The organism is Rheinheimera gaetbuli, from assembly GCF_054781935.1.
In genome coordinates, this window is record NZ_BAAGTL010000012.1 from 403,701 (window position 1) to 460,578 (window position 56,878).

The following is a 56,878-nucleotide window of genomic DNA, read 5'->3' on the forward strand; positions in this document are numbered from 1 at the left end:
GCACCTGCTAAAGCTGAAGCCGCACCAGCTGCCGCTGATGACAGCAATGATGACGCCTTAAGCCCTTCAGTGCGTCGCATGATTGCGGAAAAAGGCTTAGATGCGAGCAAAATTAAAGGTACAGGCAAAAACGGCCGTGTTACTAAAGAAGATGTTGAGAAATTTGTTGCTGGCGCACCTGCCAAAGCAGCACCTGCAGCAGCCCCTGTTGCTGCGGTAGCTGGCGATCGTAGTCAAAAACGTGTGCCTATGACACGTTTACGCAAAACCATCGCTAACCGTCTGTTGGAAGCGAAAAACTCAACGGCCATGTTAACTACCTTTAACGAAGTGAACATGAAGCCGATTATGGAACTGCGTAAGCAATACCAGGACGTGTTTGAAAAGCGTCACGGTATCCGGTTAGGTTTTATGTCGTTCTATGTTAAGGCGGTTACCGAAGCGCTGAAACGCTTCCCTGAGGTTAATGCTGCGATTGATGGTGACGATATTGTTTACCACAACTATTTCGACGTCAGCATTGCGGTATCAACACCACGTGGTCTGGTTACCCCGGTACTGCGCGATTGTGACAAGATGAACCTGGCTGAAATTGAAAAAGCCATTAAAGAACTGGCGCTTAAAGGCCGTGATGGCAAGTTGGCTATGGACGACTTAACTGGCGGTAACTTTACTATCACCAATGGTGGTGTGTTTGGCTCGTTAATGTCTACACCAATCATCAACCCACCACAGTCCGCCATTTTGGGTATGCATAAAATCCAGGATCGCGTGATGGTTGTTGATGGCAAGATGGAAATTTTGCCAATGATGTATCTGGCACTGTCTTATGATCACAGAATTATCGATGGTAAAGAGTCTGTGGGTTTCCTGGTAACCATTAAAGAGTTGCTGGAAGATCCAACCCGTATTCTGCTGGATATCTAATTATCCAGAAGAAATAACTAAAAATGCTGTTGTTTTACGGACAACAGCATTTTTTATCACACCGGTTGGCACTATAATATGCGCCGATCAAAAGTCAGGTTGCACCAAAAGGGCAGCCTCCATATTCAAATGAACGGAAAATAGCCATGAATTTGCACGAGTATCAGGGTAAGCAACTGTTTGCCCAATATGGTTTGCCTGTATCTAAAGGCATTGCCGCAGCTACAGTTGAAGAAGCGGTAGCAGCTGCAGATATAATCGGCGGCGATATGTTTGTTGTCAAAGCACAGGTTCACGCTGGTGGCCGCGGTAAAGCGGGCGGTGTAAAGCTGGTTAAGAGCAAAGAAGACATCAAAGCTTTCGCAGAAAAATGGCTGGGTAAAAACCTGGTAACTTACCAAACAGACGAAAAAGGTCAGCCGGTAAGCCGTATTCTGGTTGAAACCTGTACCGATATCGCTAAAGAGCTGTATTTAGGTGCGGTGGTAGATCGCTCTTCACGTCGTATCGTGTTTATGGCGTCTACTGAAGGTGGCATGGAAATTGAAACCGTAGCCCACGAAACACCAGAAAAAATTCTGAAAGCCGCTATCGACCCGTTGGTTGGCGCTCAGCCATACCAGGGCCGTGAGTTAGCCTTTAAGCTGGGCCTGGAAGGCAAACAAATTAACCAGTTCGTGAAAATTTTCATGGGACTGGCCAAATTGTTCCAGGAAAAAGACCTCGCATTATTAGAAGTAAACCCGCTGGTTATTACCCCAGCCGGTGACTTGCACTGTTTAGATGCCAAACTGGTTATTGATGGCAATGCGTTGTACCGTCATCCTGAATTAAAAGAAATGCAGGACCCGTCACAGGAAGATCCACGTGAAGCTCATGCAGCATCATGGGAGCTGAACTATGTTGCCTTAGGCGGCGACATCGGTTGTATGGTTAACGGTGCAGGCCTGGCAATGGGCACAATGGACATCGTTAAACTACATGGTGGCCAACCAGCTAACTTCTTAGATGTTGGCGGTGGCGCAACTAAAGAGCGCGTAGTAGAAGCGTTCAAAATTATCCTGTCTGATACTGCGGTCAAGGCCGTTTTCATTAACATTTTCGGCGGTATCGTGCGTTGTGACATGATTGCTGAAGGTGTTATTGGCGCAGTAAAAGAAGTTGGCGTTAAAGTACCGGTTGTTGTGCGTCTGCAAGGTAACAACGCAGAACTGGGGGCTAAAGTACTGCAAGAAAGCGGCCTGAACATTATCGCTGATACAGACCTGACTGGCGCTGCCAAGCAAGTTGTTGCAGCAGCGGCTAAGGCATAAGGGGTAAGCAATGAGCGTTTTAATTAATAAAGATACCAAAGTAATTTGTCAGGGCTTCACTGGTGCACAGGGTACTTTTCACTCTGAGCAAGCCATTGCTTACGGTACTAAAATGGTTGGCGGTGTAACGCCGGGTAAAGGCGGTCAAACGCATTTAGGTTTACCGGTATTTAATACTGTACAAGAAGCGGTAGATGCTACCGGCGCTACTGCGTCTGTGATCTATGTACCGGCGCCTTTCTGTAAAGATTCTATTTTAGAAGCCGCAAACGGTGGCATTAAGCTGATTGTTTGTATCACTGAAGGTATTCCGACGCTGGACATGCTGGATGCGAAAGTAAAATGTGACGAATTAGGCGTAGTGTTAATTGGTCCTAACTGTCCAGGTGTTATTACACCAGGTGAATGTAAAATTGGTATTATGCCAGGCCACATTCACAAGCCGGGTAAAGTAGGTATCGTTTCACGTTCAGGCACCCTGACTTATGAAGCGGTAAAACAAACTACCGATTACGGTTTTGGCCAGTCTACCTGTGTTGGTATCGGTGGTGACCCAATTCCTGGTTCTAACTTTATCGACATCCTGAAGTTATTCCAGGACGATCCGCAAACTGAAGCCATCGTTATGATCGGTGAAATTGGTGGTTCTGCAGAAGAAGAAGCGGCTGCTTATATCAAGCAGCACGTGACGAAGCCTGTAGTATCTTATATTGCCGGTGTAACTGCACCAGCAGGTAAGCGTATGGGCCACGCCGGCGCTATCATCTCTGGCGGTAAAGGTACTGCAGACGAGAAATTCGCAGCATTAGAAGATGCCGGTGTTAAAACCGTGAAGAGCTTAGCCGATATCGGTAAAGCACTGAAAGAGATCACTGGCTGGTAATTCGCCGCTGATTATTTGATGTTAAGAAACCCGTCTTTAAGGCGGGTTTTTTTATTTTGCTCTTAAGATTAATTTAAGTTTGCTAATGCACACTGTTTATAACGGTAACACAGGAGTCCGTTATGACCAGTCTGATGCGTAGTGTTGAGTCGTTCAAAAGTGCTGGAGTTGTTGATTTCAGCACAGAGCAGCTTACTGTTGAAAACCATCATGTTAACCAACCCGGGCATGGTGACCTGCAATTGATTGAGCCGCAGCATCCGCTTCGGGCATCACTGCAGCAGTTTATAGTGCAGGGCTTTGCCAGTCATTATCAGGCCAGTGTACAGCAGTTTATGCCTCACTTGCTTGGCGTCTCACTGTCTGGGCATTGGCAGGCTGCATTGGGTATTCGTTTTGCCTCTGCCGGTCGCATGTTTACCGAGCAATATCTGCCCGCGGCGGCAGAGCAGGTAATGCGCGCACATAATATAGCCTGTGACAGAGCCTCCGTTGCCGAAATTGGTCAGCTGTATGCACAAAGCCGTCAGGCGCTGATGCAACTGTTTGTGTTGCTGGTTCAAGCGCTGCATCAGTTAAAGGTGCAACGGTTGTTATTTGCAGCAACGGCCGATCTGAAGCGTTTGCTAACCCGGCACGGTATTACACTTACAGAAATCGCTGATGCGTCGGCAACCTGTCTGGGCGACAAAGCTTCAGATTGGGGTACTTACTACCAAAGCCAACCTAAAGTATGCGTACTATCCGTCGCACAGGCGGCAGAGCGTATTCAATCTGACCAACGTCTGGTGCAGTTGATTTTTAAACACTGGCCGCAACTCCATGCTTTGGTTGATACCCTGAAGGAGACTATCTGATGCAATTCTCGCTGACAGATTCTGCGCGTCTTACCGATGCTCAAAGTGGTTATACATTGGATAGTGCGGCGATACAGCGCCGGATAAACCAGTGGCAAACGTTGTTGCAGGGCTATGATGCTAATCGGGTGGTGCTCACTGCTGATAGCAGTATCAGCTGGATACTGGCAGATCTGGCGTGTTTGACCGCGGGTATTTTACTTACACCGTTACCGACTTATTTAAGCGATACTCAGCGTGGTGCAGTACTGAATAGTTTGCAGCCGGATTTATGGTTGAGCGACTGCGAAATTAACGATGCTGCATGCACTTTGCTGGAAGAATTCGATGGTTTACTGCTGTATCGCCGGCAAGTAAACGGCAGCGTTGCGGTAGCTCACGGCACACAAAAAATCACGTTTACGTCAGGTTCAACCGGCAACCCCAAAGGCGTGTGTTTATCTGCCCGCAGTCAGTTAGATGTGGCGCTGGCGTTAAAGGTCAGAGTAGAACATATCATCAGCGGCTGTCCGCGGCATTTATGTTTGTTGCCACTGCCGACCTTACTGGAAAACATCGCCGGGGTTTATGCGCCTTTGCTTGCCGGTGGCGAAGTTATTGTAGCACCGGATGCGCTGCGGGGATTTTGCGGTAGCCGCTTAACAACACCACAGCTGTTATTACAGTTAATTGGTGTGCAAAAGCCAAAAAGCCTGATTTTAGTTCCGGAGCTGTTAAAAATGCTGGTCCAGGCAGCGTCAGCTGGCTGGAATGTACCGGCAAGCCTGGAGTTTATTGCTGTTGGCGGCGCTTATGTTTCAGCGGATTTACTGAAAAAAGCCGCAGTGCTTGGGCTGCCGGTTTACCAGGGGTATGGCCTGAGCGAATGTAGCTCTGTGGTTGCGCTGTCTGACATTAATCCTGCAGAGGCCTCTGAAAGTGTAGGCCAACCACTGGCGTGTCGCGATGTTCAGATCATCGATGGTGAACTTGTGGTTGATACGCCTTTTCTTGGTTATTTAGGCGAGGCTGATTCGGCAACAAAAAAGGTATATACCGGCGATTTGGCTGAATGGACTATACATGGCGGGCTGCGCATTTTGGGTAGACGCAAAAATCTGTTTATTAACAGCTTTGGCCGGAATATTTCACCGGAATGGGTAGAAACAGCACTGACCGACAGCGGCGTGGTGCAACAGGCCATGCTGCTTGGTGATGCCCAACCGCATTGCTCGGCGTTATTGTTCGCATCAGCCGATGTCAGCGATACACAGCTGGCAGAGGCTGTGCAAAAGGTGAACAAGCAATTACCAGATTATGCCACCGTGGTGAGTTACCACCGGCTAACAGAACCCTTTACTGCGCAGCGCGGCACATTAACCGACAATGGCCGGCTGCGGCGCAACCGCATTGAACAATGTTATGCAGCACAAATTTCAGCACTGTTTTCAGGAGACAAATATGAACTTTTATCAATCCCTGCTTGAAGCAACCAGCGAAGAGCGTAATTACCTGCTAAGTGCGCCAATGATTAAACGCTGCTTTGAAGGTGATTTTACGCTGGACCATTATGTAGCGTTTTTATTACAGGCTTATCATCATGTTAAGCATACTGTGCCTCTTTTGATGGCGGTTGGTGCGCAGTTGCCTGAAGAGAAAGAATGGTTACGCGAGGCCGTGGCTGAATACATTGAGGAAGAATTGGGTCACCAGGAATGGGTACTGAATGATATTGCCGCCTGTGGCTTTGATAAGCAGCAGGCAAGACTCAGTACACCGGCATTTGCCACCGAAATGATGGTTTCTTATGCCTATGATGCAATAAGACGCACTAATCCGCTGGCCTTTTTTGGCATGGTACTGGTACTGGAAGGCACGTCTATTAACCTGGCAGAGCAAGCTGCATCGCATATTGCCGGTAAATTGGGCTTACCACGCAAAGCGTTTTCTTATCTGAATTCACACGGTGCTTTGGATCAGGAGCATATTAAATTCTATGAAAACCTGATGAACAATATTACTGCCGAAGAGGATCAGGCCGTTATTGTGCATGCTGCCAAGCGTTTTTACCGCTTGTATGGCGATATTTTCCGCTCGCTGGAAGCACCTCACGGCCTTCAACGTCAGGAGCAGGCAGCATGAACCGGTTACAAGGCAAACGGGTATTGCTTACCGGTGCTACTGGCGGCATTGGCCGTGCGGTGTTAACGCAATTGCTGCTGTGTGGTGCAAAGGTGGTGATTACCGGACGCGACCAACAAAAGCTTACAACTCTAGCTGCCTGTGCTCCGGAGCAAATCGTCACCTTCGCAGGTGATTTGACTGATATGACAACGCTGGATGCTTTATTTGCCTTTTGTCAGCAGCAGGGAGGGATCGATATTTTGATAAACAATGCCGGTATCAGTCAGTTCTCTGCGGCGACAGGGCAACAACTAACCGCGCTGATAACCACTAATTTGTTAGCGCCGGTGCTGCTTACGCAATTGTTTTTACCTGTATTGAAGCAACGTAACGGCACCATTTTAAATGTTGGCTCTACTTTTGGCAGCATTGGCTATGCCGGTTTTACCGGCTATTGTGCGGCTAAATTTGGTTTGCGCGGCTACACAGAAGCACTGCAGCGCGAGGTGGCTGACAGCGGGATGCAGGTGTTGTACCTCGCCCCGCGCGCTACTGATACTGCTATTAACACCGCAGAAGTGAATGCATTAAACCGTGCGTTGCACCAGGGCGTTGATACCCCGGAGCAGGTTGCCAATGCGTTGATTAAACAATTGCTCAGTGGCAAAAAACGTCGCTTCTTAGGCGCTGCAGAGAATATCTTTGTCAGGTTAAATGCGCTGTTTCCGTCTGTTGTTGACAATGCTCTGGGCGGTAAGCTTAAACAGATAAAACAACATTTTATTGGCACTGGCGTAAAAAACAGTGCGGAGGTGTAATATGAAAATTAAAACATTGCTGGCCTTTACTTTGCTGTTATCCGCAAACGCAGCACAGGCTGATGTGTTCGATGATATTAAGCCACTGCAGCAGCGCTGGGCTGAAGTAAACTATCAGTTGGAAGAGAGCGAGCGTGAGAGCGCGTTTGATGCATTGCTTAAGCAAGCCGATGAAGTAGTCAAAGCGAATAGCGACAAAGCAGAAGCCTATATATGGCGCGGCATTATTGCCTCCAGCTACGCCGGAGCAAAAGGCGGTTTGGGGGCCTTGTCGTTAACCGGGCAATCAAAGGATGATCTGGAGCAGGCCATAGCACTGAATGACACTGCCTTGCAGGGCTCGGCGTATACCAGTTTGGGTGTACTGTACTACAAGGTTCCCGGCTGGCCGGTAGGTTTTGGCAGCGACAAAAAAGCCCGGGCTATGTTAACCAAGGCTATTGAGTTAAACCCACAAGGTATTGATCCAAATTATTTTTATGCAGAGTTTTTGTTGGAAGAGCGCGACTACAATGCGGCAATGCGCTATCTTGAGATAGCAAAACTGGCACCGGCCAGGCCGGACCGCCCGCTTGCTGATAGCGGTCGTCAGCAAGAGATTGCGGCACTGGAGCATAAGCTAAACAAGAAGCTGAAAAAGTAACAGAGAGGCATAATGCGTTTACTGCTGGTAGAGGATGATATAGCACTGCGTGATGGCTTGCAGCAGGCGCTTACCGGTCAGGGGTTTGCGGTAAATGCGGTAAGCAGCGGCCAGCAGGCGCTTGCTGTGGTGCGCGCAGGCGATTGCGACAGCGTTATTTTAGATTTAGGTCTGCCGGACATGGATGGTCTGTCGGTGCTAAAACAATTGCGGCAAAAATGTCCGCGCATGCCGGTATTAATTTTAACCGCTCGAGATGACATTGAAGACCGTATCAAAGGGCTGGATTACGGCGCTGATGATTATTTGGTTAAACCCTTTGCCGCTCCTGAGTTGTTTGCCCGGCTGCGCGTAATAGAGCGCAGGTTAGGTACGGCATCAAGCCATTTAATTCGTTGCGGTGAGGTTGAGCTTGATAGCAGTGCGATGCATGCCAGTATAGACGGTGAGCTGATTTCCCTTTCGCGTCGCGAGTATGTGCTATTAAAAGAGCTGATGGAGTCTGCCGGGCGCATTAAAACCCGCGAGCAGCTAGAAGCCAGTTTGTACAGTTGGGGTGAGGAGGTCGCAAGCAATGCTTTGGAAGTCCATATATCTAATTTGCGTAAAAAGTTACCTGCCGGGTTTATCCGCACCGTTCGTGGGGTAGGTTACAGTATCAGCCGGCCATGACCTCCGTTCGGCGTTACCTTATTTCAGTATTAATTGCTGTGCTGGTATTGACCAGCTTTTTGGCAGCGCTGCAAAGCTATCGTTTAAGTGCTGACAGAGCCACGGATCTTTTTGATCAGGACTTACAGCAAGTCGCGGCGGCAATTCTTAACCAATATCAGCTGCAGGTGCCGGAAGCAGGCCAGGGACTGGCTATTCAGCTGGGGCAGCATGGTAAGTTAACCTATAGCAGTGAGCAGGCTCCGCGTGAACTGCTTAAGGCGCCGGTGGGGTTCTCTGAGCAGAACTTTTCCGGCAAGCGCTGGCGAGTCTATGTACAGCTAAGCAATGATGGCTGGCAAATAATGGTGGCGCAACCGCTTCAGCAGCGCTTACAACTGGCCGATGAAGTCATTACCGCGTCTATTTATCCGGTTGTGCTGAGTTTACCGTTTCAGGCGTTGCTGATTTGGCTGGTGGTAAGCCGGGCTTTACGTCCGTTGCATGAATTTTCTACCCAGCTGACGTCTCGCAAAGCCGATGAGTTAGCACCGGTAAAGTTAAAGCAGGTACCGGCTGAGCTTAGGCCGGTTCTCAGTTCAACCAACAGTTTATTCGAACGCTTGTCCGGTGCTTTTGCCCGCGAAAAGCGTTTTGCGTCAGATGTAGCGCACGAACTTCGTACGCCGCTAAGTGTGTTGGAAATAACCTTATTTAATGCACTAACGCGCTGGAAGCAGCAGGGCATGTCAGAAACCGATGAGAGTATGGTGGCGCTGCAACAGGGAGTAGAACGCATGCGTCATCTTATTGAGCAAATTATGTTGCTTAACCGCACGCATCCGGATAACTTTCAGGCCAAAACCAAACTGTTGGATTGGGCGGCGCTGTGCCGCGACGTAGTGGCCGAATGGTATAGTCAGTTGGAACAAAAGCAGCAGCAAATCAGCATTGACGGAGCAGAGCATCTTGAGGTTAAAGCCGACGAGTTTGCACTGCGGCTGTTAGTGTCTAACTTACTGGGAAATGCCATAAAATATACGCCCGTGCATGGACAGATAATATTAACCCTAACGCATACGTCAAAAGCCGCGATACTTGAGGTTGCAGATTCCGGCCCCGGTATTGCGCCAGAGGAATATCAGCAGGTCTTTGACCGTTTTTATCGTGTCGGTGGCGACAGGCATCATTCCGGGGCGCCAGGCTCAGGTTTGGGCTTGGCAATAGTAAAGGACATTGTCATGTTACATAGCGGCAAAATCAGCCTGGGTAAATCTGACTTTGATAGTGGTTTAAAGGTCAGGGTGGAGCTGCCGCTATGATGAGGTTGTTGCGCTGGTGTTATGTAGCGCTGCTACTGTTGCCGTTAAATGCTCTGGCACGGCAAGAGTTTGTGCTGGTACTCAAAGACCATTTGTTTACTCCCTCACACATACGCGTACCTGCCGGGGTAAAAATAAAAGTGCGCTTGGTCAATCAAGATCCGACACCGGAAGAGTTTGAAAGCTTTGCGTTAAACCGCGAAAAAGTCGTGCTGGGTAATAGCGAAGCGATATTGTATTTAGGGCCACTTCAAGCCGGTGAGTATGATTTTTTTGGAGATTTTCATCCTGATAGTGCCAAAGGCATATTAATTGCGGTACCGGAGCAGGAATGGCAACAACAGCAGGTACAACATGTTGATTAATGCTGTGTTGGTGTACACCCGGGAATTGCTGCCGGTACTGTTGTTATTGGCACTAATCTTACGTTTGCAACAGGCCGCAAAGCTGACGTTGTTGCTGCAGGGCGCAGGGGGGTCGCTACTGCTAATGTTGTTATTGGCACCATGGCTTAGCCAAATTACTCAAATGGCACAGGGCAATGGCCTGGAGCTACTGTTTGTTTTTGCGCATTTGCTGACGTTATTTGCTTTGGTTATCCGTGGCTGGTCGGCTAAATGGCAACGCAGTGCGGTTATATTGGCAATATCCGCTCAAGCGTTGTTGTGCGGTATCAATTTATTGTTGTACGGCCTAACCAGCCCGGGCTCGCATGGTGCGTCAGAGAGTATTTGGCTTGGTGCGGTATTAGGTATCGGTATAGGCCTGAGTATTGCCGTATTGTGGTATCAACTGTTGGCTGAGTTGGAAAATTTCAGCGCTGCGGTGTTGGCGTTGATGACAGGCTTTATCGGCGCACGGCAAAGCAGTGAGATTGTGGCGCTACTGGGGCAAATTGATTGGGTGTCGTCCGGCAGGGCAATATGGGACAGCAGTATGCTTATCAGCGAACAATCGGAAGCGGGTGTGTTTTTACATGCATGGTTTGGTTATGAGGCTACGCCTGATGCACTGCAGCTGGGTTGCTGGGGCTTTACCCTGGTGCTAATAACAATATTTTGGCAGTGGCGGAGACAAAAGCAATGAAACAAATACAGCTAAGTGTCTTATTGTTTGCTCTTGCGGTAAGTACAACAGCCATGGCAGACGGCAGGGTGGTTGATAAGGTATATCATCCTTATGTTCAGCCGTTGGAACGTAATTTTGAATATCGTGCCTTATACCAGCGCCAGGCAGATCATCCAAACAATAATGCTATGGCACAGAAACTTGGTTATGGTTTTTCCATTGCTGATGATATGGCTTTGTCCTGGTATATATTGGCAGAACGGGTAATGCCCGATGATTATACTGTCGCTGGCTATGAAGTTGAACTGCGCTGGATGTTAACCGAGCAGGGGCAATACAGTTGGGATTGGGGGCTGTTGTTTGAGTTAGAGCATCAACAGCAAACCGACAATAACGAATTTACCACTGGCCTGCTGGTCGAAAAAGAATTTGAGCATACCAGTCTGACTGTTAATGCATTGCTGGTGTACGAGTGGGGCGCCAATATTGAAGAAGAAATCGAAGCGGAATTTCGTTTTCAGTATCGTTATCGTTTTTTACCCGCTTTGCAGCCGTCATTGGAGATCTATGCCGGGGAGGGTTTCAAAGGGGCGGGGCCTGGTTTTATGGGGGTACATAAATTTAGCAATACCCGCCAATTGAAATGGGAGGCTGCTATTGTTTTTGCTATAGACAACGATACCATTGACCGTACGCTGCGCTTTGCGCTTGAGTATGAGTTTTAAAATTGTTCAAAGCACTAAAATCTGAACAATTCGCCAATAGCGGCAGTAGTCAGCGTTGTTTCAGCTGCTATAATGCCGCATCTTAATTTAGTTCCCGTAACAAAAGGACAGCGCATTTTATGGCGGACGCAGAACATCGCCCAAGCAATTTTATCCGGCAAATTATTGATACCGATTTAGCTTCCGGCAAGCATAACGCGGTGCAAACCCGTTTTCCGCCTGAGCCTAACGGTTATTTACATATTGGCCATGCCAAATCTATTTGTCTGAATTTCGGCATTGCGCAGGATTACCAGGGTAAGTGCAACCTGCGCTTTGATGATACCAACCCGGAAAAAGAAAACGTCGAGTTTGTTAACTCAATTTCGCACGACGTGAACTGGTTGGGTTTTCAGTGGAGTGGTGAAGTACGTTATTCGTCTGACTATTTTGATGCGCTGTATGGCTACGCGGTAGAGCTGATTAATAAAGGCCTGGCCTACGTATGTTTTTTAAATGGCGAGCAAATGCGCGAATATCGCGGTAATTTAACCCAGCCAGGCAAGCCCAGCCCAACCCGCGATACCAGCCCGGCAGAAAACCTGGCGTTGTTTGAGAAAATGCGTGCCGGTGGCTTTAAAGAAGGTGAATGTTCGCTGCGCGCTAAAATTGATATGGCGTCCAGCTTTATGTGTATGCGCGACCCGGTAATTTATCGTGTTAAGTTTGCCCATCATCATCAAACCGGCGATACCTGGTGCATCTACCCGATGTACGACTTTACCCATTGTATTTCTGATGCGCTGGAAGGCATTACCCATTCACTGTGTACCCTGGAGTTTCAGGATAACCGCCGTTTGTACGACTGGATCCTGGACAACATTACTATTGCCTGTCACCCGCAACAGATTGAATTTTCCCGTTTAAACCTGGAATACGCGGTAATGAGCAAGCGTAAGCTGCAAACGCTGGTTGAGCAAAACGTGGTGTCCGGTTGGGACGACCCGCGTATGCCCACTATTGCCGGTTTACGCCGCCGTGGTTTCACACCGGCGGCTATTCGTGAGTTTGCCAAACGCATTGGTGTCACCAAACAAGACAACGTGATTGAAATGAGCGCTTTGGAAGCCTGTATTCGTGAAGATTTAGACGCCGCAGCACCACGTGCTATGGCTGTGTTAGATCCGCTTAAGGTCACCATTACTAACTACCCGGCTGATGGCATCGAGTGGCTGGATTCACCAAACCACCCGAAAGACGACACTATGGGCAGCCGTAAACTGCCGTTTGGGCCGGTAGTGTATATCGACCGCGCTGATTTTCGTGAAGAAGCCAACAAAAAGTACAAGCGTTTGGTATTAAACGGTGATGTGCGCTTGCGTAATGCTTATGTTATTCACGCCGATGAAATATTAAAAGACGCTGACGGTAATATCATTGAACTGAAGTGCAGCTATTTGCCGGAAACGCTGGGTGAAAACCCGGCAGATGGCCGCAAAGTGCGTGGTGTTATTCACTGGGTTGAAGCGACAAATGCTGTGTCGGCAGAGTTTCGTGTATACGACCGCTTGTTCAGCGTAGCCAACCCGGCAGCAGAAGATGACTTTTTGACTGTGGTGAACCCGCAATCGTTAGTGATTAAACACGGCCTGGTAGAGCCATCACTGAAAGACGCTAAAGCAGAGCAGGCTTATCAATTTGAGCGCGAAGGCTACTACTGTGCTGATAACCGCGATTCAACCGCCGACAAGCTGGTGTTTAACCGTACTGTAGGTCTGCGTGACAGCTGGGGTAAAGAAGAAGAGTAAGTATTATTTTACTGCAATAAATAAAGGCCGCATCGCGGCCTTTATGTTGTGTTAAAACAGGCAATAGCAGCGCTGTTATTTTTTAAGCACCAGCCCAAGACCGACCACTACAGCAATGGCGCCGCCCACTAAAAACCAGATGGAATTGTCGGTTGGATTACCCGTTACCAGTTCAGTGACTTGTGACGCATGTGAGTTATATTCCGTGTAGCCAAAATACAGCAATATGGCGCCAGCCACTAATGCAGCAAGCCCTAAGATTTTATTCATAATCAGCCTCTCTTTTTATGTTTAATGGCACCGTAGCGGCATTTTTATAAGGCAATTATCAGTTTTTAGACGACTATTTTTGATAGTTTTCGTCGATACTTGCAAATACACCATGGCACAGTTATCAGAAGTTGAACAGCTATGCGCTTAATTTTACTGCTTAACCTTTGTTTTATATTACCGGCTCTGGCTGCAGAGTTGGTGCGTTATCCTGCTATTGCGCATGTTGAAGATCCGCGCTCAGTTTATCCTTTGGCACTACTGGAGATGGCATTGGCACGCTCAGGGCGCCAATATCAGTTGCAAAGCAGTGCTGAGCCTATGTCAAAATCGCGTAGTATGATTTTTTTGAAAGAAAATACAGAACTGGATGTGTTGTGGACCATGACATCGGTTGAACGGGAGCTGGATCTGCGGCCCATTCGTATTCCGATATTCAGAGGGCTTAGCGGTTATCGCGTTATGCTGATCCCCGCCGCACAGCAGCACAAATTTGCCAGTACAGTGCCCAGTACCAGCATTAAGCGGTTAGTTTATGCGCAGGGCCATGATTGGGTAGATAGCAAAATACTGCAGCTAAACGGCTTTAAAGTAGTGGGGGCGGCACACTATGATAATCTTTTTCTCCTGCTGGAAAAACAACGTGTAGATGCCGTGCCACGTAATGCGCTGGAAATAGCCGATGAGGCGTTAATGCTGGCATCACGTGGCATTGTAATAGAGCAAAACTGGCTGCTGCATTATCCGACAGCCAGCTATTTTTTTGTCAACCCTGCAAATGAGCAATTAGCGATGGATCTTGAAAAAGGTCTGCTGAAAATGTTAAACGACGGTAGTTTTGAGCGACTATTTCAGCAGTTTTTTGCTGGCCATCTGGCAGAGCTTAATTTACCTAAACGTCAGCTCATCAAGTTAAAAAATCCGCTATTGCCGGCACAAACGCCTATTCAGGATCATCGACTCTGGTATTATCTTCAGTAATCTATTAACACCCTTACTTGGCACAGGATGGCATATGGAATTATTGTTTGCCGTGTTATTTTTTGCATTTTCTACCACTATTACCCCAGGGCCAAACAATGTGATGATTATGTCGTCTGGTGTTAATTATGGCATTAGAGCCAGTTTGCCGCACTGGTTAGGCATCTGTTTAGGTTTCCCGCTAATGGTATTGTTAGTGGGACTGGGGTTTGGTGCTGTGTTTGACCGTTACCCGCATTTGCATCAGCTGATTAAAGTACTGGGTGTTGCTTACCTTATTTGGCTAGCTTGGCAAATTGCCAGCGCTGAGCCCAAAGCGATAGAGCAGGGCAAAAGTAAACCCTTTAGTTTTATCCAGGCGGCCCTGTTTCAATGGATCAATGGCAAGGCTTGGGTAATGGCTAGTGGCGCAGTGGCTGCCTTTACCAGTGTCGGTGGTGTGTACTGGTTGGAAGTAAGTATTATCACACTGGCTTTTTTGTTAGTCGCCTTTCCTTGTGTTGGTGTTTGGCTGGTGTTTGGTGCTGCACTGCGCAATCTACTAACTAAAGCGCTGTTTCAGCGTATCTTTAATATAGCAATGGCATTAATTTTAGTGTTATCTGTAGTACCGGTAATACAAGAGATCTGGCACTATTATTTTACGCCTGTGCGTAGTTAGCACCATTTCAGGAGTGTAAGTTATGAGATTAGTGATTTTGTTGTTAACTATTTTGCTGCTGGGAGCCTGTGCCAGCAAGCCAATCCAACCAACCGAGCAAGCCGGAATAGTGTGGTTGGATGTGCGCAGCGCAGAGGAGTATGCTGGCGGCCATATATCAGGGGCAATCAATATTCCGTACACGGAAATTGCAGAACGTATCGGCCAGTTGAAGCTGGAAAAAGATACCGAAATAGCGTTGTATTGTGGTAGTGGCCGGCGTGCCGGTATAGCGATAGAAGCATTGCAACAGTTGGGCTACAGCCAGCTGACCAATCGCGGTGGCTACGAGGCATTGCAGCAAACATCTAAGTAACGAAATGAATGGTAACGAAGAAAAAATAGTATTGGAACATGAAGCCGCCCGCTTGTTTATGCGACTTTATGAACAGCGCTTTGGTATAACAATGCGGCATATCTGGCATAATGAACCGGCACGGCCTGATGTGTCCTGTTATTATGATGATCAGAAGCTGGATCTGGAAATTGCTCATCTATATGGTAGTGAAGTCGAAGCGATGCATATTCTCGGACGAGAGCTTAGCTACAATACTCACAAAGAGCTTTTAGCATTGCTGCGTACCCCTGCAGAGCATCGGTTGCTTACCGCATTAAACCGGCTGATTAGTAATAAAGCCGAAAAGAGCTATCAGACTGAGCGTGTATGGCTGGTAATTCGAAACGCCAACCCGCTGTGGACCCGACGCGATATTTTAAGCCTCTACAAGAAGTTACATATGCCAAAAAAACATCCGTTTGAGCAAATCTGGCTAATTGGCGATCTGCAGGGACAAAGCGGAATTTTAGCCCTTTATCCTGCAACATTAACCGTATTGGAGCATGGCTAATGTTGGCGTTTTATCAGCGCTGGGCTTACTGGCTTAAGCCACTTCGCTTGCTGTTTTTGCTTGGCGCCACTGCTGCGCTGGGCATGTTTGCCTGGTTACTATTCGCCGCTGATGCTGAGCTAGGCGCGCGTTGGCAGCTAAGTGCAGTGGTACTGGCAATTAGCTGTGCCGTATTGTGGCTATGGGGCATTTTGTTTGCCCGTAAATTCATTGCCAGTGCGCCCCCCACATCATTATGGCAGCGTGTAAAACACCGGCTGATGCTAGCCAGTTATTATGTATTAGCACTGTTGTTTAGCATCATACTGCTGACTACACTATATCTTGGCCTGCGCGCGCTTAAAGGTATAATAGCTGCCGCATTTTTTTAACGGGCCGGATATACTGTGACCACTTTTGAAACGCTGGCGCCGCGGCGCTGGGATATTTTTTGCGCTGTTATCGACAACTTTGGTGACATTGGCATCTGCTGGCGGCTAGCGCGGCAATTGGCAGCAGAGCATGCTGTACAGGTAAGGCTGTGGGTGGATGATTTATCCAGTTTTCAGAAAATTTGTGCTGAAATTGATCCTGACAAAGCCCTGCAGCAAGTCGCAGCAGTGCAAATCCGGCATTGGTCGACTGATATCGACTGGACAACAGAGTCTGTGGCACAAGTTGTTGTTGAGGCATTAGCCTGCACCATTCCGCTGGCGTATCAGCAACAAATGGCGTTGCAGCAACAAAAGCCGTTGTGGCTAAATTTGGAATACTTGTCGGCCGAAGACTGGGTTGAAGGTTGTCATGCCCTGCCATCACCCCAGCCACATTTGGCGCTGGATAAGTATTTTTTCTTTCCGGGTTTTACCGGCGAAACCGGTGGTTTATTACAAGAAGCCGGCTTGCAACGCCAGGCTGCGGCTTTTATTGGCGATTTCGACGCTCAGCAGACATTTTGGCGAGGCCTCGGCATTGCTGATAGTGACGGCTACAAACAAAAGATTTCGTTATTTGCCTATGACCATCCGCAGCTTGAAAGCTTGCTCGAGTGTTGGCAAAACGCTGAAACGCCAATACTCTGTGTTGTGCCCGAAGGTATGCTGGCTAACCAACTTAGCAAACTATACCCGGCGCTTAACGTTGCTAAAAACCCAGCGCGCGATATTACTCTGGGCATGCTGCGGTTAAAAATATTGCCATTTATTGCCCAGGCAGAGTACGACAAACTGTTGTGGGCCTCTGATATCAACTTTGTTCGTGGTGAAGATTCGATTATCCGCGCTCACTGGGCGGCTAAACCTTTTATCTGGCAAATATACCGCCAGGCAGAGCTTGCCCATTTGGATAAACTTCATGCCTTTATGCAGCGTTACTGTGAACCTATGCCATCAGCCTTAGCTGATGCTGTGCGTGAATTCTGGTTAGCCTGGAATACCGACACAATGCTGCGCCACAGTTGGCAGAAATTTAGTGCATTATTGTGCCAAATCGCCGACTATAACCAGCAATGGCGCACGGAGTTAACGGCAAATGGAGATCTTGCCAGCAACCTCGTGCACTTTGTTGAAAAAAAATTTATAATGCGACGCAATTTTTCCTAACGAGAAGATATTTCAGTCATGATGAAGACAGCTCAAGAACTGCGTGCTGGCCAGGTGATTATGGTTGGCACTGAAGCAATGGTAATTTTAAAGGCCGAGTTTAACAAATCAGGTCGTAACGCTGCCGTTGTAAAAATGAAAATGAAAAACCTGTTAAATGGTCAGGGCATGGAAACGGTATACCGTGCTGATGACAAATTTGAACAGGTTCTGCTGGAAACGAAAGAAGTAACCTATTCTTACTTCGCTGATCCAATGTACGTATTTATGGATCAGGAATACAATCAGTTTGAAGTTGAAGCTGAAAACATGACCGAAGCACTGAAGTACCTGGTTGACGGTATGGAATGTTCGGTAGTGTTTTACAATGAACGTCCAATCTCTGTTGATTTGCCAACAGTAGTAGTACGCACAGTTACGTACACTGAACCAGCAGCGCGTGGCGACACGTCAGGCAAAGTATTAAAGCCAGCTAAAATTGAAACTGGTTTTGAACTGATGGTTCCTGCTTTCGTTGAAGAGGGCGATAAAATCGAAATTGACACCCGTACCGACGAATACCGCAGCCGCGCCAAGTAATACTGGCAGGTTGATATAAAAAAGGCGCGCCAGCGCCTTTTTTATTACCCGGAGATAAGCAATGCCATCAGAAAAACAAAAAATGTTAAGCGGTGACTGGTACAACCCGCTGGATAAAGAGCTTAGTGCCCAGCGGCTGACGGCGCGTAAGCTACAGCATCAGTTTAACCACAGCGCACCCGATGATGAGGCGCAGCGCCGACAACTGTTAAAGCATTGGCTACCCAATACCGGCAAGCATTTTTATGTTGAGCCACCGTTTTATTGTGATTATGGCTATAACATTACCTCTGGCAACAAGGTGTTTTTTAATTTTAACTGTGTGGTACTTGATGTTGCGCCAGTGCGTATTGGCAACAATGTGTTCTTTGGCCCTGCAGTACAAATTTATACCGTTAACCATCCGCTGGATGCTGCTAAACGCCGTACTTTGCTAGAGCAGGCTATGCCAGTAACGATTGGCGATGATGTGTGGATTGGCGGTGGAGCTGTGATTCTACCAGGCGTCAGCATCGGTGATGGCAGCGTTATTGCAGCCGGCAGTGTGGTAACCAAAGATGTGCCACCGGGCGTACTAGCCGGTGGTAATCCGTGTAAAGTAATAAAAACACTTAGTGATTGTGAAGAGCTAGCGTGACAGCAAGTACAAATCGGCCAGTGTCATATTATCACCGCCCGGTTTAAGCTGGCTTAGCAATAACAAGGCGGTGCTGTAGGCATCTTCCAGCGCGTGATGGTTGGCCATTTCAGGTAAACCATGCCGTTTTAAGCAACTGGGTAGCTTTAGTGCATCATGTTTTACTATCTTGCCCTGACGCAACAAACGTTGCCATTCAATTTTAAGGGTATCAATAAACTTAAATCGCGGCGTTTTAGCAAAGCAACGTTGGCAAGCGGCACGCAAAAATTGCTCATCTAACTGGCTGTGATGGGCCACAAATACATAACCTGCATAGCGTGTCAATAGTTCGGTTAGTACCTCAGATAGCTCGTGAGCATCTTTTAGTTGATGATCATGTAAACCGTGATATACCGCACTTTGGCCAACACTCACCGGGCTGTTGATCAGGTAGTGTTTAGCTTCTGACAGCACAATTTCATGCTGTCGCACAGGCACCCACCCCATACTGACAATATGGTCTTTGCGCGGGTTTAAGCCGGTGAGTTCAAAATCCAGCACCAAAAATTGACTGTCTTTGGCTAATGTCATCGGGCTTGGAAACGGCCTGGCAATAAAATGACTTACTGCCTGATGAATAGGAGGCCTTTTAATGGCTAGCCAGCGTAACATGGTTTATAGATCCCGGCAGAAGCGGTGTTTAAGCCGGCTTTGCGCTTCATTGATTACTGCAAAGCTATCTTTTAACTGATGCCGGGACAGCCCGGATATTTCTGCCGGGTCGAGTAAATTAGTAACGTTATGTGCTTGTTGTAAATCATGCTGATGTTTTTCCCAGCGCAGTTGTGCCAGCACATCAAAGGCATCCTGCAAGTTTTGGCTGTCTTTGCTGTCGATAATGCCCTCAGTAACCAGGGCGGTTAGCCTGCTACGGGTGTTAATCTGATAAATACCTGCCGACAACGCATAAACTCTGACCAAATCCGTGATCAACGAAATGCCACGTTTTTTTAGGTCCAGACCTTTTTTATGTTTACCATCTTGTTCGAGGATAAAGTTCTTAAAAAAGCCCAGTGGCGCGGTGCGTTGCAATGCGGCTTGTGCAAGGTGATACAAAAACAGCGGTGCTTGTGCTGTGCACTGTAAAATATCTTCTTGCAGTGCATTAAACAGGCCTTTGCTGCCATCAATGACTCGCATATCAAAAAAAATACTGGCTTTTAACAATGCTTCGGGGGTTGGTGTGGCAATCCAGCGGGCAAAACGGCCCGACCAACCTTTTAAACTCAGCCGTAATTCAGCATTAGTCGCCATAATATTGCCCGGACACAAAGTGACACCGCATTGTGCCAGACCACTACAAACGATTTCGGCCAGCGCACTAAAGTAGTCACCAATGTCACCTGACGGGTCTTTTTCTAACAATAGCGCATTGTCCTGGTCAGCATTTAAGCTCTGATCCATGCGTGCCTGCGAGCCAAATGCCAACCAGCTGAACACACAAGGTGGCTCACCCAGTTGTTGTTGTGCCAGATAAATCAGCCGCTGTGTCAGCGCATCGGTAATGGTGGTTATAATGTGTCCGGCTTCGTGTGCCGGTACTTGTTGCTTGCTAAGGGTTATGGCCAGGTCGGGTATATGTTGGCTGCAGCGCTCCAGGCCATCAATGCTGTTTTGCCGGTGAATTTCACCAATTAAGTACACCGGATGATCTTGCTGGCTACGGATAATATCAGTGGCAGTTAACATGCCGCAGCACAGGCCCTGATCTGTTACCGGTAAATGATGGATATTATGCTGGCTCATTTGCTGCACAGCTTCATAAAGGTAGGCATGACGGTCAATGCTTTGTGGTTGGCGCGTCATGACCTGACTGATTTGAGTGTTGGCGGGCAGCGCATTCGCAAGTACCCGGTTACGCAAATCACGGTCGGTTAAAATACCGACTAGCTTGTCGTGCTCTTCTACCAGCAAAGAGGATACCCGTGTATCAGACATTAGTTTGGCAGCGTCTTGCACACTCTGCTCCGGGCGTATGGCAATTTTGCGTTGTTGCACGATATCACTGATTTTTAGTGTAAAACGAGAGCTTTGTTGTTGTTCGCGGTACTGATGCAAACGGCGGCTGAATAAACGCTGGAAAAAAATATCAATGTTTTTGTACTGATAGCGACACTGATGAAAGGCTTCAGCCGAAACAAAGTATACCAGGCCATCTTCATCACACAGTAGGGTGTCATTGTCAGTCAGGCCGGTTAGCAATTGCTGGTAGCCATAAAAATCAGCGCTTTGCAGCTTGGTTAGTAGTTGTTGCTGGTCGCTGTATAGCGTGAAAATACCGGTGCGTACTAGTAACAGCCGGTCACTGCTGACATTGACACTATCTTGCGCTTGATAGTAATGCACATTAATTTGGCTTGCCAGTTGTGAGAGCGCCGCCTCGTCGAGTTGATCAAACGGCGTGGTATCGGCTAAAAAACGGGTGACGTCTGCAACTTCCATTTTAGCTAAACCTCAATTATTGCCTGAACTAACTGTTACACACGGCGGTTAACAGCGGGTCATCGGCAGTGAGTTTTTGCCAGATATTGCTAACTGGGGTGTCAGCTGCGGGAATATCCAGCTGCTGGTTGAATTCTGTTCTGGCGTGTTGTTTACAGTGCAACACCACAGGCACACGGCGGGCGGTGGCTCGACGCTGAAAAAAATACAAATCAACCAGCACAATTTGGCTATTAAGTTGATTTTGTGCGGCATTGTTAACGTCTGCTGCAATAAAACGTAATGTTTGCGGGTACAGGTAGCTCCAGGGTCGCCAGGCGGCTTTTTCTTGTACGGTTTTTACCACGACAACGCCTGCTGGTAATAAACTCGCTTGATGGTCAAACCAGCTATATTCGCTGTGGATCTGAAAACCCAGCATAGTTGCGCCGGCAAAAGCGGGTATTAACCAGCGCGGGGCTTTATTGGCACTGAGTTTTCGTAACATTAGCGCGATACCTGCACCACCGAGGCCAGCAACAATGGTTGCAATCAGTTCCCAAAACATAAAGAGGTTCCTGAAAAAGACGGGCTTTCACCATGAAAGCCCGTAGTCATTGTGATCTTACTTTAATGTCTAAAGCAAGTTACAGCATTTAGTGGTCAGTTGCGGCGCCGGCACCTTTAGGGTAACGCACGCTTTCTACCAGTTCCTGGATGTGTTTTGGTGGAGCTTCAGTTGCCGATGACACCGCAAAGGCAACGATAAAGTTAATCATCGCACCCACAGCACCAAAAGACAGTGGTGATATTCCAAACAGCCAGTTAGCCTGCACGTTCTCAAACATGTTAGTACCCGGAATAAATAGTACGCCCAAATAGAGGAAGATATAGGTTACTGTGGCCACTAAGCCAGCTAACATACCCGCAATAGCGCCTTTGTTGTTCACGCGTTTTGAAAAAATACCCATCATCAACGCCGGGAAAATAGACGCCGCAGCTATACCAAATGCCAGTGCTACCGTTTGTGCAGCAAAGCCTGGTGGGTTCATACCTAGCCAGGTTGCTACTACTATGGCCACTGCCATAGAAATACGCGCTGCACGCAGTTCGCCCTTTTCACTAATTTGAGGGTTGATAGAGCCTTTAATTAAGTCGTGACTTACTGCAGAGGATATTGCCAACAATAAACCTGCCGCAGTTGATAACGCAGCAGCCAGGCCACCTGCGGCAATTAAGCCGATAACCCAACCAGGCAGGTTGGCAATTTCAGGGTTAGCCAGTACCAGAATGTCGTTATTAACAGTCAATTCATTGCCATTCCAGCCGCGCTCAGTGGCGGTTTGTTTAAATGACTCAGACTTGTCGTTATATAACTGAATACGGCCATCGTTGTTTTTATCGTCGAACTTAATTAAACCGGTTTGTTCCCAGTTTTTGATCCAGTCTGGCCGTTCAGCATACTGAATAGCATCCGCAGTAGGACCAGCAGGGTAGATGGTGTTTAACAGGTTTAACCGTGCCATAGAGGCTACTGCTGGGGCCGTCAAATACAGTAGTGCAATAAACACTAAGGCCCAACCGGCAGACCAGCGTGCATCTGATACTTTAGGTACGGTAAAGAACCGGATAATAACATGTGGTAAACCCGCTGTACCGATCATCAATGACAGCGTGAACAGCACCATATTCAGTTTATTTGACACATCTGCCGTGTAGTCGGTAAAGCCCAGATCGCGAACCACTAAATCCAATTTTTGCAGCAGTGGCATACCAGAGGCTGTGTGTTCAGAAAACAAACCCAGAGGTGGCAGAGGATTGCCGGTTAACTGCAATGAGATAAACACCGCAGGAATAGTGTAGGCGATAATCAACACCACATATTGTGCTACCTGGGTATAGGTAATGCCTTTCATACCGCCCATTACCGCATATAAAAATACGATTACAGCGGCGATAATCAAGCCTGTATCGCTTTCCACTTCTAAAAAGCGGGAAAACGCCACACCTGCACCTGTCATCTGGCCGATAACATAGGTTACTGACGCAATGATTAAGCAGGCCACAGCGACTAAGCGCGCATTTTTGCTGTAAAACCTATCACCGATAAACTCGGGTACGGTAAACTTACCAAATTTGCGCAAGTAGGGTGCCAGTAGCATCGCCAGCAGCACATAACCACCAGTCCAGCCCATCAAAAAGGTGGAGTTAGCATAGCCACCGGCAGCAATTAAGCCCGCCATAGAAATAAACGACGCCGCCGACATCCAGTCAGCGGCGGTAGCCATACCGTTCATCACCGGGTTAACACCACCACCGGCAACATAAAACTCTTTGGTTGAGCCTGCACGGGCCCAGATCGCAATGGCGATATAGAGCGCGAACGAGCCGCCAACAAAAATAAGATTAATTGCAAATTGACTCATGACGAACTTACTCCTCGTGCAGGCCAAATTCTTTATCGAGTTGATTCATTCTCCAGGCATAGAAGAAGATTAACGCGATAAAGGTTAAAATAGACCCCTGTTGTGCAAACCAGAAGCCAAGGTCGGTACCGCCCACACTGATGCCTGCTAACAACGGCCGGAATAAAATGCCGCCGCCGTAAGACACCAGAGCCCAGACGATGAGGCAGCCGATGATCAGGCGAAGATTCGCTGACCAGTAAGCTGCCGCGTTACTATCGTGCTCAGTCATAAATACACTCCTTTTCCTTTGTTATTTTTATCTTGCAAAGTTAATCTAGCAGTTGTTAACACAAGTGAAAGCCCGACTTTAGTCGAAGCCCGTGCGCAGATAATTGACTTGTGGGCTGCGTTAAGCCAAAAGTAATATATAAATAGTGACGGGAGAGCGCAGTGGCTGCCTGGGTAGTTGCCTTATTGGCGTTGTTGTATGTTGGTGGTTTATTTCTTATTGCCAATTGGGGCGAGCGTCATGCCGATGACAAACTCATACGAAAGTATGGGGGAGTGATCTACAGCCTGGCACTGGCAGTGTATTGTACCTCGTGGACTTATTATGGTGCTGTAGGTACTGCGGTGACGCAAGGCTGGGACTATATTCCGATTTACCTTGGTCCGATTCTGTTGTTTATTTTTGCCCAGCCGTTTTTGTTTAAATTGTTGTATGTCACCAAAAAGCAAAATGTCACCTCGATTGCCGATTTTATTGCTGCGCGCTATGGCAAGCGTAAAAATATTGCTTTGTTAGCGTCGCTGGTTTGTCTGGTGGTGGTGGTGCCGTACATTGCGCTGCAGCTAAAAGCGGTTTCCAGCTCTTATCAGGTATTACTGGGCGGTGACTTTTCGGACGATGCTGCTAATTGGTGGCAGGACAGTGCCTTCTTAAGTGCGCTGGCGATGGCGTTTTTTGCCATTTTATTTGGTACCCGCAAATTACACCTTACCGAGCAGAGCCGTGGCGTAATGGTCGCCATAGCTTTTGAATCGGTAGTAAAATTGTTTGCACTGTTAACTTTAGGGCTAGCGGTGTATGTGTTTGTGTTGTCTGATATTGGTAGCGTATTTAGCCGCTTTGCTGATCATGCCATAGCGCAACAAGCCAGCAACAGCTATGGTGTACTGGAATTTATCACCAAGACAGTATTGGCTACCACGGCGGTGTTTTTGTTGCCGCGCCAGTTTCATGTCGCTTTTGTAGAAAATGTTTCACATCACCATTTACGCCATGCCCGGCGCTGGTTTTCACTGTACTTATTTTTGGTAACCATAGTGGTGATACCAATTGCCATTGGCGGTATGCAGTTATTTCCGCTGGCACTAAGCTCTGCAGATAGTTTTGTGCTGAAAATACCAGCGCATTCAGGCTGGAACACGTTAAGTGTACTGGTATTTATTGGAGGCTTCTCTGCAGCAACGTCGATGATCATCATTTCGACACTGGCGTTATCTACCATGATAAGCAACGATGTAATAATGCCCGGCTTATTACGTAGCAGTAAACGTCAGGGCTTACCGCATGACTACAGCCTACTGATCCTGCTTGTAAGGCGCAGTATGGTTGTGCTGGTTATGTTGTTATCGTATCTGTATTACCGGATGTTTGCCCGTAACTATGAACTGGCAGAAACGGGTTTATTGGCATTTGCGTTGGTTATTCAACTGGCACCGGCGGTAATAGGCGGTTTGTACTGGCGTCGTGGTAACGCCTGGGGCGTCTATTTAGGCTTATCTACCGGCTGTGTGCTGTGGTTTTATACCCTTATGTTACCTCAATTGGTAAGCACTGGCGCCATAGCCAGCAATATTATGCAAACCGGCTTGTTTGGTTGGTCCTGGTTGGTTCCTAATGCGTTGTTTGGTGCCAGCCTGGACAGCCTGAGCCATGGTGTGCTGTTCTCCACTGGTTTTAATTTGCTGTTTTACATTGCCGGTTCTCTTCTTACGCAGGTTAGTTTGCAAGACAGATTACAGGCAGTTGCCTTTGTTAAGCCTAATTTGCCGGTTAATCATCAAGATACACCGGCACGGCGCATCCGTATTCGTAATACTGATTTAAAAATTTTACTCGAACGTTTTGTTGGCGCTAGTCGCGCCGCTGAATGTTTGCAGGAGTATGGCAAAAAGCAGCAACAAACTCTGCAGTTAGATGACTATCCCAGTGTTGGTTTGGTAGAGCATGTTGAGCGTGAATTGGCCGGTGTTATTGGTGCATCATCGGCCGCGGCGATGGTGAACGCTGTGTTGGAAGGTCGCCAGCTGGGTTTTGAAGATGTGGTTACTTTATTTGATGATACTACTCAGGCAATTCAGTTTTCACGCAAAATTCTGTTTTCAACACTCGAGCACCTAAGCCAGGGCGTGAGTGTTGTCGACCGCGAGCTGAAGCTGGTGGCCTGGAACAAAGCCTATCTGGAAATGTTTGACTATCCTGAAGCCATGGTGCGGGTAGGCCGGCCTGTGGCTGACATAGTGCGCTTTAATGCCGAACGTGGGCTCTGTGGCCCCGGTAGCGCTGATGAGCATGTAGATAAGCGTATTCAGCATATGCAAAAAGGTACCGCGCATGTATTTCAGCGGGTGCGACCAGACGGCAAAGTAATTGAAATGCGTGGAAATCCGATCCCCGGTGGCGGCTTTGTAACCAGCTTTACCGATATATCTGATCACGTTCAGGCGGTGCAGGCACTAGCAGAGGCAAAGCAACATTTGGAGGATAGGGTACAAGAGCGCACGCAGACTATATCAGAGATCAACCACGAGCTACTGGCAGAGGTAAGGCGGCGGCGCGAAACCGAGCAACAATTGCTGCAAGCTAAAGCAGAAGCAGAGGTTGCTAATGCATCAAAGACCCGCTTTCTGGCGCTGGCCAGCCATGACATCTTGCAACCGCTCAATGCTGCCCGTTTGTTTACTGCAGCACTGGGCGGTAGTAAAGATGTGCAGCAACAGCAGCATATTATCAGCCAGTTGGATAATTCACTGAAGGCCTCAGAAGAGCTGATTTCAACCTTGCTGGAGATTGCCAAGCTTGATGATGGTAAGCTCACTCCAGATGTACAAACGGTATCTTTGCAAGAATTGCTCAGCCAACTAGCTGATGAATTTGGCTTGCTGGCACAACAAAAAGGCCTGCAGCTTAATGTGCGTCAGGCAGGCTATCATGTGCAAACAGATGCAACTTATTTAAGGCGCATTTTGCAAAATATGTTGTCTAACGCCATCAAATATACAAAACAGGGCCGTATTTTACTCGGTTGTCGCAAACGTGGTGAGCAATTGGTTGTGCAGGTGTGGGACAGCGGCCCCGGTATTGCTGAGCCAGATTTACTGCGTATATTTGAAGATTTCTACCGCATCGATGCAACGGCTAAAGGCCAACAGGGGGTAGGTCTGGGCTTGGGAGTGGTAAACCGGATGGCAAAACTGCTGGGCCATAAACTGCAGGTTCAATCCTGGCCCGGCAAAGGCAGTATGTTTAGTATTAGCTTGCCGCTACTCAGCACTACCGTGCGCCAGATGTTACCTTTACCTGGCCATAATGCACAGCGACCGGTACCGGGCTTATCAGTGGTTTGTATCGACGATGACGCTGCTAACCTGGCGGCGCTAAAGGTGCTGCTACAGCAATGGCAGATAGCCGATGTTGAGTGTTTTTATGATGATGACAGTCTGATGGATTATGCCAGAGCACACCCTGCACCTGATGTGTTGTTAATTGACTATCAGCTTGGCCAACAACTGGATGGATTAAGTTTATACAGCCGTATCAAGCTGGTTTGGGGCGAGGTGAGTGGTATCCTGGTGTCAGCGTCACCAGAGGCGGGTTTGGCTATGAAGGCTAAACAGCATGGGTTGATGTTTTTAGCTAAACCCATTAAACCGGCAGCACTGCGTGCCAGCTTAAACCATCTTAAAATGCTTAAACGGGCGCAGCAGTAGTTAATGTTGCGCCATGGCTTTATTAACCGGCGGCTCCAGTGTTAAACGCTGGGCCTGTATCACCACTTGTGTGCGGTTAGTAACGCCCAATTTACGGAATATTGCCGTGATGTGTGCTTTAACCGTCGCTTCAGAAATGTGTAAGTCGTAGGCAATTTGCTTGTTAAGCCAGCCTTCGGTCAGGTAATACAGCACTTTATACTGCTGCGCAGTCAGTTGAGCTACCTTGGCCGCCAGGTCAAGATCATCTTCAGCTTCCAGGCCGCTGTGTTCTAACACCTGCTTTTTAATATTTTGTGGTACCCATAATTCACCTGCTAACACAGCATTCAATGCTACACTGATATCAGCCGGATTTGCTGATTTAGGTACGTATGCTGAGGCGCCAAATGCCATAACACGGCGTATAACATCTAACTCTTCGCTGGCAGAAATGACAACTATTGGTAAAGCCGGAAAGGTTTTGCGAAGCTGAATTAAGCCGAGAAAGCCACAATTACCTGGCATATGTAAGTCTAGTAGTAGTAAGTCGGTGTCTGGATGTTGCTCCAGGGCCTCACAGGTTGAGTCGAAGCTGTCTGTCTCAATGGTAGCTTTAGTGGTAAAAGTACTGCTGATGGCGTTAATCAGAGCATTGCGAAACAATGGATGGTCGTCTGCGACGATCAGTTTTGCCATCTTGTCCTCCGGCGAAAGTAATTATAATTATTATGCCATTCTAGTATAAAAGGCCGCTGCTGCGGCCTTTTATACTGAGGTTAGTCGCGCCAGCTGTCAAGGGCGCACTTGCGTTGTCGCTTATTTACGGTTCAACCTGTTGTCGACCAGGGTTTCAACGACTGACGGATCTGCCAGCGTGGAGATATCGCCTAATTGGTCATGTTCGTTGGCAGCAATTTTACGCAGAATGCGCCGCATAATTTTGCCAGAACGGGTTTTTGGTAAACCGGTAGGCGCCCATTGAATAAGGTCCGGTGTAGCAATAGGCGAAATCTCTTCACGTACCCAATCACGCAGCGCTTTAGTCAGTTCAGCACTGGGTTCAACACCTACGCGCGGCGTTACATAAACGTAAATACCCTGGCCTTTAATATCATGCGGGTAGCCTACCACAGCGGCTTCTGCTACGGCGTCGTGCGCCACCAGGCAACTTTCAATTTCTGCAGTGCCAAGGCGGTGGCCTGATATATTCAGCACGTCGTCAACACGGCCAGTAAGCCAATAATAGCCATCGGCATCACGTTTAGCACCGTCCCCGGTGAAGTACAGACCCGGATAAGTGCTAAAGTAGGTTTGCTCAAAACGTTCATGGTCGCCGTAAACTGTACGCATTTGGCCCGGCCAGCTGTCTTTGATAACCAGATTACCTTCGCACTCGCCGCTAAGCTCGTTACCTTCGTTATCCACAATGGCTGGCTTCACACCAAAAAATGGTCGGGTAGCTGAGCCGGGTTTCAGCTCTGTGCAGCCAGGCAGCGGCGTGATAAGGATGCCGCCGGTTTCTGTTTGCCACCAGGTATCAACGATAGGACAATTGCCTTTACCAAATTTTTCGTGGTACCAGCTCCAGGCTTCAGGATTTATTGGTTCGCCAACACTACCCAGTGTTTGCAGCGAGGCCAGTGAACAACCTTCAACCGGCGCATCGCCGTGTGCCATTAGCGCCCTGATTGCAGTAGGTGCGGTATAAAGAATATTAACTTTGTATTTATCGACAATTTGCGCCATGCGTTTTACGCTGGGGTAGTTCGGCACACCTTCAAACATTACACTGCTGGCGCCATTTGCCAGCGGGCCATACACAATATAACTGTGGCCGGTTACCCAGCCGATATCAGCGGCACACCAATAAATGTCTCCTTCATGGTAATCAAACACGTACTGATGGGTCATCGACGCGTATACCATGTAACCGCCAGTGGTATGTAAGACGCCTTTGGGTTTGCCGGTTGAGCCAGAGGTATAAAGAATAAATAACGGGTCTTCTGCGTTCATCTGCTCTGCAGGACAGTCGCTGCTGTGCTGGCTTAACAGCTCATGATACCAAATATCGCGGCCATCTTTACCGGCGTTCATATCGACATTTTTACCAACGTGCTTAACCACGATGACGTTTTGCACCGGCGAATCACTTCCCAGGTGCGCCAGTGCCATATCGGTATTGTCTTTTAAATTCGTTACACGACTGCCGCGTAATGCCTGATCAGCTGTTATAACTAGTTTAGAATCACAATCGACAATACGGCTACCCAATGCATCTGGAGAAAAACCAGCAAATACCACGGAGTGCACAGCACCAATGCGGGCACAGGCTAACAGGGCAACAGCTGCTTCCGGGATCATCGGCAGGTATATCGTTACCCGATCGCCCTTATTTACCCCTAGCGCTTTCATACCGTTAGCCAATTTACACACTTGCTGGTGCAACTGCGCATAGGTTACGGTTTTTTGTACTTCGGGTGAGTCTCCCTCCCAATAAAAAGCAACCTGGTTGGCCCGCTGCGGCAAATGCCGGTCCAGGCAGTTAAAGCTTGCATTGAGAACGCCATCGCTAAACCAGTTAATACTGACTTCACCTGCAGCGAAGCTGGTATTTTTTACCTGGCTAAAAGGGCTAAACCAATCTAGCCGCTTACCATGCTCTGCCCAGAAGGCGTCCGGTTCATTGACCGACTGCTGATACATTTGCTGGTATTGCGCATTAGTCAGCAATGAGCGCTCTGTTGCACCGGCAGGTACCGGATAAATTGTTGCATGTGACATAACTTCCCCTGTGTAAAGCAATGTTAAATTGAATAAAAAATCATAGTGACGTTCTATCGAAGCGTGGCAACATTTGAAATTAGACATTAGTCTAGCCAAACTTTAACCAGGCCGCGAATAGCTTACTGTTAACGATTTAATAACCAACGGGTGCTAAAAACTGCGACTAAAGGCTAATTGCAGGAATTCCGACACTGCACCACAGTTTAAGCGCTAAATTATCATTACAAGAAAAAGACGGAGAGACGGCAAATGAAAAACATAACAAAAGTATCCTACCTCGCTGCCTGCATCGCGCTGGGTACAGGCACTGCCCACGCCAACGGCTTTAATATTGGAGACACTGACGTGACCTTTGGTGGTTACGTCAAACTTGATGCGATGTATACGGACAGCTCTGACGGGCAAATTGCTACTGGCATTGGTCGTGATTTCTATATTCCTAGTTTGACGCCAGTGGGTGGCATTGATGGCGGCGGCACCTTTGACTTTCATGCCCGCCAGTCACGGTTTTTCTTTAAAACCAGCACCAAGTTGGAAAATGGCAAAACACTTGGGGGGCACATAGAGCTGGATTTTATGGCAACCGCGGGTGGTGATGAGCGTATAACCAACAGCTATTCGCCGCGTTTGCGTCAGGCGTTTATTACTTATGATGGTTGGTTGTTTGGTCAAACCTGGACCACCTTTATGGATTTAAACGCTTTGCCTGACACGCTGGACTTTATCGGTAACACCGATGCCATGGTGTTTGGTCGTCAGGCGCAAATTCGCTATACCAGTGGTAATTTTCAGGTTGCTATTGAAAACCCTGAAACCACCGTAACGCCTTTTGGCGGCGGTGCGCGCATTACAACAGATGATAATGCAACGCCTGATCTGGTGTTTAAATACGGCCAGAAAACCAATTGGGGTAACTGGTCGGTGTCGGCATTAGTGCGTCAGCTGGCCTATGAGACAGCCACTATTGACAGTACGACGTCGGCTTTTGGTATCAGTGCAACAGCCAAAATTTTGCTAAGTAACAATAATGATATTCGTCTTACCGCAACGACTGGCTCAGGTATCGGCCGCTATATTGGTCTGAATACTGCAAACGGCGCAGTATTGGATGCCAATAACGAGCTGGAAGCTATTGATTCAACTGCTTTTGCCATTGCTTATAAACACAACTGGAATAGCCAATGGCGTAGCAGTTTAGTTTATTCAATGCTGAGTGTTGATAATGACTTGTCACTGACAGGGGCCGGTGCCACCAAAACCACCAACAGCTGGACAACCAACCTGATTTATCAGGCCGCTAAAAAGCTCATGTTTGGTGTGGAATACAAGTTTGCTAATCGCGAGATTGAGTCTGGACTAGACGGTGATATGAACCGCATTCAGTTTAGTGCTAAATACGATTTCTAATATCAGCATAATTTGACCAATAAAAAGCCAGGTTTGAAGCCTGGCTTTTTTGATCTGACAGTGTCAAAAAAGGGGTGCAATAATGCGCCCCTACAACAGATTATTCGCCTGATTTGGGCTTAGTCATCGGGGCGCTGGCCGCCTGACGGGCAAAAGCTGAACCGGCAGGGCGCTCAGAGCTGGCTACCTGTGGTCTGGCTTGTACTGGCATAACTTCAGCCGCGGCTTCTGTTGCAGCGTCAGCTTGAGGTTGTTCAGGCTTTGTCATGGTTGCTACTACCATTTGCGCAAAACGGCTTTTCGCCGGAGCCGCTGTTCTGGCTGCTGGTTGCTGTTCTGCGCTAACCGTAGTGGTAACCGTTTCAGCTGCCACCGCAGGTGCAGCTATCTCAGTTGCCTCAACTGCTGATGTAGTTTTTGCTTGTACTGGCTGCTCTGCAACAACAGGTTCAACAGGTAACGCTGTAGCTGTTACTATCGCACTGTTTTGTACTACGTCAGTTGCTGCCACCGGTATAGCTTCAGCTGCAGAGGTAGCTGTGGCTGCTTCAGCCTCTGTCACTGCCTCGGTTTGTGCAGTGTCGGCTTTTTTCGCTGGTTTACGCCGGCTACGGCTTTTGGGTTTTTCGGCAACGACAGTTTCTGCAGCATCAGCTGTCTCAGCTGACACTTCACTGGCTGTTGCTTCAACAACCGCTGTTTCTGCGCCAGAGTCTACCGTTACAGCTGTGGCAGAAGATGTGTCTTGTGCATCAGCAACGACGGCTGTTTCGCTGTCGTTATCGCCGGCATCAACCGTTTCAGTTTGCTCCTGCTCTTTCTTCCGTTTTTGACCCGCTGCACGCAGATGGCGTGGCGAGCGGCGGTTACGGCTGCGTGGCTCGGTGCTCTCTGCTGTGTTGTCGTTGTCAGCTGCTTGTGGCTCTGGCTGGTTTTCTGTCGTGACAGCTGCAGGCGCTGTGTCGGTAACCGTTGTGTCGACAACCTCTGATTGTACTGCAGGGGTTAATACCGCAGCGGTGTCAGTGTTTTCAGTACTCTCTGTTGCCGGCGCTGGCGCCACAACCGGAGCAGTTGCTACTTCAGCTGCTACAACCGGTGCAAGCAATTGCGCGTCTGCTGCTTTTTCCATCCGCACCGATTTACGCATATTACGGCGTTGGCGACGCTCGGCAACACGTTGTGGTGCGTCATCATCATGCTCTTTGGCTGGCGCTGCTTTTTCTACTGGTTTTTCAACCGGCTTTTTCGCTTCTTGTGAACGGGCCGGACGCGCGTCCTGTTGTGGCCGCGCCGGACGGTCTGCACGTTCAGGGCGCTCAGGACGTTCTGTGCGCTCTTGCTTCACGCTGTCATCACGTTGTGCTGATGTAGCTTTGTCTTCGCTGTCATGACGACGACGCTTGTTGTTACGACGACGGTTGTTGTCCCGGTTGGCATCAGTACGACCGTCTTTATTGTCCCGGTTGTTGCGGTTACTATTACGCTCCGGCTGACGTTGTTGTGCTTTGGGTTGTTCGGTGTCTTCGCTTGGCGCGAAAATCTTACCAAACCAGTTGCTGATAGCTTTAAACAAACCACCGCTTTGTACTTGCGCTGCCGGTTGCTCGGCCTTCGGCGCCGGACGCGGTGCACTGCTGTCTGCAATATTGATTGCCGAGATAGCCGGCTTTTCTTTTACGGCATCTGATGCTGGCTGATACAAGGTGGTGGTCGCCTCAGGCGCTTTTACCATGTTGTAGCTAACGTCATCAATTTCTTCGTCGATACGAATACGGATCACTTCATGGTTAGGTGTTTCCAGATGTTCGTTTGGAATAACAAACACACGGATACCATGGCGGGTTTCAATGCGGCGCACAGCTTCACGCTTTTCGTTCATCAGATAGGTAGCAACAGATACCGGCACCTGAGCATGAATTTGACTGGTATTGTCTTTAATTGACTCTTCTTCAATTAAGCGCAAGATAGACAAAGCAGATGACTCGGTACTGCGAATAGTACCGCGGCCATGACAGCGCGGGCAAACATGAGTTGCAGACTCACCCAGTGACGGGCGCAGGCGCTGACGTGACATTTCCAGTAAACCAAAGCGTGAGATGCGGCCAATCTGAACCCGGGCACGGTCATGCTTTACTGCATCTTTTAAGCGGTTTTCCACTTCGCGTTGATGCCGTACCGGTGTCATGTCGATAAAGTCGATAACAATTAAACCGCCTAAGTCACGCAGGCGTAACTGGCGGGCAATCTCATCGGCAGCCTCTAAGTTAGTGTTAAAGGCCGTTTCTTCAATATCACCGCCTTTAGTGGCTTTTGAGGAGTTGATATCGATAGCTGTTAAAGCTTCGGTGCTGTCGATAACGATAGAGCCACCTGATGGCAAACGAACTTCACGGCGGAAAGCTGATTCAATCTGGGTTTCAATCTGGAAATGCATAAACAGCGGCACTTCGCCCTGATACAGCTTAACGCGATGGGTAAAGTCAGGGCGGAACTGCTGAATATAGACTTTAGCTTCTTCGAAAATGCGTGGGTTATCGATCAGGATCTCGCCAACATCACGGCGCAGGTAGTCCCGAATAGCACGAAATACCACGTTGCTTTCCTGATGAATTAAAAACGGAGAAGGGCGCTTTTGTGCTTCTTCAGTTATAGCAGACCAGTGCTTTAACAGCGCTTTTAAATCGTAATCCAGCTCTTCATAAGATTTACCTACACCGGCGGTACGCACAATCAGGCCCATGCCATCTGGCATTTCCAACTGACCCAAAGAGTCTTTTAACTCCTGGCGTTCATCGCCTTCGATACGACGCGAAATACCACCGGCACGCGGGTTATTTGGCATCAGTACTAAATAAGAACCGGCAAGGCTGATAAAAGTAGTTAACGCTGCGCCTTTTTGGCCGCGTTCTTCTTTATCAATCTGGATAATGACTTCCTGGCCTTCTTTAACGACTTCCTTGATATTAGGACGGCCATCAAAGCTGTAACCAGCAGGGAAATAATCACGGGAAATTTCTTTTAACGGCAGGAAACCATGGCGGTCTGCACCATAGTCAACGAAAGCAGCTTCTAAACTGGGTTCAACCCGGGTGATCTTACCTTTGTAAATATTGGCTTTTTTTTGTTCATGGCCCGGACTTTCAATATCCAGGTCGTATAGTTTTTGTCCATCGACCAGTGCAACGCGGATTTCTTCTTCCTGCGTGGCGTTAATTAACATTCTTTTCATCGTTAGTGACTCGCATTTTTGCAGCCACAACGCAGCCCTACGGGCACCTGCGTGTTCAGACGTTATCAAACACTAAAGGGTGCAGTCTCACGACTGGAATGTCTGAAGAAACCAAATTGTCACTGCATCAGCTTTTGTGATGGCTTTGCAGTTTATGCTGTTTTCGTTTTTGGATCTGAAACACACCGCTCTTTAGCGCTGCGTTATAGCAATATCTTATATGCTCTGGTTAACCGGAACTCATGTTTTGCCGTTATTGATAACAGATTACGCAGCATTATCTCAGGCAAATGGCGATTGGTTTACGTCGGGGGTATAAAAAACGTTGGTTTTCACCACGATTTCGGTATGATCTGTCCCCCGAGCGCTGCCGCACAAATTCTCTTACGTCACTTTGAGCGCCCTAATTGCCAGTTTTTGGCATAATTAGCGGGGTGATTATCCCACTAATGTGCAGCCGATAGCAACTGAAATCTAATATTAGCAGAGTATTCAAAATCCATGAGCGATGAAATCAAGTTACCGATACAAATGATTGAAATAGAACCTGATTTTATTGGTCAGCGTATAGATAATTTTCTATTGGCACGGCTTAAAGGCGTACCAAAAAGTGTTATTTATCGGGTTTTACGCAAAGGTGAGGTGCGAGTGAATAAAAAACGCATCAAACCCGAATACAAACTGCAGGCGAACGATGTAGTACGTATTCCGCCAATTACTGTTACGGCAGCGGCTGAGCCGATATCAGTGAAACTGTCGATGGTGAAAAACCTGGAACAGCATATTTTATTTGAAGATAACGATTTGATTGTACTCAATAAACCATCTGGCATGGCGGTGCACGGTGGCAGTGGATTGCAGTTTGGCGTGATAGAAGCGCTGCGGGCGCTGCGCCCGCAGGCGAAACATCTCGAGCTGGTACACCGGCTTGACCGGGATACGTCAGGGTGTTTGTTAATTGCCAAAAAACGCTCGGTATTAACGCATTTACATGAGCAGCTGCGCAATAAAACAGTAGAAAAAAAATACTGGGCGCTGGTGGCAGGCGACTGGGACAATAAAGTACGCAAGGTTACCGAGCCGCTGAAAAAAAATACACTGCAGTCAGGTGAACGGGTTGTCCGGGTTGATGAAAAAGACGGCAAACCGTCAGAAACCCGTTTTCGTATCTTGCAACGTTACCAGCAGGGCACATTAGTTGAAGCCTTCCCGGTAACCGGCCGCACCCACCAGATCAGGGTGCATACTGCTTGTAAGGGGCATCCAATAGCCTGCGATGACAAATACGGCGACAACACCTTTACCGCGCAGATGCAGCAAGTGGGCTTAAACCGGTTATTTCTTCATGCTAAAACCTTAAGCTTTATGCACCCGATGACAGAGACCACGATGCGGGTAGAAGCGCCGCTTGACCCTGAGCTTGAGCAAGCCCTGACCAAATTAACGAGAAAGTGATGCAGATAGCAGTAGCAGATAAGTTGATAGTTGCCGCGGAAAAAGTATCTTTGGTGGTGTTTGACTGGGATGGCACTGTGATGGATTCTATCGGGCGTATTGTGTCGTCTTTGCGCTCGGCTGCCAGAATAAGTGAACTGGTCGTACCAACCGAGCATGAGGCAAAGCAGATCATCGGTCTTAGCCTGGACCCGGCATTTGATATTCTGTTTCCTGGCATTACTGAGAAGCAACGCCAGTTAATGTTTCAGAATTACCGTGAGCAATATATGTTGCATGATACTACGCCAAGCCCTTTGTTTAGTGGTGTTGAACAGGTACTTCAGCAATTAAAAGATCGCAATATTAAACTGGCGGTTGCCACTGGCAAACAGCGGCGCGGTCTGGCTCGTATGTTTGCTGAGACGGGCTTAGAAAAATATTTTGATACCAGCCGCTGTGCCGATGAAGCGCAGTCGAAACCTCATCCGGATATGTTGCAACAAATTTTGCTGGAGCTGGATTTGCCGGCGGAGCAAGCTGTTATGGTGGGTGACACCAGTCATGATATGAAAATGGCGCAAGCGATAGCGATGCCGCGGGTTGGTGTTACCCATGGTGTGCATGACCGCGATGTATTAAGCCAGTTTGCCCCCAAAGCCATTATTGATTCGCTGCCGGAATTATTGCAGTTTATTTAAGCAGCACATTAACGCCTTCATTTAACAACATCTGGTTTAGCCGGATCAGTGGCAGGCCAATCAGGCTGTTGGGGTCGTCGCCGCTCAGTTTGCTGAACAAGCTAATGCCCAGGCCTTCGCTTTTAAAACTGCCAGCGCAGTCTAGCGGTTGCTCTTTATTTATATAGGCACGAATTTCGGCGTCGGACAAAGTGCGAAAACTGACTTCAAATGGCTCAACGGCCAGTTGGCTATTGCCATTTTGTGCATTGACCAGTGCCAGTCCGGTCAGAAAGGTGACCCTTTGCCCACTAAAGCTGCTTAGTTGCATAACGGCATTGTCAACGGTGTGGGGTTTGCCGATAATGCGCTGGTCAAAGACCGCAACCTGGTCGGAGCCAATCACCAGCCCTTGGCTTAAATTGTTTGCCACCGCATGCGCTTTTGCCAATGCTAAACGGCGCACCAGTTGCTCCGCAGTTTCACCAGGGTTGGCTGTTTCATCAACGTCTGGCTTAACAGCACAAAACTGTGATGTTAATTTAGATAACAGTTGTTGGCGATAAACGGACGTTGAAGCCAGATACAGCGGCACAGCAGAGGGGTTATACATGACAACAATAGCCTTAATAGTCTGAATGTGACGCACTATAAACAGAATGCTAAAAATGCGCGAGAAAAACGACAAAAAACTGCCAGAACCCTTTGACAGTAAAGGGGCGCTTCTATATGATGCGCGCCTTATGCAAAAAGTAAAAATGCCCGTTACTATAGATCCGGTTAAAGCAGCGCAAAAACGCTCTGACTATGATGGTTTTATTCCGCTAGTCAATTTAACCCGGTTAAGCGAGAGTCTGCTGGAACCAGCGGGCGAAGTAACGGTACGAGTTGAATGCGGTACTGACCAGCAAGGCCTGACTGTAATACAGGGCAGTGTATCTTGCGAAGTGAGTGTAACCTGCGAGCGTTGTGGCGAAGCCATGACAGTAGCACTGGACTGCAATTTTGCATACACTCCGGTCAAGCCGGATGATGACGCTGCTTTGGAGTTAATTCCTGAGCGTTATGACGTGATCGAGAAAAACGAACACGGCGAAATAAATTTACGGCAGTTAGTGGAAGATGAGCTGATTCTGGCCTTGCCTTTGTTTCCGATGCACGACGAAGCGGTTTGCACCGTTAGGACGGCAGCGATGAGCTTTGGCGATATAGGGCCTGAACCAGAAAAACCCAATCCTTTCGCTGTACTGGCAGAATTAAAGAAAAAGTGAGTTTAGGAGAAATACCATGGCTGTTCAGCAAAACAAAAAATCACGTGCTCGTCGCGATATGCGCCGCTCACACGATGCATTAACTGGCCCAACGCTGTCAGTTGATTCTACTACCGGTGAAACGCATCGTCGTCACCACATTACTGCCGATGGTTACTACAAAGGCCGTAAAGTAAAATAAGTCTGAGTGCATCGGGTGCAGCCACTTAAGCTGACACTTGCATTAGACATGATGGGGGGCGACCACGGCCCCCATACTACTATTCCTGCCGCACTGGCAGCTGTTTGCGAATTTCCTGACCTCTATCTTGTCCTCTGTGGTGATGAAGCTATCTTAACCGAGCAGCTTAAATTGCACGGCGTATTCCCGCACCCACAACTTAGCTTACGTCATTGCAGTCAGACCGTTTCTATGGCTGATAAACCCGCTGTAGCACTGCGCTCAAAACGTGACTCTTCAATGCGCGTGGCACTGGATTTAGTTGATAAAGCTGAAGTACAGGCCTGCGTTAGTGCCGGTAACACCGGAGCACTGATGGCAATGGCGCACTTTGTGCTGAAAATGCTTAATGGTGTTGACCGCCCTGCGCTGATTACGGCTTTACCGGCGATGGAGGCCAATCCGGTATATATGCTGGATTTAGGCGCAACGGTCAATTGTGATGCCGATACGTTGTTTCAGTTTGCTGTCATGGGCTCCGTAATGGCAGAGGAGGTTATCGGTATTAGCCAGCCCAAAGTGGCGCTGCTGAATATGGGTGAAGAAGAAATTAAAGGCTCAGATCAGATAAAACGCGCAGCTATGCTGTTATCTGAGTGCCATGATATTAACTATATCGGCTACATTGAAGGCAATGACATCTTCAGTGGCAAGGCCGATGTCATCGTCTGCGACGGCTTTGTTGGCAATGTAGCATTGAAAACCTGTGAAGGGGTGGCAAAGCTTATTTTGCGACGGTTTGAAGCCAGTATAAAAGACAAAGTAACTGCGCAATTATTCGGCTGGTTAATAAAACCTTTTATAAAAAACCTTTATCAGGGCGTGAACCCCGACCACTACAATGGTGCAAGTCTGATAGGATTGCGCGGAATTGTAGTGAAGAGTCATGGAAATGCGTCGAAAGATGCTTTTCTCAGTGCCATCCGGCAAGCGGTGCGCGAGGTTGAACGCCAGGTGCCCGCAAAAATTAAAGACCGGTTGGAACACGTATTAATTGATAAAGCGTAGGTCCGAATGTATTCACGCATTATAGGTACCGGGAGTTATTTCCCGTCACAGATCCGCAGCAATGCCGATCTCGAGTCTATGGTAGAAACCACAGACGAATGGATTATTGAACGCACAGGGATTAAAGAACGCCGCATTATTGCTGATGATGAAAGTGTAGCTACAATGGGAGCACAAGCGGCATTAAAAGCCATTGAAGCTGCTGGTATCGATAAAGACAGTATCGATATGATCATTTGTGCTACCACCAGTGCGTCACGTGCATTACCCAGCGCCGCTTGCGAAATTCAGCGCGAGCTGCAAATTCCCGCCATTCCAGCATTTGATATTGCCGCTGCCTGTGCCGGTTTCTGCTATGGCTTGAGCGTAGCGGATCAATATATTAAAACCGGTATTGCCAAGCGTATTCTGGTGATAGGCTCAGATTGCTTATCGCGTCTGGTGTCGCCGGAAGACAGAAGCATGGTGATCCTGTTTGGTGATGCCGCTGGTGCTGTTATTTTGGAAGCGTCAGAGCAACCCGGCATTTTGTCTACCCACATTCACGCCGAAGGTAAGTACTCAGAGTTGTTGTACGTAGACAATCCCATCCGTGGTGATGAGCAGTCGGTGCACCAATCCTGGGGCTCTATGAAGGGTAACGACGTATTTAAAGTGGCGGTGACCAAACTGTCTGAAGTGGTAGAGCAAACATTGGCTGCCAATAATCTGCAAAAATCACAAATTGACTGGCTGGTGCCGCATCAGGCCAATTTGCGGATCATCTCAGCAGTGGCGCGCAAGCTCGATATGTCGATGGACCAGGTGGTAATTAACCTTGACCGTTACGGCAATACGTCTGCGGCAACAGTGCCGACGGCACTGGACGAAGCCATCAGGGATGGCCGCATTCAACGTGGTCAGACGTTATTGCTGGAAGCTTTTGGCGGCGGTTTTGCCTGGGCATCAGCCCTGGTTCGTTACTAAAAGCCACCTTAAGCTAATTAAGCTATTAATTTTTTGCAGGAACAACAATGACAAACACACTTGCAATCGTATTTCCGGGGCAAGGCTCCCAGTCAGTTGGCATGCTCAATGAGCTGTATCAGCAATTTGATATTGTAAAGCACACCTTTGACGAAGCCTCGGCCGCTTTGGGTTATGACCTGTGGGCACTGGTAGCCAATGGCCCGGAAGCTGATCTCAATGAAACGCAGCGCACTCAGCCGGCGTTGTTAACTGCTTCGGTTGCGGTATGGCGTTTATGGCAACAGCAGGGTGGCGCGACTCCGGCCTATTTTGCAGGCCATTCACTGGGTGAATATTCGGCACTGGTATGTGCCGGGGTATTATCACTGGCCGATGCAGTAAAACTGGTAGAAAAGCGCGGCAACTATATGCAACAAGCCGTGCCTGCCGGGGTAGGCGCTATGTCGGCTATTATTGGCTTGGATGACGCCGCTATCGCGTTGGCTTGTGAGCAGGCAGCACAAGGCGAAGTTGTTTCGCCGGTTAATTATAATTCGCTGGGGCAGGTGGTAATAGCCGGTCACAAAGCCGCTGTTGAACGTGCCGGTGAGCTGTGCAAAGCGGCAGGTGCGAAACGTGCTTTACCGTTGCCGGTGAGTGTGCCGTCACATTGTGCTTTAATGCGCCCTGCGGCAGAGCAATTAGCGACAGATCTGGCCGCACTTAACTTTAATCATGCTGTCATACCGGTGGTAAATAATGTGGATGTGGCCGTTGCAAGCGACGCCAACGCAATAAAAGATGCGCTGGTACGCCAGTTATACAGTCCGGTTCAATGGACGCAAACCATTGAATGGTTGGCCGCTCAGGGTATTTCGGAAATCGTTGAGCTTGGGGCTGGCAAGGTGTTAAGCGGGTTAATTAAGCGCATTGATAAAAATCTATCCAGTGCATCAGTAGGTGATATTGCTTCGTTGCAAGTGGCTCTGGCAGCGGAATAAGGGGGTGACATGACAAATTTTATTTCTTTAGAAGGTAAAGTGGTATTAGTCACCGGCGCTAGCCGTGGCATAGGCCGGGCTATTGCCGAACAGCTGGCCGCGTTGGGTGCCAAAGTGGTAGGCACAGCAACATCTGATAAAGGTGCGGCAGATATCAGTGCATATTTAGGTGACAAAGGCTGTGGTCTGGTGTTAAATGTCGCCGATACTGCTTCTATTGAAACCTGTTTAGAGCAAATAAAAACGCAGTTTGGCGATATTGATATTCTGGTTAATAATGCCGGTATTACTCGCGATAACTTACTGATGCGTATGAAAGATGACGAGTGGTTTGACATTATGCAAACCAACTTAAATTCGGTGTATCGTTTGAGTAAAGCCGTGCTGCGTAGCATGATGAAAAAACGTTTTGGTCGCATTATCAGTATTGGTTCGGTGGTGGGCTCTATGGGCAATGCTGGCCAGACAAACTATGCTGCTGCCAAAGCAGGGGTATTAGGGTTTACCAAGTCTCTGGCGCGCGAGGTTGCGTCACGCGGTATTACCGTAAACGCGATAGCACCGGGATTTATTGATACCGACATGACAAAAGAGCTGTCGGATGAGCAAAAACAAGCTATTTTCGGCCAGGTGCCGGCTAACCGTTTAGGCCAACCAGAAGAAATTGCTGCGACAGTTGCATTTCTGGCGTCTAATCAGGCAGCCTATATCACTGGTGAAACAATTCACGTAAACGGCGGTATGTATATGGTGTAAGCTGAGTTTGTAAAGCAGGTTTGACCAGCATAAAATGCTGTGCGCTCTGCTTGCAACCTACTTGGCTTGCGCATAAACTAGCGCCACACAAAATTGCACGATTTGTTGCGATTTATATGAGAAAAAGGAAGAAAAGATGAGCAACATCGAAGAACGCGTTAAGAAAATTATCATCGAACAACTGGGCGTTAAAGACGACGAAGTTAAAAACGAAGCGTCTTTTGTTGACGATCTGGGTGCAGACTCACTGGATACAGTTGAACTGGTAATGGCGCTGGAAGAAGAATTCGATACTGAGATCCCAGACGAAGAAGCAGAGAAAATAACGACTGTTCAGTCTGCTATCGACTATATTAAAGCACACGCTGAATAAGCGAACTGCTTACAGAACGGGTAGCTAAGCTACCCGTTTTCGTTTTAAGACTTTAAAATTTCCATGGCGGAGGGTGTTGTGGCAAAACGTCGCGTGGTTGTTACTGGTTTAGGCATGTTAACCCCGCTGGGTAATGATGTTGCCTCAAGTTGGCAAGGGTTGCAGCAGGGTAAAAGTGGCATCTCAATGATTGATCATTTTGATGCCAGTGCTTATACCACCAGGTTTGCCGGCTTAGTAAGAGATTTTGATGTTGAACCTTATTTTCCGGTTAAAGACACCAAGAAAATGGACCTCTTTATTCAGTACGGTGTTGCTGCTGGTTTGCAGGCATTTCGAGACTCAGGTATCGAAGTTACCGAGCAAAACGCGCCACGCATAGGTGCGGCCATTGGTTCGGGTATTGGTGGTTTGGGTTTAATTGAAGAAAATCATACTAAATTGACAAATAGTGGGCCAAAACGGCTGTCGCCATTTTTTGTACCCTCTACAATCATTAATATGATTGCCGGTCACTTGTCTATTATGTTGGGCTTGCAAGGACCAAATATTAGCATTGTTACGGCCTGTACTACAGGTGTACATAATATTGGCCATGCCGCACGCATGATAAGCTACGGTGATGCTGATGTGATGCTTGCAGGCGGTGCAGAAAAAGCCTCGACACCTCTGGGTATGGGGGGGTTTGGTGCAGCGCGGGCGTTGTCTACGCGCAATGATGCGCCGCAGCAGGCTAGCCGGCCCTGGGATAAAGACCGCGATGGTTTTGTTTTGGGTGATGGTGCTGGTGTCATGGTGCTTGAAGAGTATGAACACGCTAAAGCCCGCGGTGCAAAAATTTACGCTGAACTGGTAGGCTTTGGCATGAGTGGTGATGCCTTTCATATGACGTCGCCGCCGGAAAACGGCGCCGGAGCCGCGGCATCTATGCGTAATGCGTTAAACGATGCGCAAATAAATCCACAGCAGGTAGCCTATATCAACGCGCACGGTACTTCGACACCTGCTGGTGATATTGCCGAAACCATGGCGATTAAATCGGTATTCGGTGACAGTGCAGCCAAGGTAATGGTGAGCTCGTCTAAATCGATGATTGGCCATCTGCTCGGTGCTGCCGGTTCAGTAGAGTCAATAATCACCGTGTTGTCGTTGCAGGATCAGCTGGTAACGCCGACCATCAATCTGGATAATCCGGATACTGGTTGTGATTTAGACTATGTCCCGCATCAGGCACGTCAGGTCAGCATGGAGTATGCGTTGTGTAACTCCTTTGGCTTTGGCGGCACTAATGGTTCTATTTTGTTCAAACGTGTTTAATTTGCTGTTTTAACACATATAATCTGCTGTGTTACTAAATAAAGGCTGCCGGGTGCAGCCTTTGTTTTATCAGCTATTTAAGGCATACTGCGCAAAGATTCTTTAAACTGGCAGGATAAGGTTTGGTTCCTGGTATAGCAGATCGCAGCTTTAACTATGGTGACGGTATTTTTACTACCATGCTGGTGCGTGGTGGCCGGTTGCAATTGTGGCCGCTACACCTTAAACGCCTGCAAGTGTCTGCTCAACGGTTAGGTTTTGGCGCTATAGACTGGATAATGCTACAACAACAGGTAACTACTGCGATCACAGCTACAGAGCAGGTGGTTAAGTTACTGTTGTCACGTGGTGACGGCGGCCGTGGTTACAGCCCTGCGGGTATCACCCAACCTAATTGGTATATCAGTATTGCGACGCTGCCGGACTACACAACCTGCAAAGAGCAGGGTATAACGCTGGCAGTTGCAGAACTGCAGCTGGCAATACAGCCGTTGCTGGCCGGGTTAAAACACAACAACCGGCTGGAACAGGTACTGCTAAAGCAAGAACAAGCCCGGCGTGGTTATGATGACCTGCTGGTGCTTGATCAGCAGGGTTATGTTACTGAAGCCATAGCCGCAAACCTGTTTTTTTATCGCAAAAGCCGCTGGTATACCCCTGAGCTTAGCCGTGCCGGCGTCGCCGGGGTGTTTCGCGAGCATCTGCTATCGCAAGCTGATATTGAACTGGTCAACTGGCAACAAGCTGAGCTGGCAGATATAGAGGCGATGTTTGTCTGTAACACTTTAATGGGTATAGTGCCGGTAAAACAGCTTAACCAGCGTAAACTTGACATTGCCCCTGTGCGGCAGATAAGCAGGCAACTTGCATGGTAAAACTTACGTCATGGCTTGCTACTATTGCGACAGCGCTGGCGGCGGCTGGTTATTTGTCCTGGTATAGCCTGAAGCATGCTGAGCTGCGACTTGAACATGGCTTATATACTGTTGCCAGCGGCAGCTCAGCAATACAGTTGTGTCAACGCTGGCAACAGCAAGGCCTACTGAGCCCAGCACATTGTTTATTGTTAAGAGCCTATCTGAAACTATACCCCCAAAAAGGCGCTGTGCAGCAGGGCGTATATCGTATCAGCACAGAGCATACCTTGCTTGAGGTGTTGTCGCTGTTTCGCAGTGGCCGCGAAGCGCAATTTTCACTAACCTTTATCGAGGGCGAAACGTTGGCGCAAGCGCTGCAACGATTGCAGACCGCTCAATACTTGCAGTCGGATATCAGCTCGGCACAGCAGGTATTGGATTTGCTGCAGTGGCCGCCGGATTGGGGCACCGCGCCACAGCATCCGGAAGCGTTGTTGTATCCGGATACGTATTACTACACCGCTAACAGTCATGCCAGTAGCCTGATTAAACGTGCGCAACAGATGTTACTTGCCGCGCTGGATAGCGCCTGGCAGCAGCGTCAGACCGACATACCGCTGCAAAATCGCTATCAGTTACTTACTCTGGCTTCAATTATAGAAAAAGAAAGCAGTTATCCACCTGAGAAATCGCTGGTTGCATCGGTGTTTGTTAACCGGCTGCGGAAAAATATGCGTTTACAAACCGATCCAACGGTAATTTATGGTTTGGAAAATTTTAATGGTGATATTACCCGGGCAGATTTAAATAACCCGCACCCGTATAATACTTACCGACATCGCGGCCTGCCGCCCGGGCCTATTGCGTTAACCTCTGCAGCGTCTTTATTAGCCGCCGCGCAACCGGCGCAAACCGACTTATACTATTTTGTCAGCAAGGGTGATGGCAGCCATCAGTTTTCATCGACGTTAGAGCAGCATAATGCCGCAGTAAAAAAATACATTTTTGGAGAGCGTTAAACGTGGTGCAGCCTAAATTTATTGTAGTGGAAGGGCTGGAAGGGGCAGGCAAAAGTACCGCAATTGCCCACATTAAAAGCTGGTTATCAGCGCGGAATATTGTGCCGGTTTGCACGCGCGAACCCGGCGGTACACCTTTGGCAGAAAAGCTGCGCGATCTGGTAAAGCAGGTGCGTGACAATGAACAGGTCGCTCCGGAAACCGAGTTATTGCTAATGTACGCGGCTCGTATGCAATTAATCAGCAATGTCATTAAGCCGGCCTTAGCTCAGGGGCATTGGGTGCTGGGCGATAGGCATGATATGTCATCCCGCGCTTATCAGGGCGGCGGCCGCGGCCTGAGCGATGATATTATCAACCCGTTGCGGCAGATGGTACTTGGCAGTTTGCAACCTGATCTTACGCTGTATCTGGATATCGATCCGGCATTAGGGCTTGAGCGCGCCCGCTCACGCGGTGAGTTAGATCGTATAGAGCAAGAACAACTGGCGTTTTTTCAGCGTACGCGCACAAAGTACCTGCAAATAGCCACCAGTGAAGCCAATATTGCTGTGATCGATGCCAATTTGCCTTTAGTGCAGGTACAACAGCAAATCAGTGCGGCGCTGGACAAGGCACTAGCCTGATGTTGCCCTGGCTCGAGCATACGCGTCAGCAGCTGGCAACACTGCTAAACAACCATCAGTTAGCACATGCTTTGTTGTTATCTGGTATTGAGGGCATTGGCAAGCGTACATTGGCTAATTATTTGGCTGATGCACTGTTGTGCACCGCTGCGCAGCGGCCCTGTGGCTGTTGCAAAAGCTGTTTGTTGCGCCAGGCTGGCAATCATCCTGATTTATTGGTGTTAGACAGCAGTGCCAGTAGCATAGGCGTCGACGCTGTCCGGCAGCTAAGTCAGTTTTTACACGGCAGTGCGCAGCAACAGGTTAATAAAGTGGTGTTATTGCCTCAGGCAGAAAAACTCACAGAACCTGCGGCCAATGCCTTGTTAAAAACGCTGGAAGAGCCGCCACAACATAGTTTTATTATTCTCACCACGGCTGGCGCTGAAACCCTGCCTGCAACGGTACTTAGCCGTTGCCAGACCTGGCCGGTTGCCGCACAGTTTAACAACGGCGCACAGCAGTGGCTGGTGCAGCAAACCAACCGGGCTGTGCCCGATTTTTTGTTAGCGTATTGTGCTGGAGCTCCGTTAAAAGCGCTGCAGTTGGTAGAAACCGGCGCGGCCGATACGTTACAACACGGGCTGCTTAGTTTGCAGCAGTATATTGATGGCGCTTTGCCAATGACGGCCTGTGTTAAACAGCTTGAAGCGATAACAGAGTTTACACCGCTGTTGGGCTGGTTTTTACGGCAGCAGCTTTTACCATCTATGCTAGGCAAAGAGCCGGCCAGGGTGCTGGCGTTACATCAGTTGTTCAGTCGCTGGTGCCGTGACGAAAAGCAAATTTTAGGGCAAAATAAGCAACTGGCATTAACAACCATGCTAAGTAGTTTGAAACGGCTAAGCCGCTAAGCGGAGGACATATGGAAGAGTTGTCGATAGGTTTTAGTGATGTAAAAGATTTATACCGCAGCTATATGCCTTTTTTAAAAAGCGGTGGTTTGTTTGTTCGTACTGCACGCAGTTATAAAATGGGCCAGTCGTTGGCGTTGTCGGTTACCTTACCTGATGCGCTGGAAGCGGTAACAGTATCTGGCAAGGTTGCCTGGATAACTCCGCACGGTTCGCAGAGTTCCAATCCTGCAGGTATTGGCATTACCTTTATTGATGATAAATCCCAACTTGGGGCGCAGATTGAAAAGTTACTTGGTGGCATGCTGAATTCTTCAGATCCTACCTACACGATTTAACTTGGCCGCTATGGCAGCCATTATTGCAGGGTGTTGTTTTGTTTGTAGATTCTCATTGTCACCTAGACCGGCTTGAGCTGGATAAACTGGGCCTGAGCCTTGACCAGGTGGTTGCAAATGCCCGGGCGCAGCAAATAGAGCATATGCTGTGCGTATGTGTCAGCCTTAACGAGTTTGCCCAGATGGCACAGCAAGTAGCAGCCTATGACAGTGTGTCAGTGTCTTGCGGCGAACATCCGTTGCATCAACAACAAGATGTGGATGCTGAGCGTCTGCTGCAGTTGTGTACCTCGCCGGATGTTGTGGCGGTGGGGGAAACAGGGCTGGACTACTTTTATTCGCCAGACAGTAAGCTTAGCCAACAAGCTGCTTTTGTAAGCCATATAGATGTGGCAAATCAGCTTAGCAAGCCGCTGATAGTTCATACCCGCGATGCCCGTGCAGATACACTGGCGCTAATGCGCAGCCATCAGGCAGATAGGTGTGGCGGCGTACTGCATTGTTTTACAGAAAACTGGGAAATGGCAACAGCGGCACTTGATCTGGGGTTTTATATTTCTATTTCCGGCATTATGACGTTTAGAAACGCGGATGAGCTGCGCAGTGTGGTAAAAAAACTGCCGTTAGATCGCCTGTTAATAGAAACCGATGCCCCATATTTAGCGCCGGTACCGCACCGGGGTAAAACCAACCAACCGGCCTATGTTACCGCTGTGGCTCAGGCTGTAGCCGATGTGAAGGGCATAAGCCTGCACGAGCTGGCGCAAGTAACGACGAGCAACTTTTATCAGCTATTCAGTTTAGTTAAAAAAGCAGCTTAAATTGCGCTAAGCGGATAAAAGAAGCCCGGAACTAATCCGCATTGTTCCGGGCTTAGGGGAATGGCTCATAGGGAATGAGCCGTGCGCTACCGATACATACTGCAATAGGTTAAGGTAAGCATTAGTGTAGTTAATACGCCGATTTTTTCCTGTTGTTATTTGCTGATTGATGTTGATGATCAGCTTATCTTTATACACGTTTGCTCACCTGTTATCTTCAGGTTATCCCCAGCTTATCCGATGAAGCAGGCAAGGTTACTGCGTTGAACCGCTTTTGGGGGCAACTGTTGCTGCATCTTTTCTTAGCTAACTAAGTTAACAAGCCTGGATTTTTTATAATAAAAAAGTCTAAAAAAAGTCTGGCTCCTGGCCAATAACTGTGGACGCTAATACAAGTAAGCCGACCTTAACTGTAAAGCCTGTAGCACATACTTTAGTCTGATTGTCGACAATGGCTTTGGCTTAACACTTGACTACGCCAGTTAAACGCTATAAAACTACTGCATTGCTAATTTATGTCGACAATGTGTATGCTGCTTCATCCCTCATTACGTTCACCTATTACGGCTGCCGATCGGGTGTTACTGGAAATCCAGCGCGCGATTGTTGAGGGCGATATAGCGCCAGGCAGCAAGATCAGTGAGCCAGAGCTGGCCAAACGTTTTGATTTAAGCCGTGCCCCGCTGCGTGAAGCATTGGCCCGCTTAGAGCGTTGCCATCTCATTGAGCGTACGCCCAATGCCGGTGCCCGGGTAGTAAAATTGTCGACACAGGGGCTGCTGTCGTTATATCAGCTGCGTGAGACCTTAGAAGGCATGGCTTGCCGATTGGCTGCTGAACATATGGCAGACACTGAAATTACTGAGCTGCGGGCCTTGCTGGACCAGCATCTGAGTACGCAAAGGGTGCGCGAGGGCGAAAGCTATTACCAGGAAGCTGGCGATCTGGATTTTCATTACCGTGTCATTCTGGGCAGCAAAAATGAATACCTGATTAATATATTGTGCGACGAGCTGTATTACCTGGTGCGGATGTACCGTGTGCAGTTAGGCATGAACGGGCCGCGGGTATCACGGGCATTTGACGAACATAAAGCTATTCTTAATGCCATTGCCAACCGCGATGGCGAACTGGCCGATTTACTGATGCGGCGCCACATTGCGGCGTCACGGCGCAATATTGAAAAACAACTTGAACAAACGGGGACGTAATATGAGCACACTGACAGCAGGGCAAAAATTCCGCGCGGCGATTAAAGCGAATCCACCGCTGCAAATCGTCGGCACCATTAATGCCTATACGGCGATGATGGCCGAGCGCACTGGCCATCAGGCGCTATATTTGTCGGGGGCTGGTGTGGCTAATGCCTCTTTTGGTTTGCCTGACCTGGGTATGACATCATTAAACGATGTCTGTGAAGATATCCGCCGCATTACCGCTGCGACCAGTTTACCGCTGCTTGTTGACGCTGACACCGGTTGGGGTGGGGCTTTTAATATCGCCCGCACGGTAAAAGAGATGACCCGCGCCGGCGCAGCCGGCTTTCATATTGAAGATCAGGTGGCGCAAAAACGCTGCGGCCACCGGCCAAATAAAGAAATTGTTAGCCTGGACGAAATGGTTGACCGGGTAAAAGCCAGTGTCGATGCCCGCATAGATGAAAGCTTTTTTATTATGGCGCGCACTGACGCATTGGCTCAGCAAGGCTTAGACGCTGCCATTGAACGGGCGCTGGCCTGTGAAGCCGCTGGTGCCGATGCCATTTTTGCCGAAGCTGTGCATACCCTAGAGCAATATAAAGCGTTCACCAGCGTGCTAAAAGTGCCGGTGCTGGCCAATATTACCGAGTTTGGTCAAACACCACTGTACAACAAAGCCGAGCTCGCCGCTGTGGGTGTGGCTATGGTGCTGTATCCGCTTAGTGCGTTTCGGGCGATGAATAAGGCTGCGCTGAATGTATACCAATCTATTTTAGCTAATGGCGATCAAAAAGCTGTGGTAGACAGCATGCAAACCCGTGCTGAGTTGTATGACTTTTTAAATTACCACAGCTTTGAAGAAAAATTGGATTCGCTGTTTAGCAGCAAGAAATCTTAATTATTAGTTTTGAATGTTTAATTTAAAGACAACGGGGAGAACACCATGTCAACAGGTAAAGTACTTACAGGCGCTGGCCTGCGCGGCCAGGTGGCGGGTAAAACGGCGCTGTCTACTGTTGGTAAAACCGGCTCTGGTTTAACCTACCGTGGTTACGATGTAAAAGATTTAGCCGCCAATTGTAGCTTTGAAGAAGTGGCGCACTTAATTTTAAAAGGCGAGCTGCCAACAGCTGCTGAGCTTAGTGCTTACAACACTAAACTGAAAAGCCTGCGCAGCTTACCGCAGGCATTAAAAGATGTGCTGGAGCGTATTCCGGCCACTGCTCACCCGATGGATGTGATGCGTACCGGCTGTTCTATGTTGGGCAACCTGGAAACCGAAGCCAGCTTTGCCCAGCAGCAAGACGCCTCTGATCGCATGCTGGCCATTTTTCCGGGCCTGGTAAACTACTGGTACAACTTTAGCCACCACGGTAAACGCATTGAGGTGGACACAGACGCTGACTCTATTGCTGAACAGTTTTTGTGGACCTTACATGGCGAAAAACCCACAGCGTTGCATGTAGAGGTAATGCAAGCCTCACTGATTTTATACGCTGAGCATGAATTTAATGCCTCTACCTTTACCGCCCGGGTATGTGCCTCAACCCTAAGCGATATGCATTCTTGTATCACCGGCGCTATTGGTTCGCTGCGCGGCCCGTTGCACGGCGGTGCAAATGAGGCAGCGATGGAGCTGATTGAAACCATGCAAAATGCCGACGATGCCGAGCAAAAACTGTTGGGTATGCTGGCGCGTAAAGAAAAAATTATGGGCTTTGGCCATGCGGTTTACTCGGATTCTGACCCACGCAATGCGGTTATTAAAGCCTGGTCAGAAAAGCTGGCGAAGGCCAATGGCGATAGCCGGTTGTATGACGTGTCGGTGCGCTGTGAAGCGGTAATGTGGCGCGAGAAAAAGCTGTTTTGTAATGCCGATTTCTTCCACGCGTCAGCCTACAACTATATGGGTATTCCGACTAAGCTGTTTACACCGATTTTTGTGTGCAGCCGCTTAACCGGTTGGGCCGCGCATGTGATGGAGCAGCGTGCCGATAACCGTATTATCCGGCCAAGCGCCGATTACGTTGGTGTAGAACCACGCAGTGTAAAGCCGATTGCAGAGCGCGGGTAAAACACCATGAACAGCCAATACCGTAAAAAACTGCCCGGCACCGCGCTGGATTACTTCGACACCCAGGCCGCTGTCGATGACATAGAACCCGGCGCCTATGCCAAATTGCCTTATACCTCGCGCGTGCATGCCGAAAACTTAGTGCGCCGCTGCGACCCGGCCATGTTAACCGATGCACTTAAACAGCTGATTTACCGCAAACGCGATTTAGACTTCCCGTGGTATCCGGCCAGGGTAGTGTGCCACGATATTTTAGGCCAAACCGCGCTGGTCGACTTAGCCGGCCTGCGTGATGCCATTGCCGAACAAGGCGGCGACCCGGCCAAAGTAAACCCTGTGGTACCAACACAACTTATTGTGGATCATTCATTGGCGGTAGAGCATGCCGGCTTTGAAAAAGACGCCTTTGATAAAAACCGCGCCATTGAAGACAGGCGCAACGACGATCGCTTCCATTTTATAAATTGGACAAAAAAAGCCTTTAAAAACGTCGATGTAATACCGCCTGGCAACGGCATTATGCACCAGATCAACTTAGAGCGGATGTCGCCGGTTATTCATGCCAAAGATGGTGTGGCGTTCCCTGATACCTTAGTCGGCACCGACAGCCATACGCCGCATGTCGATGCGTTAGGTGTAATTGCCATTGGCGTGGGTGGCCTGGAAGCCGAAAGCGTAATGTTAGGCCGCGCCAGTTGGATGCGCCTGCCGGATATTATCGGCGTAGAGCTCACCGGTAAAGCGCAGCCAGGCATCATGGCAACCGACATTGTGCTGGCGCTGACCGAGTTTTTGCGTAAAGAAAAAGTGGTATCGGCTTATTTAGAGTTTTATGGCGAGGGCGCCTCCAGCCTGAGTTTGGGTGACCGGGCAACCATATCCAACATGACGCCGGAATACGGTGCCACCGCTGCCATGTTTAGTATCGACCAGCAAACACTGGATTATTTAACCCTGACCGGGCGTGAGCCACAACAGGTAAAACTGGTAGAAACCTACGCCAAAGCAGCGGGTTTGTGGAGCGACAGCTTAACAACCGCCGAATACGAGCGGGTGCTGACCTTTGACCTGTCGTCTGTAGGCCGCACTATGGCAGGGCCGTCAAACCCGCACGCGCGCTTATCTACCAGTGACTTAACCGCCAAAGGCATTGCCGGTAAATATGAACTGGTAGAAGGTGAAATGCCGGACGGCGCCGTTATTATTGCCGCTATTACCAGTTGTACCAATACGTCTAACCCGCGCAATGTTATTGCCGCCGGTTTATTAGCCCGCAATGCCAACAAGCTGGGCTTAACACGCAAGCCCTGGGTAAAAACCTCGCTGGCGCCCGGCTCTAAAGCGGTGCAACTGTATTTGGAAGAAGGCCACTTGCTCAGCGAGTTAGAGCAGCTGGGCTTTGGTATCGTCGGTTTTGCCTGTACCACCTGTAATGGTATGAGCGGCGCACTGGACCCGGTTATCCAAAAAGAAGTGGTAGAGCGTGACTTATATGCTACAGCTGTATTATCTGGTAACCGCAACTTTGACGGCCGTATTCACCCCTATGCCAAGCAGGCGTTTTTGGCCTCTCCGGCCTTAGTCGTCGCTTATGCCATTGCCGGTACTATCCGGTTTGATATCGAAAAAGACATTTTGGGCTACCATGATGGCAAAGCCATTACCTTAAAAGATATTTGGCCAAACGATGCTGAAATTGATGCGGTAGTTGCTGCCAGTGTAAAACCGGAGCAGTTTCGTAAAGTGTACGAGCCGATGTTTGCCGTAGAGGTAGATTACGGTGATAAGGTAACACCGTTGTACGACTGGCGGCCTCAAAGCACTTATATCCGTCGGCCGCCGTACTGGCAAACCGAGGGCGAAGGCGCCATAGCCGGCGAGCGCACGTTAACCGGTATGCGCCCGCTGGCGCTGTTGCCGGATAACATTACTACCGACCATTTATCACCGTCAAACGCCATTATGTTAGACAGTGCCGCCGGTGAATACCTGCACAAAATGGGCTTGCCGGAAGAAGATTTTAACTCGTACGCTACCCACCGCGGCGACCATTTAACCGCACAGCGCGCGACTTTTGCTAACCCGAAACTGGTTAATGAAATGGCTGTGGTAGAGGGCAAGGTAAAACAAGGCTCGTTGGCACGGGTTGAGCCGGAAGGCAACGTTATGCGGATGTGGGAAGCGATAGAAACCTATATGCAGCGTAAGCAGCCGTTAATTATTATTGCCGGTGCCGATTACGGCCAGGGCTCGTCGCGTGATTGGGCAGCCAAGGGCGTGCGTTTAGCCGGGGTTGAGGCTATTGCAGCTGAGGGCTTTGAGCGTATTCACCGCACTAACTTAATTGGTATGGGCGTATTGCCGCTGGAGTTTAAACCTGGCACAACGCGCATTACGCTGGGGCTGGACGGCACTGAAACCTATGATGTTGTGGGCGAGCGTAAACCACGTACTACGTTAACGCTGGTTATTCACCGCACAAACGGTGAAACGCTGAACGCGCCGGTAACCTGCCGCTTAGACACCGCAGAAGAGCTGTCGATTTATGAAGCCGGTGGTGTATTGCAGCGTTTTGCCCAGGACTTTTTGCAAGGGGCGGTGTAATGGCTGTTCCACAAATAAAAATCCCGGCCACCTACATGCGTGGCGGTACCAGCAAAGGCGTATTTTTTAAACTGGACGATTTACCAGCCGCAGCCCAGGTGCCGGGTAAAGCGCGCGACAACCTGCTGCTGCGGGTCATCGGCAGCCCGGACCCGTATGGCAAACACACCGACGGTATGGGCGGCGCGACGTCCAGCACCAGCAAAACCGTGATCCTAAGCAAAAGCGCAAAAGCCGATCACGATGTCGACTACCTGTTTGGTCAGGTGGCAATAGATAAGCCGTTTATCGACTGGAGCGGTAACTGCGGCAACTTAACCGCAGCGGTAGGTTCTTTTGCTATCAGCAACGGCTTAGTTGCGGCGGAGCGCATCCCGCAAAACGGTATTTGCACAGTGCGCATCTGGCAGGCCAACATCAGCAAAACCATTATTGCGCATGTGCCCATCAGCAATGGTGAGGTGCAGGAAACCGGTGACTTTGAGCTTGATGGTGTTACGTTCCCTGCGGCAGAAGTGCAAATTGAGTTTTTAGACCCGGCCGCCGATGCAGGCGAGGGCGGTGGTGCCATGTTCCCTACCGGTAGTATCGTAGACGATTTAGCTGTGCCTGGTATAGGCACTTTTAAAGCTACACTGATTAACGCTGGCATCCCGACCATTTTTGTTAACGCCGCCGACATTGGTTACAGCGGTACCGAGCTGCAAGACGCGATAAACGGCGATGCCGCCGCGCTGGCACGCTTTGAAACCATCCGCGCCTACGGTGCGGTAAAAATGGGCCTGATACAGGACATCAGTGACGCGGCAGCACGGGCACATACACCGAAAATTGCTTTTGTTGCGCCACCACAAAGCTATGTGTCGTCCAGTGGCAAGCAGGTAAATGCCGGCGATATTGACTTGCTGGTACGGGCGCTGTCGATGGGCAAACTGCACCACGCTATGATGGGCACGGCAGCGGTGGCCATTGGCACCGCCGCCGCTATACCCGGCACCTTAGTCAACCTGGCAGCAGGTAGTATTGATCGTGAAGCCGTGAACTTTGGCCACCCATCCGGCACCTTGCGCGTAGGCGCAGCGGCAACACAGCTAAACGGCCAGTGGACAGTAACCAAAGCCATAATGAGCCGCAGCGCGCGGGTATTAATGGAAGGTTTTGTACGCGTACCGGCTGATTGCTTCTAACTAAGCAGGTTAAGCTAAGCAGGGCGCTACTGCGCCCTTTTTTATAACAGCTGTGTCAGTGGACTTTGCACTGCATTACCACCTTGCTTTAAAACATGAGTATAAATTTGAGTGGTTTTAACATCGGTATGGCCAAGCTGCTCTTGCACCGTGCGAATATCCATACCCGCTTCAAGAAGGTGTGTAGCAAATGAATGACGCAGCGTGTGGCAGGTAACATTTTTACTAATACCTGCTTTTTTGTTGGCTATTCGCACCGCTTTTTGTAAACCAGATTCATCAATGTGATGCCGTCGCAGCACATTAAACTGCGGGTCATTACTTAATCTGGTTGACGGAAAAAGGTATTGCCAGCCTAACTCTTTGGGCGCGGCTTGGTATTTACGCGCCAACGCAAACGGCAGCCACACGCCGGCAAAGTCTGGTGTTTGCATATCCTGTTGGTAAAAAGCATTAACCAAACTGATTTGCCGGTGTAATGGCTCAATAAGTCCTGACGCTAAGGTAACCCGCCGATGCTTGCCTCCCTTGCCGTGCCATACCATCAAAGATAAATAGTCAAAATCAATGGCATTTACTCTAAGCCTGACTGCTTCCATTAAACGCAGCCCGCTACCGTACAGCAACTGCGCCAGCAGCAAGTACTGCGGATCTATACAAGTTAAAAGCTGCTTAACCTCAGTTTTGGTTAATACCACTGGCAACTTACGGGGTTTAGCGGCTTGGTTAAAGTTAAGGTTTAATGCCAGTGGGCGCTTGATAATTTCTTTGTATAAAAAGCTTAACGCATTAAGCGCCAAAGCCTGGGTTTGCACGGCAACATTTCGGTTAACCGCCAGATGCGTTAAAAACTGTTCTACGTGTTCATCTTGTAAATCAATGGGGTGACGTTTTTTGTGAAATAAGATAAAAAACTTAATCCAATGCATGTAAGTTTCAATTGTGCGTTTAGCATAGCGCCGGGTATACATTTCCTCAGCGACATATTGTAAAAAGGGTGATGATTCAGACATAGCAATACTCCAAAAGATACTGTTTAAGTATACAGTTATTTTTGAATTGTCAAATTCGCCTTGTTAGACGGAAAGATCCGTATTTTCTGCTAAGCCAACTTTTTTTGATGCCTTAAGTCGTTGTGAATATGGTTAATTTAAAGTAAAGTTGCTTCCGGTAAATTTACAAAAGCAGAAAAGTCCGTGTTTAAGTACGGATTTTTCCGCCGAATAAGCGTTGAACTAAGCCGCTGCGCGGAGCTCTCAGCCACTACCTGTTATTGAACCACACTTAC

At 48.7% G+C, this 56,878-nt stretch carries 56 protein-coding genes (1 of these 56 running past the window's edge); 45 read left to right on the forward strand and 11 right to left on the reverse strand.

Annotation, left to right across the window (positions count from 1 at the left end):
• From odhB to glnS, 14 genes are all read left to right on the forward strand, one after another.
• On the forward strand, positions 1–927 hold the 3' portion of the coding sequence (gene odhB, locus ACYVIC_RS12405) for a 2-oxoglutarate dehydrogenase complex dihydrolipoyllysine-residue succinyltransferase (protein ID WP_460860376.1). It extends 258 nt beyond the left edge of the window; the window shows 927 of its 1,185 coding nt (coding positions 259–1,185); the start codon falls outside the window, past its left edge; it ends in the stop codon at positions 925–927.
• Between the two features lie 146 nt (positions 928–1,073).
• On the forward strand, positions 1,074–2,240 hold the full coding sequence (sucC, locus tag ACYVIC_RS12410; protein ID WP_460860378.1) for an ADP-forming succinate--CoA ligase subunit beta: 1,167 nt from the start codon (positions 1,074–1,076) through the stop codon (positions 2,238–2,240).
• A gap of 10 nt (positions 2,241–2,250) precedes the next feature.
• Positions 2,251–3,123 (forward strand): succinate--CoA ligase subunit alpha, encoded by an 873-nt coding sequence (gene sucD / locus ACYVIC_RS12415; protein ID WP_205310740.1) that lies wholly within the window; start codon positions 2,251–2,253, stop codon positions 3,121–3,123.
• Positions 3,124–3,245: 122 nt separating this feature from the next.
• On the forward strand, positions 3,246–3,980 hold the full coding sequence (locus ACYVIC_RS12420; protein WP_460860380.1) for a thermostable hemolysin: 735 nt from the start codon (positions 3,246–3,248) through the stop codon (positions 3,978–3,980).
• Complete coding sequence (locus tag ACYVIC_RS12425) at positions 3,980–5,446, forward strand: AMP-binding protein (protein ID WP_460860381.1); 1,467 nt, start codon at positions 3,980–3,982, stop codon at positions 5,444–5,446. Before ACYVIC_RS12420 ends, ACYVIC_RS12425 begins: the two co-directional genes overlap by 1 nt.
• Positions 5,421–6,101, forward strand: a complete 681-nt coding sequence (locus tag ACYVIC_RS12430) for a TenA family transcriptional regulator (RefSeq protein WP_460860383.1) — start codon at positions 5,421–5,423, stop codon at positions 6,099–6,101. Before ACYVIC_RS12425 ends, ACYVIC_RS12430 begins: the two co-directional genes overlap by 26 nt.
• A complete protein-coding gene (locus ACYVIC_RS12435) occupies positions 6,098–6,901 on the forward strand; it encodes an SDR family oxidoreductase (RefSeq protein ID WP_460860385.1) in 804 nt (267 codons plus the stop codon). The genes ACYVIC_RS12430 and ACYVIC_RS12435 overlap by 4 nt, the downstream gene beginning before the upstream one ends.
• 1 nt (position 6,902) lies before the next feature.
• Positions 6,903–7,544, forward strand: coding sequence for a hypothetical protein (locus ACYVIC_RS12440; RefSeq protein WP_460860387.1), 642 nt, complete (start codon positions 6,903–6,905; stop codon positions 7,542–7,544).
• 12 nt (positions 7,545–7,556) lie between these two features.
• Positions 7,557–8,216: a response regulator gene (locus tag ACYVIC_RS12445; RefSeq protein ID WP_460860389.1), complete on the forward strand. Its 660-nt coding sequence runs from the start codon at positions 7,557–7,559 to the stop codon at positions 8,214–8,216.
• The gene (locus ACYVIC_RS12450; RefSeq protein WP_460860391.1) at positions 8,213–9,517 is read left to right on the forward strand and encodes a sensor histidine kinase; all 1,305 of its coding nucleotides are present in this window, start codon (positions 8,213–8,215) and stop codon (positions 9,515–9,517) included. The genes ACYVIC_RS12445 and ACYVIC_RS12450 overlap by 4 nt, the downstream gene beginning before the upstream one ends.
• Complete coding sequence (locus tag ACYVIC_RS12455; RefSeq protein WP_460860393.1) at positions 9,514–9,882, forward strand: cupredoxin domain-containing protein; 369 nt, start codon at positions 9,514–9,516, stop codon at positions 9,880–9,882. Before ACYVIC_RS12450 ends, ACYVIC_RS12455 begins: the two co-directional genes overlap by 4 nt.
• Positions 9,872–10,603 carry an FTR1 family protein gene (locus ACYVIC_RS12460; RefSeq protein WP_460860395.1) on the forward strand — a complete coding sequence of 244 codons (732 nt, stop codon included), beginning with the start codon at positions 9,872–9,874 and terminating at the stop codon, positions 10,601–10,603. Before ACYVIC_RS12455 ends, ACYVIC_RS12460 begins: the two co-directional genes overlap by 11 nt.
• Entirely contained in the window at positions 10,600–11,310 is a 711-nt protein-coding gene (locus ACYVIC_RS12465; protein ID WP_460860396.1) for a hypothetical protein, read from the forward strand. Before ACYVIC_RS12460 ends, ACYVIC_RS12465 begins: the two co-directional genes overlap by 4 nt.
• A 119-nt stretch (positions 11,311–11,429) precedes the next feature.
• Positions 11,430–13,097 carry a glutamine--tRNA ligase gene (glnS, locus tag ACYVIC_RS12470; protein WP_460860398.1) on the forward strand — a complete coding sequence of 556 codons (1,668 nt, stop codon included), beginning with the start codon at positions 11,430–11,432 and terminating at the stop codon, positions 13,095–13,097.
• 75 nt (positions 13,098–13,172) lie between these two features.
• Here glnS and ACYVIC_RS12475 read toward each other — a convergent pair whose 3' ends face one another.
• Entirely contained in the window at positions 13,173–13,367 is a 195-nt protein-coding gene (locus ACYVIC_RS12475; RefSeq protein ID WP_460860399.1) for a DUF3185 family protein, read from the reverse strand.
• Positions 13,368–13,508: 141 nt separating this feature from the next.
• Here ACYVIC_RS12475 and ACYVIC_RS12480 point away from each other — a divergent pair, with 141 nt between their 5' ends.
• The 8 genes from ACYVIC_RS12480 (at position 13,509) to ACYVIC_RS12515 (ending at position 18,692) form a co-directional block, all read left to right on the forward strand.
• On the forward strand, positions 13,509–14,348 hold the full coding sequence (locus ACYVIC_RS12480; protein ID WP_460860401.1) for a hypothetical protein: 840 nt from the start codon (positions 13,509–13,511) through the stop codon (positions 14,346–14,348).
• 34 nt (positions 14,349–14,382) lie between these two features.
• A complete protein-coding gene (locus ACYVIC_RS12485) occupies positions 14,383–15,009 on the forward strand; it encodes a LysE family translocator (RefSeq protein ID WP_460860402.1) in 627 nt (208 codons plus the stop codon).
• Between the two features lie 22 nt (positions 15,010–15,031).
• Positions 15,032–15,364 (forward strand): rhodanese-like domain-containing protein, encoded by a 333-nt coding sequence (locus tag ACYVIC_RS12490; RefSeq protein WP_460860403.1) that lies wholly within the window; start codon positions 15,032–15,034, stop codon positions 15,362–15,364.
• Positions 15,365–15,368: 4 nt separating this feature from the next.
• Positions 15,369–15,896, forward strand: a complete 528-nt coding sequence (locus ACYVIC_RS12495; protein ID WP_460860405.1) for a hypothetical protein — start codon at positions 15,369–15,371, stop codon at positions 15,894–15,896.
• Positions 15,896–16,267, forward strand: a complete 372-nt coding sequence (locus ACYVIC_RS12500) for a hypothetical protein (RefSeq protein WP_460860407.1) — start codon at positions 15,896–15,898, stop codon at positions 16,265–16,267. The genes ACYVIC_RS12495 and ACYVIC_RS12500 overlap by 1 nt, the downstream gene beginning before the upstream one ends.
• 15 nt (positions 16,268–16,282) lie before the next feature.
• Complete coding sequence (gene earP / locus ACYVIC_RS12505) at positions 16,283–17,476, forward strand: elongation factor P maturation arginine rhamnosyltransferase EarP (RefSeq protein WP_460860408.1); 1,194 nt, start codon at positions 16,283–16,285, stop codon at positions 17,474–17,476.
• A gap of 18 nt (positions 17,477–17,494) precedes the next feature.
• On the forward strand, positions 17,495–18,055 hold the full coding sequence (gene efp, locus ACYVIC_RS12510) for an elongation factor P (protein WP_218573460.1): 561 nt from the start codon (positions 17,495–17,497) through the stop codon (positions 18,053–18,055).
• 61 nt (positions 18,056–18,116) lie between these two features.
• Entirely contained in the window at positions 18,117–18,692 is a 576-nt protein-coding gene (locus ACYVIC_RS12515) for a sugar O-acetyltransferase (protein WP_460860410.1), read from the forward strand.
• On the opposite strand, the gene ACYVIC_RS12520 is transcribed toward ACYVIC_RS12515, so the two are convergent.
• The 5 genes from ACYVIC_RS12520 to ACYVIC_RS12540 all read right to left on the reverse strand — a co-directional run bounded on the left by ACYVIC_RS12520 (position 18,684) and on the right by ACYVIC_RS12540 (position 23,852).
• Positions 18,684–19,346, reverse strand: a complete 663-nt coding sequence (locus ACYVIC_RS12520) for a 3'-5' exonuclease (RefSeq protein WP_460860412.1) — start codon at positions 19,344–19,346, stop codon at positions 18,684–18,686. The genes ACYVIC_RS12515 and ACYVIC_RS12520 overlap by 9 nt on opposite strands.
• 3 nt (positions 19,347–19,349) lie before the next feature.
• On the reverse strand, positions 19,350–21,176 hold the full coding sequence (locus ACYVIC_RS12525; RefSeq protein WP_460860414.1) for a putative nucleotidyltransferase substrate binding domain-containing protein: 1,827 nt from the start codon (positions 21,174–21,176) through the stop codon (positions 19,350–19,352).
• Between the two features lie 28 nt (positions 21,177–21,204).
• Entirely contained in the window at positions 21,205–21,723 is a 519-nt protein-coding gene (locus tag ACYVIC_RS12530; RefSeq protein ID WP_460860416.1) for a hypothetical protein, read from the reverse strand.
• 88 nt (positions 21,724–21,811) lie between these two features.
• Positions 21,812–23,581, reverse strand: a complete 1,770-nt coding sequence (locus ACYVIC_RS12535) for a sodium:solute symporter family protein (protein ID WP_460860417.1) — start codon at positions 23,579–23,581, stop codon at positions 21,812–21,814.
• 7 nt (positions 23,582–23,588) lie between these two features.
• Positions 23,589–23,852, reverse strand: coding sequence for a DUF4212 domain-containing protein (locus ACYVIC_RS12540; RefSeq protein ID WP_460860418.1), 264 nt, complete (start codon positions 23,850–23,852; stop codon positions 23,589–23,591).
• Between the two features lie 161 nt (positions 23,853–24,013).
• On the opposite strand from ACYVIC_RS12540, the gene ACYVIC_RS12545 reads away from it, so the two are divergent.
• Complete coding sequence (locus tag ACYVIC_RS12545) at positions 24,014–27,559, forward strand: PAS domain-containing hybrid sensor histidine kinase/response regulator (protein WP_460860420.1); 3,546 nt, start codon at positions 24,014–24,016, stop codon at positions 27,557–27,559.
• Here the strand turns inward: ACYVIC_RS12545 and ACYVIC_RS12550 are convergent, their stop codons facing one another.
• Positions 27,560–28,237, reverse strand: a complete 678-nt coding sequence (locus tag ACYVIC_RS12550; protein WP_460860421.1) for a LuxR C-terminal-related transcriptional regulator — start codon at positions 28,235–28,237, stop codon at positions 27,560–27,562. It abuts the gene before it with no gap.
• Between the two features lie 120 nt (positions 28,238–28,357).
• Positions 28,358–30,322 (reverse strand): acetate--CoA ligase, encoded by a 1,965-nt coding sequence (acs, locus tag ACYVIC_RS12555; protein WP_460860423.1) that lies wholly within the window; start codon positions 30,320–30,322, stop codon positions 28,358–28,360.
• Positions 30,323–30,574: 252 nt separating this feature from the next.
• Here acs and ACYVIC_RS12560 point away from each other — a divergent pair, with 252 nt between their 5' ends.
• A complete protein-coding gene (locus ACYVIC_RS12560) occupies positions 30,575–31,732 on the forward strand; it encodes a DcaP family trimeric outer membrane transporter (RefSeq protein WP_460860426.1) in 1,158 nt (385 codons plus the stop codon).
• Positions 31,733–31,832: 100 nt separating this feature from the next.
• Here the strand turns inward: ACYVIC_RS12560 and rne are convergent, their stop codons facing one another.
• Positions 31,833–34,964 carry a ribonuclease E gene (gene rne / locus ACYVIC_RS12565; RefSeq protein ID WP_460860428.1) on the reverse strand — a complete coding sequence of 1,044 codons (3,132 nt, stop codon included), beginning with the start codon at positions 34,962–34,964 and terminating at the stop codon, positions 31,833–31,835.
• Between the two features lie 501 nt (positions 34,965–35,465).
• On the opposite strand from rne, the gene rluC reads away from it, so the two are divergent.
• Positions 35,466–36,419, forward strand: coding sequence for a 23S rRNA pseudouridine(955/2504/2580) synthase RluC (gene rluC / locus ACYVIC_RS12570; RefSeq protein WP_460860430.1), 954 nt, complete (start codon positions 35,466–35,468; stop codon positions 36,417–36,419).
• The gene (locus ACYVIC_RS12575) at positions 36,419–37,099 is read left to right on the forward strand and encodes an HAD family hydrolase (RefSeq protein ID WP_460860432.1); all 681 of its coding nucleotides are present in this window, start codon (positions 36,419–36,421) and stop codon (positions 37,097–37,099) included. The genes rluC and ACYVIC_RS12575 overlap by 1 nt, the downstream gene beginning before the upstream one ends.
• Here ACYVIC_RS12575 and ACYVIC_RS12580 read toward each other — a convergent pair.
• Positions 37,092–37,691: a Maf family protein gene (locus ACYVIC_RS12580; RefSeq protein WP_460860433.1), complete on the reverse strand. Its 600-nt coding sequence runs from the start codon at positions 37,689–37,691 to the stop codon at positions 37,092–37,094. The genes ACYVIC_RS12575 and ACYVIC_RS12580 overlap by 8 nt on opposite strands.
• A gap of 55 nt (positions 37,692–37,746) precedes the next feature.
• Here ACYVIC_RS12580 and yceD point away from each other — a divergent pair, with 55 nt between their 5' ends.
• The 19 genes from yceD to prpF all read left to right on the forward strand — a co-directional run bounded on the left by yceD (position 37,747) and on the right by prpF (position 55,590).
• Complete coding sequence (gene yceD, locus ACYVIC_RS12585; RefSeq protein WP_460860435.1) at positions 37,747–38,349, forward strand: 23S rRNA accumulation protein YceD; 603 nt, start codon at positions 37,747–37,749, stop codon at positions 38,347–38,349.
• Positions 38,350–38,365: 16 nt separating this feature from the next.
• Positions 38,366–38,530, forward strand: a complete 165-nt coding sequence (rpmF, locus tag ACYVIC_RS12590; RefSeq protein WP_008223049.1) for a 50S ribosomal protein L32 — start codon at positions 38,366–38,368, stop codon at positions 38,528–38,530.
• A 6-nt stretch (positions 38,531–38,536) separates the two neighbouring features.
• Positions 38,537–39,577 carry a phosphate acyltransferase PlsX gene (plsX, locus tag ACYVIC_RS12595; RefSeq protein WP_460860436.1) on the forward strand — a complete coding sequence of 347 codons (1,041 nt, stop codon included), beginning with the start codon at positions 38,537–38,539 and terminating at the stop codon, positions 39,575–39,577.
• A 6-nt stretch (positions 39,578–39,583) separates the two neighbouring features.
• A complete protein-coding gene (locus tag ACYVIC_RS12600; protein WP_460860438.1) occupies positions 39,584–40,543 on the forward strand; it encodes a beta-ketoacyl-ACP synthase III in 960 nt (319 codons plus the stop codon).
• Between the two features lie 47 nt (positions 40,544–40,590).
• Entirely contained in the window at positions 40,591–41,526 is a 936-nt protein-coding gene (gene fabD, locus ACYVIC_RS12605; protein WP_460860440.1) for an ACP S-malonyltransferase, read from the forward strand.
• Positions 41,527–41,535: 9 nt separating this feature from the next.
• On the forward strand, positions 41,536–42,282 hold the full coding sequence (gene fabG, locus ACYVIC_RS12610; RefSeq protein ID WP_460860441.1) for a 3-oxoacyl-ACP reductase FabG: 747 nt from the start codon (positions 41,536–41,538) through the stop codon (positions 42,280–42,282).
• Positions 42,283–42,418: 136 nt separating this feature from the next.
• Positions 42,419–42,655 carry an acyl carrier protein gene (acpP, locus tag ACYVIC_RS12615; protein ID WP_460860443.1) on the forward strand — a complete coding sequence of 79 codons (237 nt, stop codon included), beginning with the start codon at positions 42,419–42,421 and terminating at the stop codon, positions 42,653–42,655.
• A 78-nt stretch (positions 42,656–42,733) separates the two neighbouring features.
• Positions 42,734–43,972: a beta-ketoacyl-ACP synthase II gene (gene fabF, locus ACYVIC_RS12620; protein ID WP_460860445.1), complete on the forward strand. Its 1,239-nt coding sequence runs from the start codon at positions 42,734–42,736 to the stop codon at positions 43,970–43,972.
• Between the two features lie 122 nt (positions 43,973–44,094).
• Positions 44,095–44,847 (forward strand): aminodeoxychorismate lyase, encoded by a 753-nt coding sequence (pabC, locus tag ACYVIC_RS12625; RefSeq protein WP_460860446.1) that lies wholly within the window; start codon positions 44,095–44,097, stop codon positions 44,845–44,847.
• Complete coding sequence (gene mltG / locus ACYVIC_RS12630) at positions 44,841–45,848, forward strand: endolytic transglycosylase MltG (protein WP_460860448.1); 1,008 nt, start codon at positions 44,841–44,843, stop codon at positions 45,846–45,848. The genes pabC and mltG overlap by 7 nt, the downstream gene beginning before the upstream one ends.
• 2 nt (positions 45,849–45,850) lie before the next feature.
• Positions 45,851–46,474, forward strand: coding sequence for a dTMP kinase (tmk, locus tag ACYVIC_RS12635; protein WP_460860449.1), 624 nt, complete (start codon positions 45,851–45,853; stop codon positions 46,472–46,474).
• Entirely contained in the window at positions 46,474–47,367 is an 894-nt protein-coding gene (gene holB / locus ACYVIC_RS12640) for a DNA polymerase III subunit delta' (protein ID WP_460860451.1), read from the forward strand. Before tmk ends, holB begins: the two co-directional genes overlap by 1 nt.
• An 11-nt stretch (positions 47,368–47,378) precedes the next feature.
• Positions 47,379–47,705, forward strand: a complete 327-nt coding sequence (locus ACYVIC_RS12645) for a PilZ domain-containing protein (protein WP_460860452.1) — start codon at positions 47,379–47,381, stop codon at positions 47,703–47,705.
• A 38-nt stretch (positions 47,706–47,743) separates the two neighbouring features.
• A complete protein-coding gene (locus ACYVIC_RS12650) occupies positions 47,744–48,526 on the forward strand; it encodes a TatD family hydrolase (RefSeq protein ID WP_460860453.1) in 783 nt (260 codons plus the stop codon).
• A gap of 530 nt (positions 48,527–49,056) precedes the next feature.
• Positions 49,057–49,737 carry a GntR family transcriptional regulator gene (locus tag ACYVIC_RS12655; RefSeq protein WP_460860455.1) on the forward strand — a complete coding sequence of 227 codons (681 nt, stop codon included), beginning with the start codon at positions 49,057–49,059 and terminating at the stop codon, positions 49,735–49,737.
• Between the two features lies 1 nt (position 49,738).
• The gene (prpB, locus tag ACYVIC_RS12660) at positions 49,739–50,623 is read left to right on the forward strand and encodes a methylisocitrate lyase (protein WP_460860457.1); all 885 of its coding nucleotides are present in this window, start codon (positions 49,739–49,741) and stop codon (positions 50,621–50,623) included.
• A 45-nt stretch (positions 50,624–50,668) separates the two neighbouring features.
• Entirely contained in the window at positions 50,669–51,799 is a 1,131-nt protein-coding gene (gene prpC, locus ACYVIC_RS12665) for a bifunctional 2-methylcitrate synthase/citrate synthase (protein WP_460860459.1), read from the forward strand.
• A 6-nt stretch (positions 51,800–51,805) separates the two neighbouring features.
• Positions 51,806–54,403: a Fe/S-dependent 2-methylisocitrate dehydratase AcnD gene (acnD, locus tag ACYVIC_RS12670; protein ID WP_460860461.1), complete on the forward strand. Its 2,598-nt coding sequence runs from the start codon at positions 51,806–51,808 to the stop codon at positions 54,401–54,403.
• Positions 54,403–55,590 carry a 2-methylaconitate cis-trans isomerase PrpF gene (gene prpF / locus ACYVIC_RS12675; RefSeq protein ID WP_460860463.1) on the forward strand — a complete coding sequence of 396 codons (1,188 nt, stop codon included), beginning with the start codon at positions 54,403–54,405 and terminating at the stop codon, positions 55,588–55,590. Before acnD ends, prpF begins: the two co-directional genes overlap by 1 nt.
• 41 nt (positions 55,591–55,631) lie before the next feature.
• On the opposite strand, the gene ACYVIC_RS12680 is transcribed toward prpF, so the two are convergent.
• Positions 55,632–56,603: an integron integrase gene (locus tag ACYVIC_RS12680; protein WP_460860465.1), complete on the reverse strand. Its 972-nt coding sequence runs from the start codon at positions 56,601–56,603 to the stop codon at positions 55,632–55,634.
• Positions 56,604–56,878: the final 275 nt, after the last annotated feature.

Excerpts from the sequence above, each read along its gene's own strand:
- mltG (WP_460860448.1), top strand. The coding sequence starts at position 44,841 with ATGGTAAAACTTACGTCATGGCTTGCTACTATTGCGACAGCGCTGGCG.
- ACYVIC_RS12420 (WP_460860380.1), top strand. The coding sequence starts at position 3,246 with ATGACCAGTCTGATGCGTAGTGTTGAGTCGTTCAAAAGTGCTGGAGTT.
- ACYVIC_RS12490 (WP_460860403.1), top strand. The coding sequence starts at position 15,032 with ATGAGATTAGTGATTTTGTTGTTAACTATTTTGCTGCTGGGAGCCTGT.
- ACYVIC_RS12655 (WP_460860455.1), top strand. The coding sequence starts at position 49,057 with ATGCTGCTTCATCCCTCATTACGTTCACCTATTACGGCTGCCGATCGG.
- ACYVIC_RS12430 (WP_460860383.1), top strand. The coding sequence starts at position 5,421 with ATGAACTTTTATCAATCCCTGCTTGAAGCAACCAGCGAAGAGCGTAAT.
- ACYVIC_RS12525 (WP_460860414.1), bottom strand. The coding sequence starts at position 21,176 with ATGGAAGTTGCAGACGTCACCCGTTTTTTAGCCGATACCACGCCGTTT.
- ACYVIC_RS12575 (WP_460860432.1), top strand. The coding sequence starts at position 36,419 with ATGCAGATAGCAGTAGCAGATAAGTTGATAGTTGCCGCGGAAAAAGTA.
- rluC (WP_460860430.1), top strand. The coding sequence starts at position 35,466 with ATGAGCGATGAAATCAAGTTACCGATACAAATGATTGAAATAGAACCT.
- fabD (WP_460860440.1), top strand. The coding sequence starts at position 40,591 with ATGACAAACACACTTGCAATCGTATTTCCGGGGCAAGGCTCCCAGTCA.
- glnS (WP_460860398.1), top strand. The coding sequence starts at position 11,430 with ATGGCGGACGCAGAACATCGCCCAAGCAATTTTATCCGGCAAATTATT.
- ACYVIC_RS12485 (WP_460860402.1), top strand. The coding sequence starts at position 14,383 with ATGGAATTATTGTTTGCCGTGTTATTTTTTGCATTTTCTACCACTATT.
- ACYVIC_RS12435 (WP_460860385.1), top strand. The coding sequence starts at position 6,098 with ATGAACCGGTTACAAGGCAAACGGGTATTGCTTACCGGTGCTACTGGC.
- acs (WP_460860423.1), bottom strand. The coding sequence starts at position 30,322 with ATGTCACATGCAACAATTTATCCGGTACCTGCCGGTGCAACAGAGCGC.
- ACYVIC_RS12480 (WP_460860401.1), top strand. The coding sequence starts at position 13,509 with ATGCGCTTAATTTTACTGCTTAACCTTTGTTTTATATTACCGGCTCTG.
- holB (WP_460860451.1), top strand. The coding sequence starts at position 46,474 with ATGTTGCCCTGGCTCGAGCATACGCGTCAGCAGCTGGCAACACTGCTA.
- ACYVIC_RS12535 (WP_460860417.1), bottom strand. The coding sequence starts at position 23,581 with ATGAGTCAATTTGCAATTAATCTTATTTTTGTTGGCGGCTCGTTCGCG.
- sucC (WP_460860378.1), top strand. The coding sequence starts at position 1,074 with ATGAATTTGCACGAGTATCAGGGTAAGCAACTGTTTGCCCAATATGGT.
- ACYVIC_RS12645 (WP_460860452.1), top strand. The coding sequence starts at position 47,379 with ATGGAAGAGTTGTCGATAGGTTTTAGTGATGTAAAAGATTTATACCGC.
- ACYVIC_RS12455 (WP_460860393.1), top strand. The coding sequence starts at position 9,514 with ATGATGAGGTTGTTGCGCTGGTGTTATGTAGCGCTGCTACTGTTGCCG.
- ACYVIC_RS12425 (WP_460860381.1), top strand. The coding sequence starts at position 3,980 with ATGCAATTCTCGCTGACAGATTCTGCGCGTCTTACCGATGCTCAAAGT.
- prpF (WP_460860463.1), top strand. The coding sequence starts at position 54,403 with ATGGCTGTTCCACAAATAAAAATCCCGGCCACCTACATGCGTGGCGGT.
- ACYVIC_RS12580 (WP_460860433.1), bottom strand. The coding sequence starts at position 37,691 with ATGTATAACCCCTCTGCTGTGCCGCTGTATCTGGCTTCAACGTCCGTT.
- ACYVIC_RS12465 (WP_460860396.1), top strand. The coding sequence starts at position 10,600 with ATGAAACAAATACAGCTAAGTGTCTTATTGTTTGCTCTTGCGGTAAGT.
- acnD (WP_460860461.1), top strand. The coding sequence starts at position 51,806 with ATGAACAGCCAATACCGTAAAAAACTGCCCGGCACCGCGCTGGATTAC.
- prpC (WP_460860459.1), top strand. The coding sequence starts at position 50,669 with ATGTCAACAGGTAAAGTACTTACAGGCGCTGGCCTGCGCGGCCAGGTG.
- rpmF (WP_008223049.1), top strand. The coding sequence starts at position 38,366 with ATGGCTGTTCAGCAAAACAAAAAATCACGTGCTCGTCGCGATATGCGC.
- ACYVIC_RS12460 (WP_460860395.1), top strand. The coding sequence starts at position 9,872 with ATGTTGATTAATGCTGTGTTGGTGTACACCCGGGAATTGCTGCCGGTA.
- ACYVIC_RS12540 (WP_460860418.1), bottom strand. The coding sequence starts at position 23,852 with ATGACTGAGCACGATAGTAACGCGGCAGCTTACTGGTCAGCGAATCTT.
- ACYVIC_RS12600 (WP_460860438.1), top strand. The coding sequence starts at position 39,584 with ATGTATTCACGCATTATAGGTACCGGGAGTTATTTCCCGTCACAGATC.
- ACYVIC_RS12500 (WP_460860407.1), top strand. The coding sequence starts at position 15,896 with ATGTTGGCGTTTTATCAGCGCTGGGCTTACTGGCTTAAGCCACTTCGC.
- ACYVIC_RS12440 (WP_460860387.1), top strand. The coding sequence starts at position 6,903 with ATGAAAATTAAAACATTGCTGGCCTTTACTTTGCTGTTATCCGCAAAC.
- rne (WP_460860428.1), bottom strand. The coding sequence starts at position 34,964 with ATGAAAAGAATGTTAATTAACGCCACGCAGGAAGAAGAAATCCGCGTT.
- fabG (WP_460860441.1), top strand. The coding sequence starts at position 41,536 with ATGACAAATTTTATTTCTTTAGAAGGTAAAGTGGTATTAGTCACCGGC.
- ACYVIC_RS12475 (WP_460860399.1), bottom strand. The coding sequence starts at position 13,367 with ATGAATAAAATCTTAGGGCTTGCTGCATTAGTGGCTGGCGCCATATTG.
- yceD (WP_460860435.1), top strand. The coding sequence starts at position 37,747 with ATGCGCGAGAAAAACGACAAAAAACTGCCAGAACCCTTTGACAGTAAA.
- ACYVIC_RS12495 (WP_460860405.1), top strand. The coding sequence starts at position 15,369 with ATGAATGGTAACGAAGAAAAAATAGTATTGGAACATGAAGCCGCCCGC.
- ACYVIC_RS12450 (WP_460860391.1), top strand. The coding sequence starts at position 8,213 with ATGACCTCCGTTCGGCGTTACCTTATTTCAGTATTAATTGCTGTGCTG.
- efp (WP_218573460.1), top strand. The coding sequence starts at position 17,495 with ATGATGAAGACAGCTCAAGAACTGCGTGCTGGCCAGGTGATTATGGTT.
- sucD (WP_205310740.1), top strand. The coding sequence starts at position 2,251 with ATGAGCGTTTTAATTAATAAAGATACCAAAGTAATTTGTCAGGGCTTC.
- ACYVIC_RS12560 (WP_460860426.1), top strand. The coding sequence starts at position 30,575 with ATGAAAAACATAACAAAAGTATCCTACCTCGCTGCCTGCATCGCGCTG.
- ACYVIC_RS12515 (WP_460860410.1), top strand. The coding sequence starts at position 18,117 with ATGCCATCAGAAAAACAAAAAATGTTAAGCGGTGACTGGTACAACCCG.
- ACYVIC_RS12530 (WP_460860416.1), bottom strand. The coding sequence starts at position 21,723 with ATGTTTTGGGAACTGATTGCAACCATTGTTGCTGGCCTCGGTGGTGCA.
- ACYVIC_RS12520 (WP_460860412.1), bottom strand. The coding sequence starts at position 19,346 with ATGTTACGCTGGCTAGCCATTAAAAGGCCTCCTATTCATCAGGCAGTA.
- prpB (WP_460860457.1), top strand. The coding sequence starts at position 49,739 with ATGAGCACACTGACAGCAGGGCAAAAATTCCGCGCGGCGATTAAAGCG.
- acpP (WP_460860443.1), top strand. The coding sequence starts at position 42,419 with ATGAGCAACATCGAAGAACGCGTTAAGAAAATTATCATCGAACAACTG.
- ACYVIC_RS12550 (WP_460860421.1), bottom strand. The coding sequence starts at position 28,237 with ATGGCAAAACTGATCGTCGCAGACGACCATCCATTGTTTCGCAATGCT.
- ACYVIC_RS12445 (WP_460860389.1), top strand. The coding sequence starts at position 7,557 with ATGCGTTTACTGCTGGTAGAGGATGATATAGCACTGCGTGATGGCTTG.
- ACYVIC_RS12680 (WP_460860465.1), bottom strand. The coding sequence starts at position 56,603 with ATGTCTGAATCATCACCCTTTTTACAATATGTCGCTGAGGAAATGTAT.